Raw genomic sequence first — 55,367 nt, 5'->3', positions numbered from 1 at the left:
TGGGCCAAATTTATTTAATTTTTAAAACGTCCCAATTTTAATGGGACACTAGTGAACCGTACTCTTTTATTGTAAGCATCCCGTTTCAAGGAACGCAAACCTAGAAACGAACGAGACGTTGATCTTTGCTCCGAACTCCACTTTTGCTGCAGAATTTCCCCTTACGATAGGACGTACGTGGGATGATGTATACTGACAATTCTGTCATCTACGCTGTGAACCCTGGATGGAATTGTTTATAACCTTATATTCCTATCACACCTTGAAGAATACTTCTGACCTGTGTCCGTTTCTAACAAAATGATCGAATAAAAGATAATCTAAGTAGTTGGCGAAAATACTTTTGGTATTCAGGCATCGATCTTCCAATGCAGGATTATTTATTTTCAAATTTCGATCCGCCTTTTCGTTCGATATCTATTTTTTTCGAAGTGCTCGCATCGCGAATTTAGGGACGTCATATCTGGCAATCATTTTGAGGGATCCTGGATCACAATCCATGCTGCCGAATTGTCGGTACTTGGGAAAGCTGCTAGGTAACGAAATATCCATCTAAGGCTGAATAGTTAACGTATCTTCTGATAGGAGGTGTCCATTCAGCGCTGTGTACTTCCAACTGTAATTACCGGGAGGGAGCGAGAATGTTACGGTATTCTGCTTTCCTTGGATTACAGAAAAGCCAAGAAACATGCGTTTGCTTGTATCGTAAAATTTGACAACACCCAAATCGTCAGCTTTCTTGCGCTGTGGAATCTCTATTTGAACAGTTTTTTCCGAACCATTCGGTGCTGCAAAAGTTGTGTGTGGATAAGATATTTCCTTGCCCTCGGTGGATGAACTGTTCATCTTAGCCAGTCGCTCAATATCACAGTACACACATTCGTCGTCCGTATCTTGATAATAGAGTAAATGAATGTTGGCCGTGGCTCGTGGAATTATCGCATGATAGATTCGCTTGTTCATCAGTTCGGATTTTTTGTAGTAATACAACAATTGACCTCCTTCCATGAGTTGCTCGTAACCTTGATAGTTTTGCGAATTTTGGTCGATATTATTTTGCTCGACCAATGCAACTACGTTATAAAATGGTTGTATACCTGGACTGCCTGAAAAAAGCGCCTTAGCGTGTTTCGGAACACGAAGTTTACGCAACAATTTCTTATCCAACCGATTTAGTTTTGTGGTTGAGAAACCTTTTTCGGTATCTTTATTATACAGGGTATAATCACCAAACAGTTCGAATGTAATTTGAGAGTCCTCGTTGTAGTAAGTTGGATCTTCATCTACCATCACGCCGTTTGACAAAAATTTGTACCCGCTACATCCACTTGTGAGCAAAATAATTACTAGTTGTGCTAAAATTATGGTTCTAAGTTTATGCATAGCTTTTATCTTGTTTTTTTGTGACAAATCCGTGAAAAACCGTTCTTGCAACGGCTTTTCATCACTTTTCTACTCCATATGTCGCTTAAAGTTCTGCGAAATATAATAGATGAGCATCATTTTTCCACTGCCTTTGGGCAGCTATTAAAAAAAAATGCGAACGACAATTCAGCTGAACCGGCGCTTGTTTTGATAAATTAAAAACGGATTTATTTATTGAAAGTAAATTTACATAAAAAATTTAGTACAGATAACGGTCTTATTTCTTCTCGCTGTTAATACCTCAAACAAAATATTATTTTGTTTGAGCATTTCAAAGTATTATCTAACAAACTTACGATGACAACATCTATAAAACGCTAAAAGTCAATAAAATAAATTGAATCAGATTTGATAAAAAGGTTGTGCTTTAGTATATTGAAGGGTTGTTGACGTTGAGGAGAGGGTATCCAAAAAATATAAAGCTGAAATATTGTTCGCGTTTATCTGTAATATATTGGGTATTCCCTTTACGGCAGGCTTATTATTCCAGTTTTTTTGGAATTTCATTGTCTCGTATGGTCGCTGCGTTAGCGATGAGTTTCGGTTATTGTGAATGCACGTAGGTGACGAAGAGTTAAAGTCTAAAATCTTACAAATAAAACACGAAATAGTATAAAGACACTAGATAGCATTATGCCGAAATTAGCAGTATTAAATAACGCTCTAAAATTCAAGTAAAATGAAAAATATCTTTTTAATCCTGGCTATCTTGCTATTCGGATATTCAGCATCTGCACAAAATACCAACATACTTTTAACTAACTATTACGAAGTGAAAAATGCCTTGGTGAACAGCCAAACGCAATTAGCTTCGGAAGCGATTATTAATCTGCAAAAAGGAATAAATTCGTCCGGAGATTTTAAACAAAAAGCCGATTTGAATAAGGCTGTAGATAAACTCGAAAAAGCAAAAGATTTGGAGAAACAAAGAGCCGCTTTTAATGAGGTTTCAACTACTTTATGGCAAATTTTAAAAAGCACCGATAAAGTAAATTCGCTCGTGTATTATCAATATTGCCCCATGAAAAAAGCCTATTGGTTAAGCAACGAAAAGGAAATAAAAAACCCCTACTACGGCTCGACAATGCTTAACTGTGGGAGTGTAGTCCAAATAAATAATCCCTCGTAAAAAGCGGAACTGTTGATTACACCACTTAGCGATATCCAAACATAACAACGTCATGAACATTCAGTTTTTTTTGAAACAAATGATACTGTCTGCAGTGTTTACCCTGTGGACGGCAACTTCAATTTTCGCCCAAAAAGTGGTGCGATACGATCTTTACGTAAAGGATAGCCTTGTCAATTTTACAGGAAAAGATAAAAGAGCTATTGCCGTGAACGGACAAATACCAATGCCTACATTGACTTTTACCGAAGGCGATACCGCAGAAATTCACGTGCATAACCAACTCAAAGAATCTACATCTTTACATTGGCACGGGGTGTACCTTCCGAACAAGGAAGATGGTGTTCCACTTCTAACGCAAATGCCGATTGCTCCCGGCACTACCCATATTTATCGTTTTCCACTCATTCAGAACGGGACACATTGGTACCATAGCCATTCAGGTTATCAGGAGCAGATTGGAATGTATGGTTCGTTTATCATCAAAAAGAAAAAACACAGCGATAAATTTCGAAAAGGCATTGATGATTTGCCTACCGTTCCAATAACATTGAGCGAATGGACGGATTACAAACCCGAAAATGTCCAACGCATGTTGGGTAATGCTTCGGATTGGTTTGCCATAAGAAAAGGAACAACCCAAAGTTACGCTGAAGCCATTCGTGACGGTCATTTTAAGACGAAGCTGACCAACGAGTGGAAACGGATGTTGGCGATGGATGTGAGTGACGTGTATTACAACGCATTTTTGATCAACGGTAAAGAAAGCAGTCAGCTTGCGCAATTTAAAGCAGGCGACAAAGTCCGATTGAAGGTTTCCAACGCTGGGGCGTCGACCTATTTTTGGCTCACTTATACCGGCGGGAAAATCACGGTCGTTGCCAATGATGGAAATGATGTTGAACCGGTAGAAGTGGATCGTCTGATCGTAGCTGTATCTGAGACTTATGATATCATTGTTACCATCCCCGAAGATAATACTTCTTTCGAATTGCTAGCTACCGCAGAAGACAGGACAGGTTCTGCCTCACTTTTTGTAGGCCAAGGGACCAAGAAATCAGCCGATCCTTTGCCAAAATTGAAATATTTTGAAGGGATGAAAATGATGAATGGTATGATGAAGATGAATGGTGATATGGAGGATATGGGCATGAATATGAGCTTGCAACAAATGGATATGAATGCCGTGATGTATCCCGAAGTTACAAGCGCAAAAGAGCACAAGAATAATTCCGAGAGTTCGTCTGAGCAAATGAATATGCACGATCATTCCAGCCATCATAGCAGCACTTCGGACATCGTTACCCTAAATTATGGAATGCTGAAATCGCCCTTTCCAACCACTTTGCCAACGGATGCACCGATTCGAGAAATGCGTTTTGAATTGACCGGAAATATGAACCGTTATGTCTGGAGCATGGACAACAAGGTTTTTTCGGAAGTAGATAAGATTTTAGTGAAGAAAGGAGATGTTTTACGCATTACGCTGTATAACAACTCGATGATGCGCCACCCGATGCACTTACACGGGTTTGACTTTCGAGTGTTGAACGACAAGGGGGAATATGCTCCGCTCAAAAATGTTTTGGATATTATGCCGATGGAAACCAACGTGATTGAGTTTGCAGCGAACACCGAGGGCGACTGGTTTTTTCATTGCCATATTTTGTACCACATGATGGCAGGAATGAACCGGGTATTCAGCGTGGGTGATTATGAAAACCCGTTGTTGCTCCATAAAGAAAAGGCATATAACATGTTGCAAATGGAAAGTAATATGAAACAATTAATGTTGGAAAGTGACTTTGCTACCAACGGGATTGACGGAATGGCTAGATTACAAAACGCACGTTGGAACCTTTCAACAGAGTGGCGTTTGGGATATAATGATAGGCACGGATACGAAGTGGAAGCGCATCTGGGTCGTTATGTAGATAAAATGCAATGGTTTATGCCTTTTATTGGTTTTGATTCGCGATATCGGAATATGGGAGTTGACGAACACGAAAAGAATTTGTTTGGTCAGTCTAATAAAAAAGATAGCCGAAATGCGGTTAGTTTAGGTTTTGTGTACACACTTCCCATGTTGGTGAATTTTCAGGCAGAAATATATCATGATGGCATCGCCCGTTTGTCCCTGATGCGGGAAGATATTTCGATTTCTAAGAGAATAAGAGCCGGTTTTATGGTTAACACCGACAGGGAATATATGGGAGAGTTGAAATATATAATTAATAAAAATATGGGAATTAGAACCCACTATGACAGTGATATGGGCTTTGGTGCGGGGCTTTCACTCAACTATTAATAACTACGACAAGCAATAATCCCTTGTGAAATTTTGGAGAGTATATTGTTTGTTCAAAATCTGTATTATCCTTTGTGTGAATTTGAATGGAGCTGGTTTTTATCAAGAAAATGTTGTTATTATAATAACAAATTTCGCAACTGCGAGATGAAAAACTGATTAAATACTTCGCTACCGCTATAAAATACTCCTCTTTCCAATGTGTAATGTAGGTAGATTCCTTGCTTATTGAATATGCCGTAGGATATTCACCCCCGACTGGAATGCGATCTCGCTGACAGAACCTTTTTCGAACAATAACCCGAAAATAAAATTTTCACCTTTAGAGGCTGGTTTTGAAAACTAGGTATTTGGCTAGATCTAGTTAGATTTAATACTTTAAACTATCGTCTGCGTTTCGAGATGCATCATAGTTCCCAAATCATTCCAGAATTGAATGATAATATTGTATTTTTAACAAAAGATGAAGATCCTTATTATTGAAGATGAGTTCGAAATAATTCAGAGTATCAAAGAATTTCTGCAGAGGGAAAACTTTTTGGTAGAAGAAGCGCTGACCTATCAGTTGGGTCTGGAGAAAGTACTGAACTACGATTACGATTGTGTTCTTCTGGACATCATGTTACCGGGCGGCACTGGGCTTGATATTTTGCGGGAACTTGAAAAGGCCGGACGAAGGCAGCCCACCTTGATCCTTTCTGCCAAAGGCGATGTTCAAGATAAGGTGTTAGGCCTGGAAATTGGAGCAGACGATTACCTGGCTAAGCCTTTTCATTTGGCAGAATTACTGGCGCGGATGAAGTCGATCATCCGCCGGAATGGGCAGCACGGAGATAGAAAGCTCATCTATAAAAATATTGAATTGATTCCAGAAGCAAGGCAGGTTCTGGTTGATGCAGAAGAACTACCCCTGAATCGGAAAGAGTATGATATTTTGTATTATTTTATGTTGCGCCCCAACCGCTTAATTGAAAAGACGTATTTGGCGGAAGCTGTATGGGGAGATAACATAGATCAGTCCGATAATCTGGATTTTATTTATTCTCAAATTAAAAATTTAAAGCGAAAGCTGAAAAACTTCGATGCCCAGATCGATATCCAGGCGGTGTATGGAGTAGGCTACAAATTGGTTTAGATGTCAGTATCAGTAAAAACGTATACAAATCGTTATCTCGTGATCGCAATATTGGCGATTATGGCGATTTGGGCCTTGCTCTTCTATGCTGTATTGATGGACGAGGTGTACGACAATATCGACGATGGACTGAAGAATCAAAAAATTGAAATTATACGCGAAGCCTATGATAATCCTGAGATCATCGAAGAAACCAAAGAATTCGGGATCAATCAATTTCGCATATTGCCTGCAACTCCTTCTGAGTTTACCGATAAAAATCGCTTTTCGAACGAAAAGTTCTATATGCCCTATGATGAAGAAGAAGAGCCGTATCGGGTTCTTCATACAGGCTTCTATACCCGCAGCGGAAGTACGTATGAATTAGAGATACGGACATCGACCGTCGAGGAAGACGATTTTCTGATTAATCTAGCTTTTTCTCTTTCGGTATTATATGTCGTGATCGCCCTAAGTATCATGCTCATCAACTATTTCGTTCTTGCCAAAGCATTGCAGCCTTTCGAGTTGATCATTAATGGATTGCGGAACTATCGCTTTGGAAATGTCCGAAGCTTTACGCCCGTAAATAGTCAAGTAAAAGAATTCGACGACCTTGAAAAGCATATTATGCATATGATCGACCGTAATGAACAAATCTTTGAACAACAAAAACGTTTCATCGAGAATGCCTCTCACGAGCTTCAGACTCCATTAACGGTGACTATAAACAAGTTGGACTTATTGATGAATGATGAACGATTAGACGAAGATCCTTTATCTAAAATAGTTGAAGCAAAGGAATCGCTTTTACGTATGGTAGGCCTGAATCGGTCTTTGTTAATGCTATCCCGTATCGAAAACAGGCAGTACCATCATGTCGAAACTGTTACCTTCAATAAATTGATGAAAGGTTTACTGGAGGACCTGTCAGACCTGATACAATTTAAGGGGCTGGAACTCGAATTGATCGAAAAAGGAGAATTTATATCCTCCTATAACGCTGATCTGGCTCTTGTTTTAATTTCAAATCTTTTAAGAAACGCAATAAAATACAATATCAAAGGTGGCGTCGTAAGAATCCACATCCAGAAGGACAGTATTGATATTGGAAACACGAGTACAGGCGAAGCCCTAAATCCTGAGTATATATTCGACCGCTTTCATAAAGGATCGCAAGATTCGCAGTCAAACGGTCTGGGACTATCCATTGTTAAATCCATCGTCGATAACTATCCCGCAATTACTGTTTCCTATTCTTACGAAACATACATGCATGTCTTCCGTATTTCGCATAAATCTTTTTGATTCCTAATTGTTTCCCAAATTGGAGACGATCTTTGATTAAGAATAAAATAAAAAAATATGGGAAAGTATGTAAAAGGAATTGTAGCTGTAGCCGTAACCTTTTTGGCTATTAACACTCAAGCACAAGAAAAAGCGATTGCCGTCAATCAAATGCCACCGGCAGCACAAGAATTTGTTAAAAAACATTACGATGTAAAATCTGTATCTTATGTAATTTTGGAAGATGAGCGCTTCTCCGGGAAAGAATACAAGGTTGCCTTCACGGATGGTACCGAATTGGAATTTGACAGCAAAGGTCGGTGGACAGAAATAGACGCTCAGCGGCAGGCCGTTCCGGCTGTAATTGTTCCAGAGAACATTCGGAATTATGTAAACCAAAGTTTTCCGAACAATAAAATCGTGCAGATTTCACGATCGTCACGTAAATATGAGGTAGAATTAACTAGCGGACTTGATTTGGATTTCGATCGGAATGGCGAGTTCGTAAGAATTGATGATTAATCAAAACAAAAAACAATAACATGAAAAAGTTAAAAAATTTATCGGTAGCGATGCTGATGGTAACGGTATTGGCGTCTTGCGACAAGGACGATAACGAAGAAATAATTAAGACAGAAGATTTGCCTGCAACAGGTCAGTCTTTTTTAAAGGAACATTTCGGAGATCAGAAAATAATATCGGTCGAGAAAGAAAATGAAGGATCGGAGGGTATAGAATACGAAGCCCGATTGGACAATGGCGTGGTTGTCAAGTTCGATAAAGACGGTGTTTGGAAGGAAGCAGATGCACCGGCTAATCTGTATTTACCTACGGCGTTTATTCTCCCGACCATCGTGAATTATGTGGGTACAGAATATCCCGATGCTGGAATCAACGATATTGACAAAGAACGCGCCGGCTTTGATGTCGAATTGACTAGTGGCCTTGACCTGGTATTTAATTTGGACGGAGATTTTGTACGCATAGATCTGTAAAGGAATACTTAGTTACGATATTTCACATCTTCACTTTCATTTGTTGCAGCATCCGCGGACTGTAAGAACTTCGTTACGGGGTGCGGATGCTACGACAAAATAATATATCTAGTAACCTGCAATGTGATAATGTCATAAGTTGTCAAATATTCGATGCGGAGGGTGATAACTAGTAACGGTGAAATGTCGCCCTATTAAAAACAACACAATCAACCCTTCAATTTGATCCCAAGTCGGTAAAAGTAGGTGGCGTGTGACATAAAATAGAAATACAGGCTGGAACAACCTATCGAATGATACAACGTGACTACTTTGTTTCCCGCAACGTTGCTCGCAGTGCTGTTTCATCCAATAATGTAGATCAAGAATCTAATGAACATCTCCCCAACGTACATCTAAAAATGTAAATTAAAAACAGTACGATATCAGATTGATAAAGGGATAGTGTGTTGTCTATTGTGGAAGCTGGTCAGACGCTCGGCCTATCTCGATACTTTAGGTGTTTTATGAAACGGGCACCTCGTGTATATCGCGAGTGGATTGCCTTTTAGCGGCCAGGTTTTTGCTGAGGACTTACATAATTGTGACTGGAATTCGTTAGTTTTGGCTATAGTTAGTTAGGGGACATTTCAATATTATCTCCTCGGCGAAGGAACGTTTGGTAAAACTCAGAAATACGGACGAACAATGAGATTGAAAGAAAGCATCGGTGATAATTACCGGAAATACTTACTGACCGGAGTCTTTTCAGCAATGCTGTTTATGGGCTATGCGCAACAAGAGGAGAAACAAGAGGAAGTACCGCAAGAACCGAGCGAGCAGCGACAGGAGCGTGCAGCTACGGTAATGGATTCCATCGATGTCGTACGTGATTACCGGCCGATGCTTGCTGATGCCGTAAAGGCCCGCCGGAGCCCAGATATGACGATCAACCGGGAAGCGATCGCGGTCGAGCTGCGCCAGATCGCCGCTGCAACATATTTTGAAAGGAACCGATTCAAACAAGCTTATAACGATGAATTACTGAAACGGCATCCGGACGCTTCGCGAGACAACATTGATAATTACCGGATCAGTTACCTGGCATATGGAGCCCATGAGTACGAAAGAGCGACTTCTATTTTGGAGCGCTTGGAAACTTCAGACGCCTATTATCAGGGCTCGATTATCACGTTGGGACATATTGCCCTAGAAACTGGAGATAAACAACGTGCCCGAAATTCGTTTGCCAGAGCAATGAAAATGGATATGGATCCGATATTGAAAGTGGATGCGCTTTATAACTACGCCAAAATCTTACACGAAATGGACTCCACCCAAGCTTCCGTAGGGGTTCTCCAAGAATATATCACTCAGAAATATGCCGGAATTCCAGATACGACAATACAAGAGAGTCCGGAAACGTTAGCCGTCGAAATTTTGTTGGGCACAAGTAATTTCCACGCGGGGGTTAGTTTACTCGAATCCTTAAAAAACAGAGGGCAGCAAACCGATACAACCTATCAAAAAGCAACGTATTACCGCGCATTGGAGTTCTACAACGAGCGTGCTTTCGAGAATAGTATATCCTTGTTCATGAGATCCGAAAAATTCCCGATCGATCCGAATATGGCAGCGTTAGCCACGTATTGGAAAGCTGAAGCGATGTATGAAGTACGCAAGTACAAAGAAGCTGTGGACAATTTTTCCCGGTTTCTCCGGTTGCCTGCCGCACGAAACACTGAAGTATACAGTTATGCAAACTACGGCCTCGCTTATGCCGCGTTCCGCAACGATAGCTTCAGTATGGCGGCAGATTATTTCGGACGTTTTTTAGCTAGCGAAGGGAGTTCCGTGGAGGAAAATGTACGTTATGATGTGATCGCCCGTTTGGGTGATTCGTATTTGTCCTTACGCAACTACGGTAAAGCCAATCAGTACTATGACCAGCTGATTAACAGCGAAGCGCCCAATCAGGATTACGCGTTGTTTCAGCGGGGGATTATTTATGGATTACAGGGCGACAATGAAACCAAGCTCAGCACGCTGTCGTCCGTTGTGAAACAATTCCCAAATTCAAAGTATGCGGATGATGTGGGATTTGAGGTTCCGTATACATATTTCACTAGCGGAGATTACGATACCGCCATCGAAGGATTACAGCGGATGATCAAGGAATATCCCCGCAGCAGCTATGTTCCCCGTGCTTTGATGACCATTGGGCTTGTCCAGTACAATAAAGGGGACAGCGAAGCGGCGAAGGCTTCGTTCGAGACAGTGGTCGAGCGATATTCTACGACGGATGAGGCAAAACAAGCGCTCCGCTCCATAGAAAACATATATCTAGATCAGGGAGATGCTTCGAGCTACATTCATTACGCGATGAGCGCCAATATTAGTGATTTAAGTGTCCCGGAGCAGGATAACTTGGCTTTCCAGGTGGCTAATTCATTATTTTCTAGGGGGGCGTTTGGACCGGCAGTGGAAGCGATCAATGCCTATTTTGATAAATTCCCGAAACCCAGACAGGAAAAACATGCCCGTTATATACGTGGGGTGAGTTTGTACCGTACCGGACACCCGAAAGAGGCGTTACATGACCTGAATATTATCCTGAACGATTGGACGAGCAAGTATACGGAAAACACCTTGCTGACGGTGGCGGCGTTATACCTGAATTTGGAAGAATACAACGAGGCAATTGTGCATCTCAAAAAACTAGAGTTGACTTCAGAATACAAGGAGAACTATAACTATGCAGTAAGTAACCTGATGATTTGTTATTTCCAAATCGGTGACATGGAACAGGTGGCTAAGTATGTCAGGTTGATAAAGAATTATGAACGGTCATCGGAGGAGGATATTGCCAGGGCACACTTGTACAGTGCGCGAGCCGTCCTGCTGGAAGGAAACGTGGCGCCTGCCATGAAGGAGTTGAATCTAGCGGCGCAGAAGAGCCAAACAGCAGTCGGCGCAGAGGCACGGTACCGCATGGGGCAATTACAATATGAAGACAAGGAATATGATAAAGCCCAGAAAACTGCCTTTGAGGTGATCAACAATATGGGGTCACAAGACTACTGGGTGGCCAAGAGTTTCCTTTTGCTTGCGGATACCTATGCCAGTAAAGGTGATGCTTTCCAAGCAAAGAGTACGTTGGAAAGTGTGATTGAAAATTATGAAGGAGAAGATGATGTCATCCCTTCAGCAAAAAAACGTTTACAGAAGCTGAACAAAAAGTAACAAGTACGTCTCAGCTGCGTAGACTCAGTGTGCGCAGTCTAGATGGGAACTCCAACTTTTTTTTAAGAAACAATTGCGTAACTCGAAAGTTACGCTTATATTCGTAACTTCACGGTTACATAATTAAGCGTATGAAAACAGAAATTAAACATCAGTGGATTTATGAGCAATCGTCCGAGGAAATATGGAAATACCTCACGGAATCGGAGTTAATTGCATTATGGCTTATGCCTAACAACTTCAAAGCCGTAGTGGGGTATGAATTTGAATTTTGGACAAGTCCTATTCCTGCTCTTGAACTAAACGGAGTTTTCTATTGTAAGGTCCTTGAAGTTGTATCTTTAAAAAAGCTTGTATACAGTTGGAAAGGTGGCCCGAGTGAAGAAATAACAACACTTGACACTCTTGTTGAATGGACATTAGAAGAACAAGAGAATGGTACATTATTAAACCTGAGACACTCCGGGTTTAAAGATCAAAACTACACGATTCTAACAGGTATGACCGATGGATGGCTTAAGAATATTCAGAAAATGTTAGACCTATTAAATAAGAATAACGATTGTGAGACAAACTCTTGACGCTTTTCAGGTTATTGCGGATCCAAGTCGCAGACAGATGCTGCATTTACTTACTAAAGAAACTTATAACATAAGCAGTTTAGCCGATAACTTCGAGATGAGTCGACCGGCAGTTTCCAAACATATCGGAATTTTGGAAGCAGCGGGCTTTATTACAATAAAAGATGTTGGCCGAGAACGCTTTTGCACGCTAAGTCAAGATGGTTTTATTGGTTTACGCAAATGGTTGACGCATTTTGACGACTTTTGGAACAAAAAATTAAGCAACTTAGATACGATTTTAAAACATAAATAGATTTAAATTAAAATATACGATCATGCAAAAAGAAATCTTATTCCAACTTTTGGAACAGAACCGAAAAGATTGTGCTTTTTTCTGCGAAAAGATAAACGCTACGAACAGTAGCTTTCGTTTAACGGACCAAACAGCATCCGCCGGGTTTATTTACAGACATATTGGTGAAACTATAAATTTAATTGGTGAATTTTTCGGCTATAGAACTACTATTGAGGGAACGACAATGGGTAAACAAGATACAGGAGTTCTCTATGACCTTGATATAAGTCATAATTATTTCGAAAAGGGGTACAAAATGCTTAAAAGTTTAGTCAAGAATACTACGGAAGTTGCATGGCTTGAAGAAGTGGATACCCCATGGTTTGGTAAGCTATCAAGAATCAAACTGTTTTCACTAGTGCTATTCCACAATTCGCATCATTGCGGACAAATATCGTCAACTATATTAAAAGGTAATTAAAAGTGCGCGTTACTCCCGCCGCTAATATCAATTTGATAGGGTGGAGGCCCGTTTGGAAGTTATAACTTCGAAATGTTATCCGTTGCCCAATTAGCAAACCCGGTTTCGCATCCCATTTTCCACATAAATGCCTTAATCAAAAACAACGGAAATCATGAGCCGAGAGGCTTCATTAGTCGCAAACGAGCAGTGAAAAATCAAAAAAATATATATTCGCTCGTCTATACTGTTATGTTTTGATGCAGCTTCAGCTCATAAACAGTGCATTAATTAATAATTCATTTCTTTGCATTTCGTACAGGTTATTGTTCAGAGTCGATGTACTTTCGCTTTAATTTCAAATCGGAAAAACAATTTCACCTCTTAGCGAGTTTTATAATACGCGATGGAGCCATCTGCGTTCGAATTAATTTATGTGGATAAAAAGGCATCGAATGCTATGGACAATGAATAGATTTGTGTTAACGAAATAATAAAGTGAGGAAATTATGAATACATTTTCAGTTAAAGCGTTCGGAACCGAAGCCCCAGAAGCAGATTTAAAACAGTTAGCTATTTCGCGTCGGCAGGTTACCTCGAATGATGTAGAAATTGATATACTGTTTTGCGGTGTTTGCCATTCAGACATCCATACCGCCCGCAATGAGTGGCACGGGACGAAGTACCCAAATGTACCGGGGCACGAAATTGTGGGAAGGATTACGGAAATTGGCGATAAGGTAACGAAATTCAAGGTTGGAGACCTGGTGGGAGTGGGGTGTATGGTGGATAGCTGTAGGGAGTGTGAAAGTTGTAAAGAAGGGTTAGAACAGTTCTGCGAAAAAGGCAATATACAAACCTATAACGGGCACGAAAATCAGTTGAATCAACAAACTTTTGGGGGGTATTCCGAACGTGTTGTTGTTACAGAAGACTTTGTCTTACGTGTACCAGAAAATTTAGATTTAGCGGCGACGGCTCCGTTGCTGTGTGCGGGTATTACAACTTACTCGCCATTACGACACTGGAAAGTTGGTCCAGGGACGAAGGTTGGTGTTGTCGGAATCGGAGGTTTGGGACACATGGGCGTGAAGCTGGCAAAGGCAATGGGGGCGTATGTTGTCGTTATTACGACTTCTATGTCAAAAATCGAAGATGCAAAACGTCTTGGAGCAGATGACGTCATCCTTTCTAACGATGAAGAGCAAATGAAAAACAATACCAATACATTAAATTTCATTCTGGATTGTGTTTCTGCTCAGCACGACATCAATGCTTATTTAAGTTTACTGAAAAGGGATGGTCAACTTACAATTGTGGGTGCGCCGGAGTTACCACTTCCTGTTGCTGCATTTAGTTTAATTCCTAAACGTAAAAGTTTTTCAGGTTCGTCTATTGGTGGTATCGCGGAAACACAGGACATGCTTGACTTCTGTGGCGAGCACAATATAACATCGGATATCGAGCTTATCCGAATGCAGGACATCAACATGGCGTATGGGCGAATGTTGAAAGGCGATGTGAAATATCGTTTTGTAATTGATATGGCCTCGTTGAAAAGTTAATGGTCTGTTTATGTTTTAAAAAGAGCTGACGTGCACCTGTAGAACTGCGAGCAAATCAGCACTTTTTATCGTGCGCTACCCAAAGTATGGACACATCGGATGCACCGGGATAACCCCGCTGGTATACTGCGATGTTTTGTGAAAGACTACTTCGCTAGAAGGTCGTTGAGAATTAAGCGTAGTGGTCCCCGTATTTATTTTTAGTTGCATAATCTTTTGGGCTCACACCGTAATGTTGTTGAAAATTCCGTGAAAAGTGTGATGCGGTACTGAAGCCTAATATATCGGCTATTTCATAGATCATGTATTCGCCATCCAACAATAGTCGGGTAGCTTTTTTTAATCTGGTCAGCTTTATTAGCTCATTAGGTGATAAACCTGATAGTGCCTTTGTTCGGCGATAAAGCGTCGGCCGACTCATGTGAAGTCGGTCCGCTAGCATATCTACGGATAAAGTTGAGTCTGCCATGTTTTCAAGAATTAGTTTATTGATTTTATTTATCAATACCTGATCGGCTTTGTTGTGCCCGCTGGTATCTACAATACTTGTGGGGGTACGTTGGAAGTGATCTTGAATATATTTCCTGTTGCGGAGTAAATTTGCGATTTGTGTCACGAGGAAATTGGGAGAGAAAGGCTTTTCGATGTAGGCGTCCGCACCATATTCCAAACCTTCAATTTTTGACTGTAAACTGGTCTTTGCAGTCAGCATAATAAATGGAATATGATTATAATTTTCATCTTCTTTCATTTTGATGCAAAATTCGAAACCGGTCATTCGAGGCATCATAATATCACTTACAACCAAATCGACATTGTGTAAGTAAACATATTCCAGGGCATCTTGTCCATTGGTTACTTTTACAACTTCATATTTTTCTTCTAAATTGTCGGCAATAAAATCTAAGATATCGACATGATCATCAGCTAACAAAATAATAGATTTTCCCGTTTCAAAGTTTGAGGTGAGCATAGGGCTTATATTGGTATTTCTATAACAAATATATTCAAATTTTTTGAATCCGTTTTATAGATTAAGGTTCCCTGATGGAGCGATATAAATGATGATGCTAATGCTAACCCTAAACCGGACCCATTAATACGGTAATGTTTGCTCGCACGTTGAAACGGTTCGAAGATTTGTGTTCTTTCTTCGTCGGAAAGCAAGACGCCATCATTCATAATCTCGATACAAAAAAACTTGCGGTTGGGGATTTTATAAAGGTTTACGTAGATTTCGCGATCAGCATATTTAATTGCGTTGGTTAACAAATTGGAAAGCACCTTATACATAGCTTCAATGTCAATATTTGCATAGACGTTCCTATGTAAGTTTTTCTTCAAATTGATTTGCTTAGTCTCTATTAGAGGCTCAAAATCTTGTAAACAAATTTGAATCAGGGAGGTTATGGATTGGTTTTTAAGGGTGAGCGAAAAGTGACTGCTTTCTACTTTGCGAAAATCCAGTAAATTATCTGTCAATAGCAGTAATCGATCGGTGTTTTGATGGATTGTTTTTAGCCACTTCTCTGTTTTGTCGGGAGTATTCCCTTCAATTATTTTTTCCAGTGGACCTTTAATGAGTGTTAACGGTGTTTTGATTTCGTGCGTAATGTGCATGAAGAAATCCATTTTGGCCTTGTAAAGTTCTTTTTCTTTGTGGTTCTTTATCGTTTCAAGTCGTCGCCGATTGGTTTCCTTAATTTTTTGGTCGTAGCGCCTTATAAACCAGATTATTACTCCGGATGTTAGTATAATGTATATTATATAAGCCGGAATACTTGCCCAAAAAGGAGGGAGTATCACGATTTCTAAGGATTTTACTTTCGAAATTGGTGTTTGATTCGCGTCGGCAGCCATGACTTCGAACGTATACTTTCCAGGGGGTATTTTGGTAAAGGTGGCTCGCGTATCTTTCTGGGAAAATGTCCATGTGGTGTCGAGTCCGACCAACCGGTAGAGGTAAGAAGTGGTGCTTGCTGAAACAAAGTTTAAAGCAACAAAATCAAGGCTAATGGTTGATTCGTCATGTTTTAATTTTACACGCTTAGTATAGAGTATGGATTGAGATAATTTATCGTTCTCGGAGTGAGGGTTCAATTCTTGTTGGTTTGCATGTATGCCGGTAATATATATCGGTGTGTCAAAGTCCGTCTTATAGAGATCGGTAATCGAAGATGGATTGAACCGGATTAAGCCTTTTGAGGCTCCGAAATATAACCATCCCTTGGAGTCTTTAAAGGCCGAATTATAATTGAACTGTAAGTCTAAAAGTCCATGTTCCAAACTATAGGTTTCAAGTCTAAACGTTTCAATGTCCATTTTTACTAATCCTTTGGTCGTGGATATCCAAAGATACCCAAAATCGTCCTCCAGCATGGCTAGGATTAGATTACTCGGTAAACCATCTTTCGTTGTAAAACGTCTAAATGACTGCTCACCCTCATAGAGACATAATCCACCCTCGGTCGCGATCCATATCCTGTCATTCGAATCTTGAAATACCCTATTGACACGATTACTACTGATTGATTTATGATTTTTTGTGTCGTGTGTAAAGCGTTTAGCCTTTGTGTCTCGTGGTTCTAATTTATAGAGCCCATCACGCCAGGTCGTAATCCATAACGTGTTCTGATTATCTTCGAATATAGATGTATAAAAGACATGACCCGGGACACGTTTATATCGTAGAAACTGATCTTTACCGGGGATAAACTCGAACATACCCGGTGCCGTGGATAGTAGGATTTTGCCACTTGCGGTCCGGAAGATGTGATACACAAAATTATTTTTTAGCGTCTGGTTCGTGTTATTGGAATCAAAGTGTTTTATCACCTTCTTTTGACGTACGTCGATGACATCCAGTCCCTGAAAAAATGTACCAATCAGTAAACTGTCACCCGCTATTAGTAGCCCGTGTACATTGGTATGCGCTAGTCCGTCGGCGGATCCGAAATTAATAAAGTTACCGGTTGTCTGGTTCCAAAACGAAAGTCCTTCGTCTTCAGTACCAATCCAGAGGTTATTTTGTTTATCCTCGACGATTTCTCGAACCGCATGCCCTCCAATTGAGTTGGATGAGTTTCTTGGAAAGATCTTTTCAAATACATTATGTTCGGAGTGAAAGTAGTTTACCCCACCGAAAAATGTACCAACCCATATCCCATCTTGATTGTCTTTTAATAGTGTATAAACAGCATTGTCGGAGAGGCTCCATGGATTATCTTTTTCGTGGAGAACAAATTGCGTGTTGTTAGATTTGATATCGTGCACAATCAGCCCATTTTCCGTTGCGACCCATAACTGATTTTGGTTGACCTGCTTGATATCGCGTACATAAAGAGGTTTGTTTCCAGTTTTTTTAATGACATGTCTTGTTTTTTTTGTTGTGCTGTTCCATTGGAACAGTCCTTGTTGCGATGTACCGATCCATATGTTGTTACTATTATCGGCAAATAGTTTTTCTACCCTTCCTTGAAAGGACTTTCCTTTGGAGAAGAGATATCGTTTCTCACTATTGATATGGCAAATACTTTCGTTGAAACCAACCCAGACCTCGTTATTTTGATCGATGCAAAAAGCATGTGTAACTTCATTCCAACGTGTGGCATATGTTTTATCGAGCGTTTGTGTCTTGGGATCATATTTATACAGCCTACTATTGCAGATAAACCATATATTACCGTTTCGGTCCTCCTGAATTTGTAGGGTTTCTTGTGTAGGGATTTTGTCAAATAATGAGAATTCCTCGCGCTGGGGGTTATATATATATATACCTTGGTCGGTTCCAACCCAAATTTCATTTGTCTTACGAACCATCAGGCTGTGTACTAGGTTGCTCCCCAAGCTTTTTTCGTTGTCAGATTCATGGAGAAAAGTTTTGAAATGGTAACCATCAAACCTATTCAGACCGTCGCGCGTACCAAACCAAATAAAACCATCGTTATCTTGCACACTGCATAAAATAGCGTTATTGGAAAGACCGTTGTTCACTTGAAAGTGATTGAAATAATAAGGTGATGCCGACAATGTGATCCACATGGAACAAAACAAGAATAGGCATAACGGTTTTATAAACATTGAATTAGATTTTTTATAAAAATACGCCATTTTTATTTTTAGGGTAAATTAGGGTGTTGAGAATGATCAAGCGCCGTTATCTCGGTTAACCTTTAAATCTAAACAATGAAAACGGGTTGCAGGGATTCTGGAAGACGAAATGATACAATAATGAAATAAATTGATACGATTATGCATATTAATTGGGCCGTAGTTGTGTACAATTGTATTGTCCAACTAGCTACCTCCTCCAGGCGTGATTCTTATTATTTAAATTCGCTAAGTATAGGAATGGGTAGTGGGGCCGCCTGGGCGATTTGGTGACAAGTCTGTCTTTCGTTTTAGGATAAATTTAGGCAACTTCCAAACGGTGTAATCTGTATTTTGATTGAAATTATTATGAGTTACAATTTGTTGAGAATTACAAGTTTACTTTTTTTCTTTTTGATGGGTCATGTGGGAGGGTGTAAAGACGGCTTAATTGATCATAAATCGCAAAAGAGAAGCGATACTGCAGAAGCACACATATGGTGGAATTCGAGCGGGTTAATCAACGACACAATCCAAAACGTAATTGATGATAAATTACCCATTGCTGACCCCTATGTTTTATACCACCAGGGAACTTATTATGCCTATGGAACACGCTTGGAAGGGTTTGAAGTATATGAATCAAATGATCTAAAAAAATGGAGACGCCACCAGAAGCTTGCCTTGTCGCCTAATGATTCTTGGGGGAACCGGTGGTTTTGGGCTCCGGAAGTCTATTATATACGTTCGAAAAATAAATTTTTTATGTTTTATTCGGTTGATGAACATATTTGCGTGGCACACGCAGATTCACCGTACGGACCATTTACGCAAGAAGATAAAAGCCCCATTATAAGTGATAAGGCCATCGATACGCATGTATTTATCGACCACGACGGTACGCCCTATCTCTACTTTGTACGCTTTACCGAAGGAAATGTTATTTGGGTAGCAGAAATGACGGATGATTTAAAATCGGTCAAGCCACATTCACTGAGAAAATGTATTAGCGCCGATGAACCCTGGGAAAGGATACAAGGACGCGTAGCCGAAGGACCATCTGTGTTAAAACATCGGGGGATTTATTATATGCTTTATTCGGCAAATCATTTTGAGAGTAAAGATTATGGTGTGGGGTATGCAACATCGGTATCACCGATTGGCCCCTGGAAAAAATATAGCGGAAATCCGATTTTACGGCGCGATAAACCCGCCGCTTCGGGCAGAGTGGGAACGGGGCACGGCGCTCCTTTTGTGGATGCTGAGGGTAAATACAAGTATATCTACCATGTGCATGCAAGCGAGCAGAAGGTAGGCCCGCGGGAGTCGTACATAAATGATATGGAGATCACTAGTGATGGAGTCGTTCGAATTTTTGGTGAAGCAATTCGTCCAGTTGTCATCCCGTAGAAACTCGCCCAAGCGGCTCGTAGTGCGGACACCATCGTTAGCCGTGGTTTACGATAAAAATAAACTCCACGGAAATTGAATAACAAAGGGAATTGGTAGACGCTTCCCTTTGTTATTCACTGGTTATTGCTTCGCATTAGTGATGCGTTAAGTTTTTAAAACTTATCATAATCATTCGTTAATTATAGTATTGTATTCGTTATTTGATTTGAATTTACCTGTAGCTTTGTTACTTTAAAAATGCGGCTATGAATTCAGGAAAGTATGTTTTCTCTTAACTTCTTCAGTTTATTGACAGATACAAGTTCGATAAATGTGAAGAAAAATACAATGAAGACTTCCGAACAAGATAATTTAGCTGTTGGAACCTGTTTGTTCAACTGTTTTTCGGGCAGTTAACTTCACGCAACTCGCTTTAGGACATTTGCGTATGTTTGAAAGCACACCAGAATAAGTTGTATCACCTAGTGATTCGCATGAACGTCAATCAATCTACTTTATCTAGGGCAAATGAAGTCCGTGATTATCGTATTTTCTCCGATTTTGGAAATTATCTGATCGGTAAGATCAGACCTCTGTACAGTAACGAACGTATTGCGGGAGTAGACATTGCAGGCGAAGTATTTGCCTTGGATTCCACCACAATATCGTTCAGGCTCAAATTGTTCAATGGGGTGCCCGGTAAATACTCTCGTGGAGCGGCTGCTACAGGGACAAAAACTTTTTTACTCATATCTGAAAAACACGCCACAACAACGTTACGAAGAATTGATCGAAACCTATTCACATATTGTTCAGCGTGTCCCACAGCATTATATCGCTTCTTATTTAGAAATTACTTCCGTTTCATTGAGCCGAATTCGAAACAGGCGGTAATAATCTAATGGTCTATATTCTGGTAAGCGAGCAAGTATCGACCATTTAGCAATTCTACTTCAATACACGTTACACTTTCAATGCAGCCAAACAAACATTTACAATATCATCGAACATTTTTTGGCTAGCGTCAAATTTTATCGTAACACGCAAACCATTTAGTGAATTGAAAATGAACCTCGCCAATGAACGGGCAGAATGGACTTTGGTAATTATTCCTTTTTCTTGTCCTTTCTTTATGGCTTTCGTTAGAGCGTTTTCAGTATCCTGCATTATTGAATTGGAAATTGCCCTCACTTCCTTATCAACAGGAGCCAATTCGACGGCCGAATTGACCATAAAACAACCCTTTGAACGTTCTTCGTCAAGTGCTTCTTTTTTTGCGGCTTCAAAAATATTGCGGATATAGGCCTCAATATCTTCGGGTTCATCTACTGCATAGATTACTGGGTCAATTCGTTCTTTACGGTATTGTTTTAATGCCTTTATAAAAAGAGTATGTTTATCGCCATAGGTATCGTACAAGCTTGAACGGCTTATGCCAAGAAAATCAACCAAATCTTGGGCAGACGTAGCATTATACCCTTTTTTCCAAAACAAATTCATTGCTTTTTCTAAAATCAAATTTTCGTCAAATACTTTGGTGCGTGCCATAAAAAATCTTTGTGAGATATAACTATCTCACAAAGATAATGTATTTGGAACATTCGTTCCTGATTTAGTCAAAAAAATTAGAACTTCAGCGGTACGTTTATAGAGGCTCCGCTGTCAATTGTTATTTCGGCGCCCGAAATAAATGAAGCATCATCAGAAGCCAAAAACGTAATTAATTTGGCAATTTCTTCGGGTTGTCCGTAACGTTTAAACGGCATTAAGGTTTTGACATGTGTGTGAATTTCGTCATTTGCAAAAGCGCCTTTGTGAATACCAGGAGTTTCAGTCAAAGCAGGTTCTACAACGTTCACTCGGATTTTTCTGTCCGCCAATTCAATTGCTGCATTTTTGCTGTACGCCACGAGAGCCGCTTTACTTGCCGAATAAATTGCATTTCCTGCATTGAATGAAAAAGCAGACACGGAAGCCAAATGAATGACTGAAGCACCGTCAGAAAGAAGCGGAACAAATTTTTCGGTAGTAAAAACCGCTCCTTTGAAATTGACACCGGCAACCGTATCAAACGTTTCTTCCGTAATTTGACCTATTGGCTCAAACACTTCTACACCTCCTGCATTCACGAGCAAAATGTCGATTTTTCCGAATATTGATTTCGCTTGCTCTGCCAATTTTTCGGATTCTTTTACATTAGAAGCGTCAGCACGAATTCCGATGGCGTTGTTGCCCAGTTCTTTCACGGCTTTGTCAAGCGATTCTTGATTTCTTCCTGTAATCACGACTTTCGCACCTTGTTTGATAAATTCGTGTGCGGTTGCAAAACCAATTCCTGAGCTTCCGCCTGTAACGACAGCGACTTTACCTGTTAGTTTTTCCATTTTTTTTCTTTTAAAATTAAACAAACGTCCCTTTATCGGAACGATCATTCCGTAAATATATAAAATACGGAACGAACATTCCAAATTTAATTTCTGTATTGTTGAAGAAATAGAACTTTATTGGGTAAGACAGACGCCTGGAAGAAACAATAGCAGTTAATTATAAAAAAGCAGAAAAATGGATGTAATGGTAATGAGTTGATTGATAATTATTTTTTAATAATTGTTATCATCCGAGAGGTTTTGGATTGGTGCCGCTCTTGAAAACCCTGAAAAGCATAACCATCATCACCACAATGAACAAACCGGGAATATTGTACTCTCTACTCATCGGAAATTTAATCAGGAAAACAATGTTAAGAAGCGTTTTTAAAACGATGGGCTACAAAAACTGTCATTGAATCAGTTTTACTTCGGCAAAATCAGTAAGCCGGGAAAAGCGTGTAAAATGGCTTTCAAACCTTGAAAACAGATTTTGAAAACTCCATTCACCAAATCCTTGTATTATGAACTGAACAGAAATTACGTCACCCCTTTTATATCCTTAATCTTCTTTGACCTCGGAATTTTGGGTATGCTCATGTTTTTACATTTATTTGAAGGCTATACAGAAGTCGTACATGAGTTTTTTTGCCTCTTCTTTTTTATTTGTGCCATTTTTCACGTTATACTTAACTGAAAAGTCTTGAAAATCCATTTCAAAAAGGTGTTTTCCTTCCTGCTGCACTAGCTCTGGCGGTCATATCCATATTCTTTTTCGTGGAGCGACAATCGAGCCCAACGGTGGATACCATACTTTTGGAAAGAATATCAAAAGCGCCGATTGATATTCTTTCCAAAGCATTACAGGTGGATTCTTTAGCAGCTTTTAAGAGGCTGCAAGCAAACGGTATAAACGGTATATCTATCGAAAGAACTGCAACTTTGGAGGTAATCTGGACAAACAACGAGACAAACATTATGGAGGTGTTTGATTTGATTACGGATAATTAAATTGAAAAAAAGATGAGCGATAGCACCGTACGATATATCTATCTACGAAATCATACAAATACTAGGGGTGTTAGCTTTCGATAAAATACCGTTGAAAGAGCTAACCGTTCAAGATCAAAAAAATCAAAACGTCAAATAACAAAATTTATAGAATTTATTTGATGCAAAAACTTAACGCATCAGTACTAATTGCTGCAGAATAAAAGTTAATTATTTTCGAATGAGCTCTGCGGCGCACCACAGATAAGGGGCCTGCCCGTGTAAATCGCCGGAATTTCGAGGACGGTCATAATAATATTGCTTGTCATTTTTCTTGCCCGTTCCGATACAGACCTCGGTTACATTGTCCCTTTTGTCAATATAAGGAACCATCGCCAGCCAAGCCTTGCGTGCCGCCGGCGCATATTGCGCAGCGTCCAGCCAACCTTCTTTAATGCCGACGATGAACGCGTATGCAAACATCGCCGTTCCGGACGTCTCTGCCCAATATGTAGGTTCGTCGATCAACTGATTCCACATGCCATTTGCCTGTTGGTAGTTTTTTAAGCTGGTCATCATTTTTAAATAACCTTCCATAATTCGCGGTCGATCTTTATGCTCATCGGGGAGCATACGTAGTAATTCGGGCATCCCTACAGCCATCCAGCCGTCACCACGTGCCCAATAATAAGGCACGTCTGGAGCATGGTAGAATAGTCCATTAGGACGCTGCAGTTTATCCAAGTACATGACCATTTCCTCGGCAGCACGATCCAGGTATTTCTTGTCACCAGTTACTTTATAGGCCTCGCCCTGTACTACGGTAATCATATACATGTCGTCGATCCATAAACGTGTTTGCCAGGAGTGCCCTTTTTCTGCCCAAGCCCGCTCTTTTGCTTTTGCATTCGCCGGAACCTCCCATTGCGAGTCGGCATATGCAAGACCTAATTTTTTGTAACGATCATCGTTTGTAACTTGATATAATTTCAGCGCGAGGCTTCCAAACATGTTGTAATCTACATGGTTCATCGGAGGTAGTAAGGACTTTTCGTAACTAAAAAATGGTTCAAACTTATCTTGTAACTGTTTGATAAGCTGTTGATCGTTGGTCTTTATGGCGTAGTCGATAGCGCCATTCCAAGCGCAAACACCGGCATAGTGCATCCACCGACCGGCGTAGAGTTCGTGCCGACTGCCGACAAAATGATCGGCTAATCGTTTACCTACTTCTTCGGGCGTGGATCCAGAAGGGAAGTTATGTAACGTATTTTCTTGTCCGATTACAAATTGAAAGGTACAGAATGTGTACAGTATTAATAAAGTTTTACCTAGCATAACATTATATAATTAATTTTAACTAATAATTGTAAATCGATTTTTATTCTCCGCTCAAACCACCTCTTTCCTTCGTCCGCGATAGTTCGCACACTCCAGTCGCGTAGTACAAGATCATTCGCCGCGAGCAAAACGTTTGACGGAAGATCTTCTTGCCATGCCATGTTTAGTTTGCTATTATATGTGCCAAATGCATACAAAAATGTGCAAGCAATTATGCGTTGTGCCTGGACCGTTCTACTATTCAGTGCTACTCTCGTCGGCGACGGCATCTTCCCAATTCTCCCATTTTGGCGTAGCTGGATCGTAACCGTTGTAACCATAGTTCTGCGTTAATTGGCCGCTGCTATTTGCGGTAATTGCGGAATTTGGAATTGGCCAATGCATGTTCTTTTTGTCCATTCTATAATTCGGATTGCTGTTCCCTGGAGCATTAATTTGAATCGGCCCTTTATTGTACATGCTATAATGTACAATACGCTGGTACCAGTAGCTTCCACCGGTCTCATCGGTACCTTGCTGTTGATCGTAGTTGCTAAGGTCATATGTGTTTCCCCATTCGTCAGGTTTTCCACTACGAGCTAAACACAGGGATACACGTTTCAGTTCCACATTACGCCATTCTTCCCAGTAAAGTTCTCGCGCCCTTTCATCCATGATGTCACCAATTGTTACCGTTCCGGTATAGAGTTCACTGCATTGCGCTCGTTTTCTGATGATATTCAAATCATCTTTGATGGTTGGGTCACTCGGGTTGATATAATATTTCGCTTCAGCACGTAGTAGATAGGCTTCGGCAAGTCGGTACAGGTACCAGTCTGCATGTCCCCCGTTAGTTGCCCCCCGGTAGCCGTCGGACCCATCGATGTTTGCCTCGGCAACTGGATCGTCTAAATAGAATTTGTAATGCGGAACGTCGAACCAGCGTCGAATGGTGTCGCTACATAAGAGTTTTCCATTGTCAGGATTGAAAAGTGCGAGTGGCTTGCCAAATTCTGTCGAAGCCTTATTATTAACCCGGTAATCTTCCATACTAATCCAGTTCCCTGTTTGTGAGCTGTGGCGAAGATCATTCTGGTCCATCACGCCGTTGAGACGCCAAACGTTCGTCATCTGGTAACGCGTCGGGCGAAATGTCCCTATTCCCCGGCCAAAGGAACGCATATAATCGTATTGCGGATTGTAGTCAGCAGCGTTCCTGCGGATGTTCATCAGTGCCTGCCGGCCGTCTTTAGCCTGCACCCGATTGTCAAAAACGAAAGGGTATAGGATACGCATGGTGAGCATCTTTACAAATGATTCGGCTTCAGCACCTCGATTTGGCATGCCCATAATAACCTCTCGGTTTGCAGCGATTAGTTTGTTCTCTGAACGGTGTAAATCCCAGATAACGTTGCGCGTGATGGGCCAGGTTTCCGCTTCGCCACCTTCGTTAAAGGTGCCAAAGGAGTCTTGCATCAGACTATACCCGGATTGGTCTATTAAGATGTCTGTTTGCTCTTTTGCCTTTTCGTATTCACCGATAGCCAGGTAACATTTCGTTAAAAGCATTCGGCACGCCCCTTTATTGACCATACCGATTAATCCGATTTCACTTTGTTCAGGCACCCATTCGACAGCGAATTCCATTTCTTGGGTAATCATTTTTAAAATTGCTTCACGCGTTGTGCTGCGGTAGTCTTGTTTGGGTGCCTCTAACAGTTTCGTTACCAGCGGCACGTCGCCATATTGGAATACTAATCCCATATAGCGGAAAGAACGGTGAAAGTACGCTTGCCCTTTAAACATGTTTTTGGTCGGTTCATCCAACTCGTCGACATCATCAATGTAATTAAGTATGGTATTAGCATTCCGAATTCCTTTATACCCCTCATCCCAGAAGTACCATAAACTGTTGGTTCGGTCCAGATTATTAGCTGCTCCTCCATCGTCGCTTGTTGGCGTAAGCATATTGGCAACATCGGCCAACATGTTTCTTTTATCGGTTGCAGCGGCGACCATGAGTTCCGAAAAAATATATTCCGTGCCCAATGAAAGCATTTCATTATGGTTAGTCATCCAGTATAATTTCAAGTGTCGATCGCAAATGGCCATTGTTGCCTCAATCTCCGCCCGTGAATTAAAGGACGTTTCTGGATCATAAAACGATAGCGGATCTGGATTTAAGAAATCCCGTGAACAGCTACCGCTTATTAATGTTCCTCCTAGAAGAAGGGAAAATGCTATATAATTAGCGTATCGTGTTGTCTTTCTCATCTGTATTGTCTGTTAATCGTCTAAAAAGTTAAATTCAATCCTACGGTAATCGTCCGGGCAGCCCAATCTCCGGTTTCCGGATCGCCATATATCCATTCTTGCGCCCAGGTGGCTGTATTCCGAATGTTTCCGAATACTTTAACCCGGTTTAGGTTATACTTGGATGTCCAGCTCCTCGGTAGGGTGTAGCCTACAGCAATGTTGTCAAGGCGTATAAATGAGCGGTTGTACAATTTTTGTGCGCCAGCAGCGCCCGTTGGTCCAGCAGCTTCAATCCCACCAAACTCATTGGTCGGGTTATCGGGTGTCCAGTATTCCTTTTCCGGTAAGTTCGCTAAGGCATATTGCATGCGTCCTCCATCGTCATCGTTGTTTAAGTAGTTGCCCGATAGGCTTTTGTGTCCCATGTACGAATACAGTTGAAAAGAGAAAGTGAAATCCTTCCAGAATACGAACTCATTGCGCAGCGACCAGTGATAAGGAGGTGTCATTTCGCCTAAAAATTCTTTATCCCTATCGTTATAAACCGGTGTAACAGAACCATCGGAGTTAACTACGTCGTCGTCAGTGTAATTATTGGCAACTTTCGGATCTCCTGGTTTTTGGCCATATCGCGCCGCTTCGTCAATTTCTTCCTTCTGCCAAATACCGGTCACCCTGTAATCCCAAATGCTGCTGATAGGCTTTCCTATAAACCAACCGTTCGAGATGTCGTCCTGTTCTTTTTGACCGATTACGTTTCCGCTTTCGTCAAGTACATCTTGGTAGTCGTAGTACAGATGCTTAATGCTATTTTTATTGTATGAAAAACCAAGTGTGGTACTCCAACTGAAGTTTTCTCGATCGAAATTGCGCGTCGTTAAGGCCAATTCTATTCCTTTGTTGTCGACTCTTCCCAAATTGGTCGTAATATTTGAGAAACCGGAGAATCCTGGGAGACGCTGGGCCATAATCATATCGTTAGTTTGCATCGTATAATACTCCACGCTTCCGGAAATTCGGTTATCTAAAAACCCGAAATCTAGACCAACATTCCATGCGGAAGTTTTCTCCCATTCAAGATTTGGGTTGGCTAACCTGTCCATCATTAGGTAACGGTACAGTTGTAGCTCGCCCGCTGGGTCGATATAGCCTTGCATCTTGCCACCACCTCTAGATAGGTTAGCTAGAGCAAGGTAAGGGGAGCCGAGGGAGCGGTTACCGTTCTTACCATAAGAAACGCGTAATTTACCCGTGTTCATGATATGTTTCCACTTTGAAAAGAATGACTCATTGGAAAAATTCCATGCACCGGCTAATGAGGGGAATATACCGTACGGTTCGGTGGAACCGAAGGCGGAGTATCCATCGCGCCGAATCGTCGCCGTAAACATATAACGCTCGTCATAATTATAGAATAGACGTCCCATTAATGCGTCGGCAGTTTCGTGGGTGTCGTTACTGGAATAGTTGCTGTCTTCTTTATTCCCGAATCCCACGTTATGAAATCCTAATGCATCTGAGGGCAAAAGATTTCTTGCCTCAATACGTTCAGACCAGTAGCGGCGTTTTTCGGCCTCTTGCACCAGCGTTACATTGACGCGGTGTTTTTCGGCGAACGTTTGTTCCCAAGTAATTGTGTTGTTCAACGACCAATCGAAACGTTTTGCCTGTTCGCGGTTGGCTCCTCGAGTTTTGGGATCAGATCCGGGTAGTTCCGCCGACATGAAATAACGATCATAGAAAAATTGATAACGAGGGGCTATATTAAATGCGTAAGTGATGTTAAACGGTAATTTAATTTTAGCCTGTAAAATCGTATTCAGTACAGTGTACCCTTTATCTAACTCGAGGTAGTTCTTTTGAAAGTCGTAATTGTAACCCCGTTGACTGAATTCCGAGCTCAATGGAAATTGAATCGGATTTCCCCTCTCATCAGCGTAATCTGCATAAGGACTGTTACGCATCATTTGCCCCATGTCGATATCCACATTTCCGTCCGATCGATCTTGAAAATTGATATTTGCCCCAAGTTCGAACCAGTCGGTCACTTTGAAATTCACTTTCATATTCGAGCGTATTGCCCGGTAATTGTCGCTGACGACCGCTCCTTGATTCTTTAAATAGCCCATCGAAAAATAATAATTGGCACGGTCACTTGCTCCGCTGACAGAGGTATTGTAATCCTGATCAAATCCCGTGCGGAAGGTGTGATCAGTCCAATCTGTTATTTTACCACTGTTAAAGTTCGCCAGGGCATTGCCGCTGAAACCTAACCTGCGCGCCCAGATACTTAAATCCGATTCGCCTTCATTATTTGTGCTATATGCTCGCCACGTATCAAGCGAAATAGAGGATGGTAGCCTGTCCGGACGTGAGAAAAATTCGGGCTGGTCGGCAAATACGCCAGTTTGGTAAGCTTGGTACTCACCTGTTTCGGAATTTACGCCATACGTGTTTTTTGTGAGCCAATCTTGGCGGTGCTGTAAATAAGCTTCCGGCTCCCACCTTTTTCTATATTGTGCAGGCGTCGTTGCACCGAAGTTGGCGCTCGCATTGACGACTGGCTTCCCTATTTTTCCGCGTTTGGAGGTAATAATAATAACACCATTGGCTGCCTTTGATCCGTATACTGCTGCAGCAGACGCATCTTTCAACACGTCAATTTGCTCAATATCATCAGGATTGATTTCCGAGAGCTCGCCATAAAAGAACATACCGTCTAGAACAATTAAAGGACTGTTATGGTTGCCATCAGAATACACAGAACGCTGTCCACGAATCTGCATCGATCCCCCCCCTTTGGCTGATGAACTAAAACCTACATTTATTCCGGGGGTGCCGCGAAGAACGTCTTGCACGCTTTTCGGGTTTTCATTAGCGATCCGGTCGGGACGTATTTGTATCACCGAGCCTGTGAGGTCTTTTTTCTGCATAGTTCCGTAACCTACGACCACAACTTCTTCCAAAGCGTCTGTTGTCTTGAGTAGCGTGACGTTAATTACGTTTTGAGAACCTATATCCTGCTCGAGAGATTGAAACCCTACAATAGAAAAACGCAATGTATTAGCGTTGTCAGGAATCAACAGGTTGTATTCCCCATTTTCGTCAGAAGCTGTACTAACGGAGCTACCGATGATGCTTACTGTAACTCCTTCAATGGGATTCCCCTCTTCGTCGGTAACTGTTCCACGTATTTGTGTGTCTTGAAACGAACGGTTTTTCGTATTGACGTTGGAGTCACCCTTAGCAGTATATTGATAGGGCATACCCACTATTAATAGAAGAAAGAGAAAACTAGTTGAAACCCATTTCAAATCCGATCGTGAGAGATGAAGGTTGGTTTTATATATTTTTAACATAAAACTAAATAATAAGTAGAGAATATGAATTGTTTATAAATGGCGCCTATAAAGGTCGTTCCAAATACAAATCTCGACAATGTGAAGGGCGATAACATATCACTTTGTATCAATAAATTGTCGATTTGATTCAAAAACAACGAGATACCTTTGGGATTTTATGTTTCGTACAGTTGATACAAAATGATGCTTTTTTGAGTCGAAATGAATGTTTTTTTTAGCTGACTATTTGCATTTTTGTATTTCGGAACACCAATGGTTGTTATCCATTAGAGGATGAAGCGGGAACGGAAATGCGAACCTTTGTCCAGCTGACGATAGTTATCGTGCGGATAGCGCTTTGTGGGGGGATCGATAGGGCTACATAGTTTTTATATAATGGATGTCATCGCACACTTTTTTAACAACAGGATTATGATTCACCACCGTTTGGCTATTAAGATGAAAGGAAAAGTTAGCTTTAATTCGTGTTTGATTTTCGCGTATTTGATTGCTCCACTGTTTTACGCATGTTCGAGTGGGAGGGGGGCAGTCGGAAAGTCCGCAAACCACAGTGCGGAACCATCACGTTTTGTAAACCCTGTCTTTGAGCCAATTTTGGCAGATCCTACTGTGGTACGCGATCCTGCCTCTAGGGAGTTTTACGCCTACGGAACGCAAGACGACTGGGGTGACGGCGAAGGCAGCAGGCTGGTGCCTGTATTAAAATCAAAAGATTTATCCGATTGGGAGCTTGTGGGGCCTGCTTTTCAAGCTAAGCCTACGTGGAAAAAAGAAGGCGGCGTCTGGGCGCCAGATGTTGTTTATGTAAATGGAAAGTATTTTCTTTACTATGCATTTTCGATATGGGACGACCCCAACCCGGGTATCGGAGTTGCCACTTCGGATTCACCGGCAGGTCCATTTGTAGATCATGGTAAACTATTTGATAGTAAGTCTATTGATGTACCTAATTCCATTGATCCCTTCCTTTGGGTGCAAGAGGGGCAGAAATACCTTTTCTGGGGCAGCTATAATGATGGCCCCAAACAAGGAACCTTCGGCGTTCCCATGCGGCAGGATGGACTACGTATCACCAGCGTAGATGATAAATTTAAAATTGCAGCGGGTGATTTAGAGGCCGTGATTATACATAAGAGAAATGGGTATTATTATTTTATAGGTTCGCGCGGACATTGCTGCGCCGGCGCTAGCAGCAGCTACCACATGGTCGTCGGGCGAGCGAGCGACCTCAATGGTCCGTACCTGGATAAAAATGGACACGACTTAAAAGAGCGGGGCAATGGGACCTTATTGCTAAAAGGGGGGCAAAAATTTGTCGGCTTAGGGCATGGAACACGTATAATTACCGATGATCGGCAGCAAGATTGGATATTGTTTCACGGAATCGACGTAGAACAAGGTACAGTTTCCAGCGGTGCCTCGCGGCGCATGCTTTTTTTAGATCGTTTATTTTGGGAAGACAACTGGCCCGTGATGCGGGGGAATACAACAAATATCGAGCAACAGGATAAACCATATTTTAAATAATATTATCAAGATGAATAAAATCATTTTTATTTGGATAGCGTTAGTTTCTAGTGCTATTTCGTGTACGAATTCAACGGGGAACAAGGAAGACCGAACCGAAGATCAGCCATCCAATAATCCTCTCGATGTGGCATTTGGCGATCCATTTGTTATTTACGACGATGATTCGGACACCTATTATATGTACGGAACCGGCGGCGTGGCTAACGGTTTTATGGCCTATTCGTCCAAGGATCTTAAAAATTGGGAAAAGCGCGGTCAGGTGTATTCATCCGACCAAGAAAAATCGTGGGGAACCAAGGATTTCTGGGCGCCCGAAGTATACAAAAGAAACGGAAAATTCTATATCTTTTACAGTGCGCATTGGAAGGAAAACCCTAATAATGAACTGGAAAATTATAAGATAGGTGTCGCTGTGGCTGACAATCCGTTAGGACCGTTTGAGGATATGACGGGTCAGCCGCTATTCGACCCCGGATATCCAATTATCGATGCAAATGTATACTTTTCCGACGATGGTAAATTATACCTCTACTATTCACGTTGCTGCTACGAACATGCGGTAGAATCCGAAATTTCCACTTGGGCAAGGGAGAAGAAAATGTTTGATCAGATCGAAGAAAGTTGGATATATGGCGTTGAGCTTGCCGCTGATTTTTCCTCGGTAATTGGTGAACCGACTTTATTATTAAGACCGCCCGTGTCCATGGATGACCAGCAATCGGAATGGGAAAGCCGGTCGGTAACCTCCGGAGAGGTAAACCGTCGATGGACCGAAGGGTCGTACCTTTTTAAACATGATAATCTCTATTATATGATGTATTCTGCGAATTTCTTTGGAGGACAACATTACGCCGTCGGGTATGCAACCGCTACTAGTCCACTCGGGCCATTTCAAAAAGCAGACACAAACCCTATATTACAAAAGAATATAGACGGTGGAGGCACAGTGTCTGGAACAGGCCACAATAGCCTTCTTACGGATAGAAATGGCAAGATTTGGTGCGTTTACCACGGCAGAACGAATAAGACTGGCGATGAGCGGATGGTATTTTTAGATGAATTAAAAATTTCGAGCGATGGTCTCTTAGAGGTGAATGGTCCGACCGTAAAAAGCGAACTGCAACAATAAGGTTTGCGCATTGCTGGCCCCTTATCTTGGGGGCCAGGGACGATATGTCTAACTCAGGTATGAGGAACAAATTGGCGAACTCCATTGACATACAGTTTGACAAAATAAGGGTGTTCGCTGGTGCCGGCAAGTCAAGCAACAGGCCATTATCGACATCGTTTTTCGAACTGCTCTTATCTAATTTGAGGTGCTTGCTTCGGATGTGTGATTTTACCTGTACTGGATGAGCGTGGTGAAATAAAACAGTAAGACGCAATCGATTGATACCCTAAAAAGTGTAACATTTTAGGTTTAAACTACCAGGAACGCTGTTTTTTAGCATTGCTTATTAGCCAAAGATTCTATTTTTGTTATCACTAATAAAGATAGATTAATATGATTCATGAAATCGCTAAAGTAATATCTCGGTGTTTTTTACTTATTGCCCTACCTATTTTTGTGGTAGCTCAAACCTCACCTCTGGTGAAATCGCTCTCGGGCTTCCACTTCGAGCAATTGGCCGCGCCAACAGGTACGGAATGGGAGTCGCCTGAGAACTTGTCGTTGAACAAGGAGCTGCCTCATGCCTATCATTTTTCGTTTGATGAATTAGCTTCGGCGCTCAGGGTATTGCCGGAGCATTCGACGAATTGGCGCTCACTCAATGGAGAATGGAAGTTTCACTGGGCTGGCACACCTGAGGCCCGTCCGGTATTATTCTATGAACCGCAATACGATGTTTCGTCATGGGATAAGGTAGCTGTACCAATGAGCTGGAATATTGCCGGTTTACAGAAAAATGGCTCGCTAAAATATGGAGTACCGATATATGTAAACCAACAGGTTATTTTCAAACATCAAGTGGAAGTGGATGATTGGCGTGGAGGCGTAATGCGCACACCGCCCGAGAAATGGACTACATTTAAAGATCGAAATGAAGTAGGTTCCTTCCGCCGATCATTTGCCGTGCCTAAAGGATGGGACGGAAAGGAAATATACATAAATTTTGATGGTGTAGATTCCTTCTTCTACCTATGGATCAATGGGAAGTACGTGGGATTCTCGAAAAACTCCCGCAACCTGGCAGCATTTAATATAAGTAAATATCTAAATCCTAAAGGGGAAAACATTGTCGCAGTGGAGGTGTACCGGAATTCGGACGGTTCTTTTTTAGAGGCCCAAGATATGTTTCGTTTACCGGGAATCTTCCGCACTGTATCCTTGACAGCAAAACCCAAAGTACAGATAAGAAATTTAGTCGCTGTGCCGAAGTTGGATGATAATTATCAAAATGCAACCTTAAAAATTACTACTGAAATAAAGAATTTCCAGTCCAAAGTGGCCGACGGTTATAAATTGAGATATAATTTGCAAGCAAATGAGTTATATAGCGATAATCAAGTCGCAGGCGGGGAAGTGAATAGTGCCGCTGTGGTTGCTGCCGTTGCCCAGAGTGGGGAGGTCGAACATATACTACAAGTTACAAATCCGAAGAAATGGTCAGCAGAACTGCCTTATCGATACACGCTCGCCGTTGAACTACTGGACAAAAAGGGGAAGGTCGTAGAAGTCGTCTCAACTTTCGTTGGTTTTAGAGAGGTTGAGATTAAGGATACGAAAGCCCAAGATGACGAATTTGGCTTGGCAGGAAGGTATTTTTACATAAACGGAAAGACAGTAAAACTTAAAGGAGTCAACCGCCATGAAACAAATCCAGAGACGGGAAAAGTCATTTCACGTCAGCAAATGGAGCAAGAGATTATCTTGATGAAACAAGCTAATATTAACCACGTTCGTAACTCACATTACCCCGACGATCCCTATTGGTATTACTTGTGCGATAAATATGGCATCTACTTGGAGGATGAGGCGAATATTGAAAGTCATGAGTATTATTATGGAGAGGCCTCTTTATCGCACCCCAAAGAGTGGGAAAATGCGCATGTTGCCCGTAACGTGGAAATGGTATCCGCAACGATCAACCACCCTTCGATTGTCATATGGTCCTTAGGGAATGAGGCAGGCCCGGGCGACAATTTTATTACCGCCTACAACGCTATCAAAAAGATGGATGTTTCCCGACCGGTGCAGTATGAACGCAATAACAGTATTGTAGACATTGGTTCTAATCAGTACCCATCGATCGATTGGGTACGAGGAGCGGTGAAGGGGAAATATAAACTGAAATACCCGTTCCATATTTCAGAATATGCGCACTCGATGGGGAACGCTGCTGGTAATTTAGTAGACTATTGGGAGGCTATCGAATCCACAAACTTCTTTATGGGAGGTGCAATCTGGGACTGGATTGATCAATCGATGTATGCCTATGATAAAAAGACAGGCGAGCGTTTTTTAGCTTACGGCGGTGATTTTGGTGATAAGCCCAATGACGGTACGTTCGTGATGAACGGCCTCTTGTTTGCGGACCTGACACCAAAACCGCAATATTATGAAGTGCGGAAAGTTTATCAAAATGTAAGCGTCCAACCGCTAGATATAAAAAATGGGGAAATTGAAATATTTAATAAAAATTATTTCACCTCTTTGGATCAATACGAAATTGAATGGTCGCTGTGGAGAGATGGCAAGAAGTTCTTGGATGGTGACTTAGCCCCCGAACAGTCGATTGGTCCACGCCAGAAGCAACGTGTTCGCGTACCATTTGCGTCCAAAAAGCTCCGTAATGAATCCGAATACTTCCTTAAAATACAATTTCGTCAGAAGGAAGATTTGTTCTGGATGAAAAAAGGGCAGGTGCAAATGGAAGAGCAGCTGTTAATTAAGCAAGGTAGCAAACCGTCAATCACACAAAACGTCAAAGCGAAGGCGCTCGTTAATACCGTCGATGGAAGTTTCCAGGTGATTCATGGAGAGGGGTTTAAGGTGCAATTCGATAATAAAACGGGAACGATTTATCAGCTAAGTTATGACGATAAGGTGGTGTTCGCCAAGGGACAAGGGCCGCGGCTGGATGCTTTGCGTGCACCGTTAGACAACGACAATTGGGCATATCAACAATGGTTCGAAAATGGGCTTCATAAGATGGTTCATCGTGCGCAGTCAGCAACCGTTTATCAACGCGCTGACGGGGCTTACGTTTTATCCTATGATGTAATCTCGCAAGCGCCCAACGGGGCCAAAATCCGTGGAGGGAGTTCGGGAAGCTACACCATTCACGAGGATTATAAGCGGCCATTCTTGCAGGACGATTTTAAGTTCTCAAGCAGTTATGTATGGACAATCTATGCCGATGGTTCGATTGAATTGGAAAGTGGGATTACTTCGAATAAACCTTCGTTAGTACTGCCTCATATTGGTTTTAAAATGGAAATATCGGATGCTTATCCTAACTACACATACTACGGCCGAGGTCCAATAAATAATTATGTCGATCGCAAGACAGGTCAATTTATCCAGCGGTATGAGAGTAGTGTTTTGGATCAATTTGTTCGCTGGCCAAACCCGCAATCTACGGGAAATAGAGAAGAAGTGCGTTGGTCCGCGTTAACAGATGATGCCGGCGCAGGTGTCATCTTTGTCGCCAAAGATGCTTTTTCGGTATCTGCTCTGCCTTGGAGCGAGCTTGATTTCACCTTAGCACCACATTCTTATCAGCTGCCGGCTAGCACAAGTACGCATTTGTATTTACTCGATCAGGTAACGGGGCTTGGTGGGAATAGCTGCGGGCAAGGGCCTCCTCTCGAGCAGGATCGGGTAAAAGCTGACGCTCATAATTTTGGGTTTATCATTCGTCCAGTAAGAAATAATAATGCCGGGACCCAGGCCAAAGTGTCGGCTGCTGGCGACATGCCAATTTTGATTACACGTGATAAAATGGGGGAGGTAAAGGTCAGCAGTAAAATGCAGAAATCCGAGATATGGGTTCAGGTTAACGACGACAATTCACAGGTTTACAGCAAACCAATTAAACTGCGCGAAGGAGGCATTGTTAAGGCTTGGTATACCGGGAATAAGGAACTCGTTTCGAAGATGGAGTTTGCCAAAATGGAGAGTATTCCGACCCATGTAGTTTATGCTTCGAGCCAAGAGACGGGCGAGGGCAATGCAGAGCACTTGACAGACGGTGATCCGAGAACGATCTGGCATACCGTCTATTCGGTAACCGTTGCTCAATACCCACACTGGGTAGATTTTGATGCAGGCGAGGAAAAAGTGATAAAAGGGTTTACCTTTTTACCACGACAAGATGGGAGGAATGGCTATATTAAAGGGTATCGCGTGCAACTGAGCGCAGATGGTAAAAATTGGTCGCAGTCAATTGCTGAGGGGGAATTTGACGATACGGCAGCCCTTAAGACTATTTTGTTTACCAAGCCAGAAAAAGCGCGTTACATCCGTTTTACTGCGCTGAGCTCACAGCACGATCAGGATTTTGCCTCCGGGGCAGAGTTTGTGGTGCTAGCGGAGTAAATAAAATCTTGCTATTGTTAGCTGAAATGCGGGATTCTGTCAAATATTCTCAGGATCCCGCTTATTTTCCTGGAGATATTTCGCTTTAATTCTTGGCCGTTTAATTCCTTAAATAATGTTTTTATTTTTCGCGGTTGGACTCTAAAAATAATTTCTACTCTTTCCTATGCCGCGTGAATCAGGCTAGCTGAGGTGAAGTTATAATGCTGCAGTTGGCCTATCAACGGGCTGTAGGGACTTGTAGGACACGTTTTATAATGTTTCTGTTAAAAAATCGTTAATCAATCGATTGCACAATGATAATTATTTATATTTACGGTCTATTAACAATAATAAATTTAAATATATATGTGTGGAATCGTTGGTTACGTAGGTTGCAACCTAGCTTATCCTGTACTTATTGATGGCTTGAAAAAGTTAGAATACAGAGGTTATGATAGCGCTGGAGTTGCGCTGCATGCGGGCAACTCATTAGAAGTTTACAAAAAAGAAGGTAAAGTAGCTAACCTGGAAGAATACGTTTATGGAAAGAATATCCAGGCGACGGTCGGGATTGGACATACACGCTGGGCAACTCATGGAGTGCCTTCTGACAGAAATGCGCATCCCCATCTTTCTAATTCGGGTGGTATCGCTATGATACATAACGGTATTATCGAGAACTATGCGCAGTTAAAAGAGGAGCTTGTCTTGAAAGGGTATACTTTCAAAAGTGATACGGACTCTGAAGTGTTACTTAATTTTATCGAGGACATAAAGATCAATAACGAATGTAGTTTAGAGGAAGCGGTGCGCATTGCGCTAAGGCGCGTTGTGGGAGCCTATGTTATACTTTTAATTGATACAGATTTACCCGATACGATTATTGCCGCAAGGAAGGGAAGTCCGCTTGTTATTGGCATCGGTGAGAATGCGCATTATCTCGGTTCGGATGCATCACCAATGCTTGCCTATACCAAAGAAGTCGTGTATATCAACGATTACGAGCTTGCTATTGTTAAGCCCGACGAGTTGATATTAAAAAATTTAGGGAATGAACGAATCACTCCTTTTGTTCAAAAATTGGACATGGAGCTTGCCGCAATCGAAAAGGGTGGCTTCGACCATTTCATGTTAAAGGAGATCTTTGAACAGCCGCAAACGATTTTTGACTCCCTTCGCGGGCGTATGGATGCGACGATTCCGGCGATCACTTTAAGCGGTATCGAGAAGATCAAAGGTAAGATACTCGAGGCGAACCGTATTATTATTGTCGCTTGCGGTACAAGTTGGCACGCGGGCTTATTAGCCGAATATGTGATTGAAGAGTTATGTCGCGTTAATGTGGAAGTAGAATATGCGTCTGAATTTCGTTATAGAAACCCCATCATTACCGATAAAGACATTATCATTGCGGTATCGCAAAGTGGCGAGACGGCCGACACACTTGTGGCTATCGAAAATGCGCAGAAGCAAGGGGCAACGATTTTTGGGTTAGTAAACGTAGTAGGTTCCTCCATCGCGCGCATGTCAGATGCCGGTGCCTATACGCATGCCGGGCCGGAGATTGGTGTAGCTAGTACTAAGGCATTTACGGCACAACTCGCTGTTCTTTATCTGGTCGCTTTAAAGATTGGCCAGCTAAAAGGTACTATTGAGAACACCTTATTTAATAAACTTCTTGAAGACCTTGCCAAGGTACCTGAACATGTACAACATATTCTTGAGGACCAAAATGAGCACATTCGTGAGGTAGCGAAGAAATATACAGACGCGCGTGATTTTCTATACCTAGGTCGTGGATACAATTTCCCGATCGCACTTGAAGGAGCTTTGAAGTTGAAAGAAATTTCTTATATCCATGCCGAAGGCTATCCTGCGGCGGAAATGAAACATGGGCCAATAGCGTTGGTGGATGAAAGTCTTCCTGTCGTTTTTGTAGCCACGAAGGATCCATATCATGAAAAAATTGTAAGTAATATTCAAGAGATTAAAGCCCGTAAAGGTATGGTTGTTGCCGTTATTTCGCAAGGAGACGAAGTTATACCGACACTCGCTGACGACGTAATAGTTGTACCACAAATACATGAAATCATTGCACCTATTTTGTCTGTCGTACCGTTACAGCTTTTGTCATACTACATTGGATTAAATCGTGGTCTTGATGTAGATAAACCGAGAAATTTAGCTAAATCGGTCACAGTAGAATAGAAAAGAATGTCAAAAATCATAAAAGAGAAATTAACCGCTCTTGGATATAATTTCGTGTCCGATACTCATCTTCATAATGAAGATGAGTATTTTCACCGAAATCATCAGTTTCCTAGAGCGAATAGTTTCAGAAAGTTAACGCAAGAAGAAATTAAACGGCTTGTCCAACAAAATAATTATTCGACGAATTGGGGTAATGTTCTTGTTACGGATAAGTTTATTCCAGAACAGGTTCAGAATTCAAAATTTTACGGATTGGTTCGTATCGGTGATATGGACGATGTCTACCTTAATTTTCGTGATCTGAGGCTGGTTTGTGGGATTTACAATTCAACAGTTGTAAGCTGTGACTTAGGGGACACCGTTGCGGTCCATAATGTACGCTTCATGTCGCATTTTATTCTTGGTGATGACGTTATGCTCGCTAATATTAGCGAGATGGAAACAAGTAGCAATGCGAAGTTTGGAAACGGTATATTGAAGCATGGCGACGATCCTGAACGGCGTATACAATTGGAGCTCTGTAATGAAAACGGGGGACGGGCTGTTATCCCGTTTGATGGCATGCAGGCCGGTGACGTGTACCTATGGTCACGCAACCGTGACGATCGTCAACTGCAGCAGCGATATTTAGAGATGGCTGAGGTGATGTTTTCGAAAGAACATGGGTTTTACAGTGAGATTGGAAATAATTCAGTGATTAAGAACACGCATACCATTAAAGATGTCAAGATTGGAACGCATGCGTATATCAAAGGGGTTAACAAGCTAAAGAATCTGACGATTAATTCGTCTGTTGAGTCCTACACGCAAATTGGTGAGGGCTGTGAGCTCGTAAACGGTATTATTGGTTACGGATGTCGGATATTTTACGGAGTGAAGGCAGTCCGTTTTATCTTATCCTCTAACTCACAATTGAAATACGGCGCCCGACTTATTAATTCCTTTTTAGGCGACAATTCGACGATCTCCTGTTGCGAGGTGCTTAATTCGTTGATTTTTCCTGCACATGAGCAACATCATAATAATTCATTTTTATGTGCTTCCGTGGTCAAGGGGCAGAGCAATATGGCGGCCGGAGCAACGGTCGGATCTAATCACAATTCTCGCGCAGCTGACGGTGAAATTATTGCCGGACGGGGATTCTGGCCAGGGCTATGTGTCAGTTTGAAACATAACTCCCGTTTTGCTTCCTACAGTTTAATTGTTAAGGGTGACTTTTTGCATGAATTGGATATTAGATTCCCTTTCAGCTTAGTGAGTAATGAAGTGGACACCAACAGACTTGTCATTTTACCTGGGTACTGGTTTCAATATAACATGTATGCGCTCATGCGGAATACCTCGAAGTTCCAATCACGTGATAAGCGGAAATTCAAAAATCAGTATATTGAATATGATGTTTTAGCGCCAGATACGGTTAACGAGATGTTTGAAGCGATTGATCTTATAGAGCTTGCCGTAGGGAGAACGATAGAGGATAGTGCCGATGAGCACGCTTTACGTGCGCGCGGGCGTGAGTTGCTAAATTCTCAAGAATCCTTGAACGGGAAAGAAATTCTGCTGGATAATGTGGAGTTTTCGAGACGTAAGGTCGTACTAGCAAAGCCCAAAGAGGCTTATAATGTTTATCGGCGAATGATTCAGTATTATGCCGGCGTTAAGCTTGTTGAAGCGTTAGGCTCGTCCTCGCTCGAGGAGTTAAAAGCATCGATTGAAGGGCCTAATATAACACGTGGGGCATTTGAAAATATTGGTGGACAACTCGTTCCAGCGGGCAAGTTAGCGCGCTTGATTTCCGATATTCGCGATGGCTCGGTGGAATCTTGGGCTATCGTACATGATCATTACCATGCTTGGAGCCGTTCGTACCTCACCGATAAGTTGGAGCATGCTATTGCATCCCTTCGAGAGATAAGCGGCGTAAACGTAGAGCAATGGGACAGTGCATTTATTAAGGATATTTTTAAACAAACACTCCTGACTCGGGAATGGATTTTCTCCGAAATCACTAGTTCAAGAGCTAAGGATTACCAAAATCCTTTCAAACTTATGCTATACGAATCCTATCAAGAAATGGAAGAGGTAGTGGGGAAACTCGCGGACAACGATTTTATTAACAAGGAACGTGTCGCTTTAAAAGAATTCCAACAAGTAGTTCAGCAACTCAGTGAGAAGCTCTAGGACCACCCCTAGAGCTTAATTTTTGATATCTTGAATGGCCTTTTTATAGCATTGTGTGCAGCTGCCTTCGCAATGGTGGCTTGCTCGCTGTTGACATTTGTGGGAATGTAACTGTTTTGCCGCACATCTAAGTTAAAGAGTTTTTCATACCAAGCGCATGCTGCTGTAAACCTACCGTAATCCAATTGAAGGTGGTACCCATCTCTTGTGAAATTATCTCCAATAGAGCTTGTTCTGCCATTTTGAATAGCCGTGCCTGCCGGAACAATAAATGCAAAGTCGAATTCTTTCTTTAATCGTTTTGTTGTTTTGGCGATCGCTCGATACATTGTGCGTTGATTCTTATCATATATGGCGAAACCTTCATGTTTTGAATCGTGTTGATAAGCCCAAGTTTGATGGTATATAAATTGTGGCTTGGTGCCGACTTTTTTACGCACGTAAACAGTTAAGTCCGGGAGGCTCTGCATGATGACCTCGTATTTTCCTGAAAGGGAGCTTACCTGTTGGAAACTGATATAGTCCCAAGGTTCATCCGTTAATGCTTGCGCTAGTGAGATTTTTTCTTTCGTTTTTTTGATGCCGTCGAGCCCGATTTTCCGATAGCTATAGTTTGCGGCCCCGTTTTTAGAATTTTCAAGATGCAATGACAACGGTGCTCCGCCGATATACATATTGCCAATAATAATCTTTTTATTGCCCGCGTCGGCTAATTCGTGTAGATAGGTTTCAACTCCATCCTCAGAAAAGCTGTTTCCGATTGCTAGTATCCGGATGACGGAATCCTGTATACCCGGGTTCTGAGCGAACATGGAGATCTGTATAAACAATACTGCAAAAAGCGTAAGTAGGTGTTTTTTCATTTTTGTAAATTATAGATCTAGTGATTGTCGTGTTGAGCCTCAAGTCTTAAAATGTAATCTAGCGCATTTTCAACGTATTAGAAGACTATTTGTAGCTCGGCAAAAATTACTAGTCGAACGGCATCACGAATATATGGAAACTAAGGGGAAATCTATAGTATTGACCTTAAACAATTTGCATTTTCATGTCTTAAATGTGGTTTAACAATGGTATTTTTGGGAAGAAATGGCTTACAAATTTGTTGATAAATATCGAGAAAAAGGTGCAAGAAAGCAGCTAGTGAAACACCTTGAAAATCGTGGGATCGAAGACCGGGGAGTGTTGCAAGCCATAGGTAAGGTGCCGCGGCATTTCTTTTTTGATGAGACATTTTGGAACCAGGCTTATCGTGATATTGCATTTCCAATCGGTGATGGTCAAACCATATCCCAACCCTATACTGTGGCTTATCAATCAGAACTACTACATGTAAAAAAAGGGGATAAAGTGTTAGAGATTGGTACGGGTTCGGGATATCAAACCTGTATTTTGCTCGAGTTAGGCGCTACGGTCTTTACAATTGAAAGGCAAGAGGTATTATACAACAGAACGATTCAAATACTCCCTTATATGGGGTATAAACCTCATTTTTTTCTTGGTGACGGCTCTCGTGGGATCCCTGAGCATGCCCCGTATGACAAAATAATAGTTACCGCTGGTGCACCCTTCGTACCGGAAATTATGCTCAAACAATTGCGATATGGCGGGCAGCTGGTTATACCGGTCGGTGATGAAAAATCCCAAAAAATGGTAACAATCTTGCGCGTTGGCGAAAATGACTTCGATCGTATTGAACTTGATACCTTCCGTTTTGTTCCTTTAGTTGGCGACCAAGCCTGGTAAACGAATGAAATGCCGATTTAAATGTAAATAAAAGCCTGCAACTTGCCGGCTTTTTTTATTTTTGGAATATGATTTTTCAAAGATACCACGAGCGCACGAAAAATGCGCAGCAAGATATACAACAACTTACTAAAGAAATTAACCTTAATAGCTTTGCTCGCTTAATTGTTATATTGGGCGGGGGGGCGATCCTGTTTTATAGTTTTCAATATAATATTGTTTTACTGGTACTTGGACTTAGTCTGGGGTTTATGCTTCTTTTTGCATTCTTTGTAAAACGCCAATCTAAACTAGAGAAGCAGCGAGACGAGCACCAGGCGTTTCTTGATGTGAATACGAACGAGCTGACGCTTAAGTCCGAACGTAAGAATATATATAGCTCGGGCGAAGAGTTTGAAGACGATAGTCACCCCTATACGGCTGATCTCGATGTATTTGGTGCCTACTCATTGTTTACAATGGTAAACCGATGCGCTACAGCACTTGGTGTGAAACAGCTCGCATTGTGGTTGCAGCGTGCGTCTTCCGCCGATACGGTAAAAAAAAGACAGGAGGCCGTTGCTGAAATTGCAGAAGACCTGGAATGGAGTCAACAGTTCCAAACCAAGTTGGTTTTTAATCTAAAGCAAAAAAATGATGTAAAGGCATATCTGTCGCGTTACTTCGAAGACGCTGGCAACTCATTCGGAACCCGTTTTATGCGTATATACGTGCTCGCTGCTCCAATTATACTACTCCTTGCTGTCGGTTACTCCACGTTAATATCGCCCATATGGTCGTTTGTGGCGGTGCTCGCGCTGGTTCATTTATTTTGGACGATTGCGCTAGCCGGAAAGGTTGAACGGTTTTCTAGTCGCGCAGAAAGGGCAGGTCGTAAACTAGCTGCCTATGCAAAAAGTTTGGAGTTAATCGAAGGAAAGGCTTTTCTGAGTCCACGTAATAGAGAATTGCAAGAACAATTACGTGGGTCGGGCAGGCCGCTATCGGCAGTGTTTTTGGAACTTTCTACTCTGATAAATAAGTTAGACGCCCGCAATAATATGCTCGTTGGTTCGCTACTAAACATGCTATTTTTATGGGACTTTAAGTATGTCATGAAAATCGTGAATTGGAAATTGCGATACCAAGATACGGTTCTTGTAGCATTTGATATTATTGGCGATTTTGAAGCAATGAATTCACTGGCCATCTTAAAGCGGAACCATCCTAATTGGACGGTTCCAGACTTGTTAGGTGATCTAAAAACAGCTAAAATAGCGGCGCGAGAACTGGGACACCCGTTGATTGCTGCAGAGCACTCCGTGCGAAATAATTATACAAATCGAGAGCATGAAATCGCATTAATTACCGGCTCAAATATGGCCGGAAAAAGTACCTTTCTACGCACAGTGGGACTCAACGCTGTCCTTGCTTATGCGGGGGGAGTTTGTTGTAGCACTGAATTCCGATTGCCGATTTATAATCTGATAACGTATATGCGCATAAAAGACTCACTGAATGAAAGTACTTCAACGTTTAAGGCGGAACTCGATCGGATGAAGTATATTTTAGACACAGTGGAGGTGGACACCAACAGCTTTTTCCTTATTGATGAGATGTTGCGTGGAACGAATTCAGTGGATAAATATTTGGGTTCGCGCGCAATTATTCGAAAGCTTATCGCTATGCGCGGCAAGGGGATGGTTGCAACGCATGATTTACAATTAGCATCTTTAGAAGAAGAAAATGTAGGCAAAGTGCAAAATTATCATTTTGATATCCAAGTACAGCTAGGGGAAATGTTATTTGATTATAAATTGAAGGATGGTAAATGTACCGTTTTCAACGCCTCCCTGTTGCTCCGTGGTATTGGGATCGATGTGGATAATGAGAACCGAAATTAATTTAGTTACTTTTGTCGAAAATTCAGCATAATGACATTGGACGAACGGATTAATATGTCGGAAACGCGTGTATGTACAACAGTGTTCCCTTTTTTAACGAATCATCACGATACACTTTTTGGCGGTAAAGCGATGGCGATAATGGATGAAGTCTCTTTTATGTCAGCAACACGGTTCTGCAAGAAGCGATTAGTTACGGTCTCAACGGATCGTATTGATTTTGAAAAAGCTATTCCGTCAGGTAGTATTATTGAAGCAATTGCTAAAGTTGACAAAGTTGGTAATACGAGTGTGAAGGTGAAGGTTGAAATATACGTAGAGAAGATGTACGAAGATGGACGTGAATTAGCAATACAAGGCATGTTCACCTTCGTCGCTTTAGATGAAGACAAAAAGCCAATTCCCGTGTTATTAGGGTTAGACATTGGGGGGGAATAATTATCCCACTAATTCTCCGTTTCTTTTGCGTTGTTTATTGTCCCTTTTGCACGGCCATATTGAGGTGCCCAGTCGAGACTGTAATTAAGTTGGTCGGCAAAATGGTATGTCAAATGAGGGTCGTCTAGAAACGCTCTTCCGATTAGGACTAAGTCCGATTTTTCAGATTGTAGTATTTCTTCGGCTTGTTTTGCCGATGTGATTATTCCCACTGCGGTCGTTTTAAGTCGGCTTTGCGCTTTGATTTCTTGCGAAAAGGGCACTTGATAGCCTTGGGATAACGGGATTTTCTGATGATGTACGGCCCCACCGGTTGATACATCGATCATTTCTACTCCTTTTTCCTTTAAAATTTTAGCTAACGCGATGCTTTGTTTCAGATCCCAACCGTGCTCTGCCCAATCCGTAGCAGATATCCGTACCCACAAAGAGATATTAGAAGCCACCGGCTTTATTGCATCCACTATTTCTAAAAGTAAGCGTGTTCTATTCGCGAAGCTTCCTCCATATTCATCGTCCCGTTGATTGACAAGTGGTGATAGGAACTGATGAATGAGATAGCCGTGCGCGGCGTGTATCTCGACGATTTGATAACCTGCTTGAACGGCACGTTCGGCGGCTTTTTTAAAGTCTTCGACAAGCGTTTCTATTTCCCGAACGGTTAGCGCTAAGGGGTGCTGTTGGTTATCAAGAAACGGAATTGGCGATGGTGCTACTGTTTGCCATCCATTTGCATGATCTGCTGGGAATTGCCCGCGGCCTTCCCAGGGTCTGTTGTCACTTGCTTTGCGTCCAGCATGAGCCAACTGTATCCCAGGGATGCTTCCTTGCGATTTGATAAATGATGTAATTTGTTGGAATTTATAGATATGTTCATCTTTCCAAATACCTAAATCCCAATATGAAATGCGACCAATAGCTTGAACTGCGGTTGCCTCTTGCATCACGGCGGCACTGCGACCGATAGCAAATTGACCGAGGTGAACCAGGTGCCAGTCAGTCGCGAAACCATCTTCCGCAGAATATTGACACATCGGAGAGACGACTATTCTGTTGTTTAATGTTATATTATTTAATTCTAATTTACTGAAAAGTTTGCTCATTATGAATTTCTCGTTACGGGTTGCAGGTCATTTAATTCTTCTTCGGTAAACAGCCTATAGTGTACTTTAAATGTTTTTCCTAAAGGACTTTCAAGGGAAAAACCTCCAGGACCGAACCCATCTAGCACATCCAGCGTAAAGTGTGAGTTTTTCCAATATTCAAATAAATCTCGATCTACCCAAAATTCGAATCCTTCGGCGTGACCAATTAAAGCATCGTTCATACGGGGAAAGAAGGAGCCTTTTTCGAAACACTGTGGTTGCGTTCCCTCGCAACATCCTCCGGCTTGATAGAACAGTAGGTCGCCATGCTTTTCCTTCAGCTCTTTGATTAAGTCTTTCGCTTTTTCAGTAACGGTTAATCTTTCTGACATTATGTTTAAATTAAAAATCTGGAGCTATACATATAACTCCAGATTGAACCATTAGTTTGTGTTTATTAGAAAAACCCAAGTTTTTCTTTATTGTAGGAGATAAGCATATTTTTGGTTTGACGATAGTAATCGAGCATTAATTTATGGTTTTCACGTCCAATGCCTGATTGTTTGTATCCGCCAAATGGTGCTCCCGCAGGATACGAGTGATATTGATTTACCCATACACGTCCTGCTTGTATCGCGCGCGGGATTTGGTATAGTTGATGTGCATCACGGGTCCAAACGCCAGCGCCAAGACCATAAATGGTGTCATTAGCGATTTCAATTGCGTCTTTCTCATCTTTGAAAGTCGTAACGGCTAGCACTGGGCCGAATATTTCTTCTTGAAATATACGCATTTTATTGTTGCCCTTAAAAAGCGTTGGTTTTATATAGTAGCCGTCCTTGAACTCATCACCAACTTGGTTTTCATCACCTCCGGTTAAGACTTCAGCACCTTCTTCTTTGCCTAATTTTATGTACGATAGAATCTTATCTTTTTGTATTTTAGAGGCTTGTGCACCCATCATTGTTTCTGGATCCAATGGGTCGCCAACTTTTATTTTGTTAACTCTGTCGATAACCTTTTCAATGAAGCTGTCGTATATATCTTCTTGAATCAAAAGTCTTGAAGGACAGGTGCATATTTCCCCTTGGTTAAGCGCAAATAATACTGCTCCTTCAATGGCTTTGTCCAGAAAATCATCGTCGTGATCCATAACCGAATTAAAGAATATATTTGGCGATTTTCCACCCAACTCTAGTGTCACGGGAATGATGTTTTCAGTGGCGTATTGCATGACCATACGTCCTGTCGCTGTCGATCCTGTAAAGGCGGCTTTGGATACTTTCGGGTTGGTTACCAGTACCCGCCCTAGTTCGGAACCGAATCCATTAACAATATTAATGACCCCGTCAGGGAGTATGTCGCCAATAAGTTCCATTAATACGAGGATCGATATCGGGGTACTCTCCGCTGGTTTTAAAACGACACAATTGCCCGCAGCCAGTGCAGGAGCAATTTTCCATACAGCCATCAGAATAGGAAAGTTCCAAGGAATAATTTGTGCGATTACACCGATTGGTTCATGAATGATAATAGATACGGTGTCTTGGTCAAGTTCATTTATTGATCCTTCCTCTGCACGAATCACACTTGCGAAATAGCGAAAGTGATCAATTGCCAGTGGGATGTCGGCATTTAAAGTTTCTCGAACGGCTTTTCCGTTGTCGATCGTTTCAACGGTTGCGATATATTCAAGGTTTTCTTCTATTCTGTCTGCAATCCTATTGAGTAGAATACTGCGCTCGGTTGGCGAGGTTTTGCTATAGCTTTCGAATGCTCTAGCGGCCGCATTGACGGCGAGTTCAATATCTTCTTTGGTTGAATGTGCGGCCTGCGTATATACGGCTCCATCCAACGGGGAAATATTGTCAAAATATTTCCCTTGAACTGGGGCGACGAACTTCCCTCCGATGTAATTGTCATAACGTTCTTTGAACGTTGGTTTTTTTAATGCACTCATGTTACTTAATTTTATATGGTTTTGTTAGCTAAACAAATTTAGTTGTTGTACAGTTTTAACATTAGCATTATTGTGTCAAATTATAGCATTATCGCCCCACGAACAGAAGGAAAAGGATTGTTATTATTGTATATTAGTATAATTAGCAATGGTGCTTATTACCGGAAAGATATATGCAACATAAAAATTCAATACGACGATTTCCTTTTGTTGATAAAAAAAAGTTAACAACCTTGGTGGAAAATCGGCGCGCGTTTACACTGTCGAATTTTGAGATTAATATTTATGAAACATTTGAACCTAGCGCGTTGGTTCCTCTTGTGTTTAGTGAGCCTGTTATTATCAGTATGATCCGCGGAAAAAAAGTCATGCACCTGGAAGATACGGTATCGTTTGACTACCATCCCGGAGAAACATTATTACTTCCCGAGTATGCTAAAATGCAAATTGATTTCCCAGAAGCGAGGTTTCAAGATCCGACACAATGTGCCGCGATTGCCATTGATTCATATAAGATTAATGAGGTCGTCGATTATCTTAATGAATTCTACCCGCAGACCGGTGATGGGGAGGCTTGGTCGTTTGATTTAGCAAAATTTCATTTTAGCAATAATGAAGAACTTACGCGTACGACCAATCGTCTTATGCAAATCAGTCTGGGTGAGGATAGACATAAAGAAGTATTAGCTGATTTGGTGCTAAAACAGTTATTAGTGCAAATAATGCAATTACAGGGGCTACTTACACTCCGAGATGATGCTGCTGGCGGAGGGTCGTTTTTTTCTTATATCTGTCGATATATAAGGGATAACCTTAGCGATAAATTATCGATTGAAAAGCTGAGTGCAGAGGTAGGAATGAGTAAAAGTAGCCTGACACGGAAGTTTAAAAATGAAATAGGTGTTAGCCCGACGGCGTTTATAATTGCAGAAAGGATAACTTTCGCCAAGAAGGTTTTGAAGCAAACTCGCAGTATTAAAGAAGCCTGTTTTAGTGCTGGTTTTTCAGACGTCAATTATTTTGTTCGCTTATTTCGGCAGCGGGAAGGTAGGACACCGGGGCAATTTCTGCGGAATTTCTAGATTAGCGCTTCAATGCACGGTCCATTTCTCGTTTATTTTCTTTTTCTTTTAATGTTTCTCGTTTGTCAAAGTCTTTTTTACCCTGTGCTAGGGCAATTTCGACCTTTGCAAAACCACGATCGCTAATAAATATGCGAAGAGGGACGATGGTAAAACCTTTGTCTTCACCTTTTTCGTGAAGTTTTTTAAGCTCTTTTTTAGTTAACAGAAGCTTTCTATCGCGTTTGGCCTCATGATTGTAAAAGGAGCCAAATGAATATTCTGCGATATGCATGTTGCGAATATACAATCCATCTTCGAAAAACGAACAGAAGCTGTCGTTGATATTTGCCTTACCTTCGCGTATTGATTTAATTTCTGTACCGAGTAACCCTATGCCGGCCACGTAACGATCGAGTAAATTATATTCGAAAGACGCGCGTTTATTTTTTATATTTATATTCTTAGAGATAGCCATTATGTAAATTTTGAATGGCAAAAGTAAAGATTATAATACTTTTGTTCTAGTATTTTAGTGAAACTATTGCTTTTATCTTAACAATAATTTAATTTTATGATATTCATATGGTTTTTAGAATGACGTTAAATCAATAGAGTTTTGTATGTTTGCAGCGGTTTTTTTTAGGCTGATTGAATACAAGGTTATTTTTTATTAGCTGGATATGCGGGACAAAAAAGAGGCGTATTCAACTTTTAGAACTAGCTGACCGTATAATTTTGTTTATTATACAATTTTGACGATTATTGCAAAAAGGTCAAAAGGTAAAAATTAGCCACCTTTTTGAAAATTTATATCACATTAAATAGAAATACCTACAGCATGAGTAAGGGAAAGTTAAGTGAAAGAACGTCGAGGTTCCTACAAAGTGAACTAGAGCCCATCAAGTCGAATAATCTTTATGCTTATTTCAGACCAATTCAATCAAAACAAGATACCGAGGTTTTGATCGACGGGAAAAGGGTATTGATGTTTGGATCGAACTCTTATTTAGGGTTAACGACGGATAAACGTATAATCGAGGCTTCTCAACACGCTTTGGACAAATACGGAACGGGTTGTGCGGGGTCTCGGTTCTTGAACGGAACTTTAGATATACATGTTGAACTAGAAGAAAAGCTAGCCACTTTTGTAGGTAAGGAAGCAGCGATTTTATTCAGCACGGGTTTTCAGTCTAATTTAGGACCTCTTTCTTGTTTAACCGGTCGGAACGACTATATCCTTCTTGATGAACGCGACCATGCCTCGATAATTGACGGTAGTCGGTTGTCTTTTTCTAAAGTCATCAAATATGCACACAATGATATGGAGGATTTACGTGCTAAAATAGCACGACTTCCAGAAGATAGTTTTAAACTGATTGCCACAGATGGTATCTTCAGTATGGAAGGTGATATCGTCAACTTACCGGAGATGATTAAAATTTCCGAAGAGTACGACGCCGCCGTTCTATGCGACGATGCACATAGTTTGGGGGTAATCGGTGAAAGAGGTGCTGGAACTGCATCGCATTTCGGACTTACTAACGAGGTCGATTTGATCATGGGAACATTTTCCAAATCACTTGCTTCGTTAGGGGGCTTTGTGGCCGCTGATACCGATACAATTGAATATTTGAAACATCGTGCACGCTCATTGATGTTTAGCGCGAGTATGACACCAGCCTCGGTTGCTTCTACGCTTAAGGCGCTAGAGATTATCCAGACAGAACCTGAACATATCGAGCGCCTATGGGCAAATACAAATTATGCAAAAGCATTATTGTTAGAAAAAGGGTTTGATTTAGGACATACGGAAAGTCCTATCTTACCAATTTTTGTACGTAATAATGATAAGACCTATATCTTAACAAAGATGCTTCAAGATAATGGTGTATTTGTCAACCCCGTTGTAGCTCCTGCCGTACCTGCTGAAGAATCGTTAATTCGTTTTTCGCTAATGGCTACGCATACTTTTGCTCAAATTGACGAAGCGATCGATAAAATGTCTAAAGTGTTCAAAAGTCTAGAGGTCGAAACATTTATGAATAACTAAAGATGATAGATATTGTTCCTGTTGAATCAAAGAAGCAACGAAGTAAGTTTATTGATTTTCCACATGACCTGTATGCGGGAGATCCAAATTATGTTCCAGAGCTTTATTTAGGACAACAGGATCTATTATCACCGACTAAACATCCATTCTATAAGCACTCTCAGGCTCAGCCTTTTTTAGCGTATAAAGACGGACGTATTGTAGGTCGAATATTAGCAATTTGGAATACAAATTTTAACTCATTCAATAGTGTTTCCGAAGGACAATTTGGTTTTTTCGAGTCGATAAATGACCAAGAGGTAGCGACGAAATTATTGGAAACGGCACAAGATTGGGTGAAACAAAAAGGTGGAAATAAAATTGTGGGGCCGATAAATTTGACTACGAACGACTCGTGTGGGTTGTTAGTTGAAGGTTTTAATCTTCCGCCGGTGGCTATGATGCCTTATAACCCTTCATATTATATTGATCTCATTTCAAATGCAGGCTTCGCACGTCAAGTCGACTTGCTTGCATATTTAGTAAACAAAAGTAAAGCCAGTCAGCGATCTGTTTTAATTCTGGAAAAACTGGAGGCTCGTCTGAACCGTTCCGGGATAGTTTTACGCGAAATCAATTTAAAAGATTTTGAGAACGAATCGAAAAAGATAAAGGAGGTGTACAACAAAGCTTGGGATAAAAACATTGGTTTTGTTCCAATGACGGATGAGGAATTTGCCTTTACAGCCAAAGAGCTGAAGATGATCGTCGATCCTAAGTATTGTCTCGTCGCTGAAAAGGATAACGAACTAGTTGGCTTTGCGTTGGGAATCCCTAATATTAACGAGATCCTCATAAATATAAAGCGCGGGAGACTATTGCCTTTTGGCATTTTTAAACTGTTATTTGGTATAAAGAAAGTTAAGTTGTTACGTGTCCTAATGCTCGGGGTGATCGATAGTCATCGTAAACTGGGAATTGAGGCATGTTTATACGGCCGAATTATAAAAAATTCGCTTTCTTCGGGCATTGTGGGTGCAGAATGTTCGTGGATGCTGGAACATAACTATATGATGAATCATGCCATCGAACAAATTAACGCAGATCTTTATAAGCGCTATCGCTTGTACGAGAAAGCGATATGAAAGGGAAGATTTTAGTAACGGGTGCAAGTGGGTTTGTGGGGTCACATTTCGTAGAAACGGCTTTTAAAGCGGGTTATGAAATACATGCGGCTGTTAGGTATTCCAGCTCGTTAGATGCTATCCGTCCGTTCGTGGCGAAGTTTGTATATCTTGATTTTGAAGATATATGCGGATTAACTTCGTTTTTCGCCGAAGAAAACTATACTTATATCGTACATGCAGCAGCATTAACGAAGGCTAAAACTGTCGAGCAGATGCATGCTGTTAATGTACGAGTAAGTTCTAATTTGATCGAAGCAGCTTTTCAAATTGCTGTCCCTCCAAAACGGTTTGTATTTATAAGTAGTTTGGCGGCCATCGGACCGGTTCAGTACGATGATATGCCGTTGACGGAAAACAATGTCTATAATCCAATTACTATTTACGGTAAAAGTAAACAAGCTGCAGAAGAAATGATTCGTCAGCGGTTTTCCGATCAACCAATAACGATTATTAGGCCTACTGCTGTGTATGGGCCAAGAGAAAAGGATCTTTTTATTCTTTTCGATACTATGAATAAAGGGATTGACGCCTATATTGGGAAGGCCCCTCAAAAATTGTCTTTTATTTACGTAAAGGATTTAGCGAATTTGCTGCTAAATGCGTGTTTGGTTTCTACTGATCACGTTGAAACATTTAATGCAACCGATGGTAAGGTGTATTCACGTTATGAAATGGCAAATATTTTTAAACAAGTACTGTCGAGAAAGCTTGTTCGTTTACATTTGCCCTACAAAATGGTCAAAATGCTTGCGCAACTTTGTGGTTGGTTGTATCGGAATTCCAAGCAAACACCCGTATTATACCCTGAGCGGTTGGGCGAGTTGACGGCGCAGAGTTGGGCTTGTGATATTACCAAGGCAAAGACAATTTTGCGGTTTGATCCAGCATACGATTTGGAAGCTGGATTGTCAGAAAGTCTTCGCTGGTATAAAGATAATAATTGGTTAAAATAAGAACTCAATGAGTCAAGAAATTAATAAAAAGCTTTTCCAAGATCGGAAAAGAACGAATATTTTAAGTGTACTTGAACAAAAGTATATTTCATATCTGGTCCCACGTGTTCCATCTTGGATCAGTTCAGATGGGTTAACAGCCATTGGCCTTGTTGGTTCTTTGATCATTCTAGGGAGTTTCTTATTAGCCGAATATGTAGCGCGTCCGTTTTTGTTATTAGGAATTGTTGGTTTTTTTATTCAGTGGTTTGGTGACTCGTTAGATGGCAGAATTGCATACTATAGAGATAAATCACGTAAATGGTATGGTTTTGCACTTGATATTATCATGGACTGGATCAGTACGGTAATGATTGGCCTGGGGTATGTGTTCTATGCGCCTGAAGATTTTAAATATTCGGGATTTGTTCTAGTTGCTTTATATGGTTGGGCAATGATAATATCTCAACTGCGCTACAAAATAACCGACAACTACACGATCGATGCGGGCTTGCTTGGTCCGACGGAAATTCGGGTGATAATTGGGTTTGTATTCTTGTTAGAGGTTGTTATTCCAGGTAGTATCAATTACTCTGTGATGTTAATCTGCATTGCTTTATTCTTTATTAATTTAATGGATACAAAAAAACTCTTGCGATTGGGGGATCAACGAGACCTAGAAGAAAAGAAAGTAAGATCTGAAAATAAAAATGAAGTCAACGGGTAGGGAAACTAAACGAGAGTTATTGTTTTCATTTATGAAAGCGCAGTTGTCAGCTTTTTTGGGTGGCATTGTTGATTTCTCCGTATTCATGCTGTGTCTCCAATATTTTGGGTTTTCGGCTCATGGTTCTAATATTGTCAGTGGCTCCGTAGGGGCCATTGTTAATTTTACGATAAATCGTTACTGGTCGTTCTCGAATAAAACGGTACCAATCGGCAGGCAATTATGGAAGTTTTTAATTGTTGTTAGTGGAAGTATAACCCTAAAATCTATCGGTATCTATTTTTTGGTGGATGTGTTCTTGTTAAATCCATTTATTTCAAAGTTGGGAGTCGAGCTTCTTGTGTCGCTTGGGTTTAATTTTTTTCTGCAAAAATATTGGGTCTTTAAGAAATAATGCGGACGCTTTGAATGTTTCTTTTTATTTCACGTCAGGATATCCTCGTTATTTTCTAGAATTTTTGGCTAGGGCCTCCATGGAAGTTGTATAGAATTTGATAGGAAAGAAGGATGTTTTATTATGTTTTGATGAGCTATTCTCATTTTTGGGATGTTTTTTAGAAAAATATTGTTCAGGTTTTCAGGTTCTTGCGTTTGTTGTTAAAGAATGTTTGGCTTTTTATTTGGAAATAGGGTTTACGTTTTGTTACCTTTGCACCACTCCGCGAGGGAGGGACGGTTTTGAACAGCAGGATTAAGGTAGTCTGAATAGTTGGATTTAGGTTCTATTATTTG

At 41.3% G+C, this 55,367-nt stretch carries 41 protein-coding genes; 28 read left to right on the top strand and 13 right to left on the bottom strand.

Translation table 11 applies throughout. From position 1 onward, the window contains the following. Positions 1-552: 552 nt before the first annotated feature. Positions 553-1,383 (bottom strand): hypothetical protein, encoded by an 831-nt coding sequence (locus FM107_RS11655; RefSeq protein WP_086948689.1) that lies wholly within the window; start codon positions 1,381-1,383, stop codon positions 553-555. A gap of 721 nt (positions 1,384-2,104) precedes the next feature. Here FM107_RS11655 and FM107_RS11650 point away from each other — a divergent pair. From FM107_RS11650 to FM107_RS11600, 11 genes are all read left to right on the top strand, one after another. After that, positions 2,105-2,554, top strand: coding sequence for a DUF3347 domain-containing protein (locus tag FM107_RS11650; RefSeq protein WP_086948688.1), 450 nt, complete (start codon positions 2,105-2,107; stop codon positions 2,552-2,554). 52 nt (positions 2,555-2,606) lie between these two features. Further along, a complete protein-coding gene (locus tag FM107_RS11645) occupies positions 2,607-4,862 on the top strand; it encodes a multicopper oxidase domain-containing protein (protein ID WP_086948687.1) in 2,256 nt (751 codons plus the stop codon). Between the two features lie 463 nt (positions 4,863-5,325). Then, the gene (locus tag FM107_RS11640) at positions 5,326-5,997 is read left to right on the top strand and encodes a response regulator transcription factor (RefSeq protein WP_086948686.1); all 672 of its coding nucleotides are present in this window, start codon (positions 5,326-5,328) and stop codon (positions 5,995-5,997) included. Further along, the gene (locus tag FM107_RS11635) at positions 5,998-7,284 is read left to right on the top strand and encodes a cell wall metabolism sensor histidine kinase WalK (RefSeq protein ID WP_086948685.1); all 1,287 of its coding nucleotides are present in this window, start codon (positions 5,998-6,000) and stop codon (positions 7,282-7,284) included. It abuts the gene before it with no gap. Positions 7,285-7,341: 57 nt separating this feature from the next. Beyond that, positions 7,342-7,785, top strand: coding sequence for a PepSY-like domain-containing protein (locus FM107_RS11630; RefSeq protein ID WP_086948684.1), 444 nt, complete (start codon positions 7,342-7,344; stop codon positions 7,783-7,785). 20 nt (positions 7,786-7,805) lie between these two features. Further along, positions 7,806-8,258 (top strand): PepSY-like domain-containing protein, encoded by a 453-nt coding sequence (locus tag FM107_RS11625; protein WP_086948683.1) that lies wholly within the window; start codon positions 7,806-7,808, stop codon positions 8,256-8,258. Positions 8,259-8,945: 687 nt separating this feature from the next. Beyond that, entirely contained in the window at positions 8,946-11,480 is a 2,535-nt protein-coding gene (locus tag FM107_RS11620; protein WP_086948682.1) for a tetratricopeptide repeat protein, read from the top strand. Positions 11,481-11,611: 131 nt separating this feature from the next. Then, positions 11,612-12,061 (top strand): SRPBCC domain-containing protein, encoded by a 450-nt coding sequence (locus tag FM107_RS11615; protein WP_086948681.1) that lies wholly within the window; start codon positions 11,612-11,614, stop codon positions 12,059-12,061. Continuing rightward, on the top strand, positions 12,045-12,356 hold the full coding sequence (locus tag FM107_RS11610) for a helix-turn-helix transcriptional regulator (protein ID WP_256959484.1): 312 nt from the start codon (positions 12,045-12,047) through the stop codon (positions 12,354-12,356). Before FM107_RS11615 ends, FM107_RS11610 begins: the two co-directional genes overlap by 17 nt. A 22-nt stretch (positions 12,357-12,378) precedes the next feature. Beyond that, the gene (locus tag FM107_RS11605; protein ID WP_086948679.1) at positions 12,379-12,819 is read left to right on the top strand and encodes a DinB family protein; all 441 of its coding nucleotides are present in this window, start codon (positions 12,379-12,381) and stop codon (positions 12,817-12,819) included. Positions 12,820-13,307: 488 nt separating this feature from the next. Next, on the top strand, positions 13,308-14,363 hold the full coding sequence (locus FM107_RS11600; RefSeq protein ID WP_086948678.1) for an NAD(P)-dependent alcohol dehydrogenase: 1,056 nt from the start codon (positions 13,308-13,310) through the stop codon (positions 14,361-14,363). 172 nt (positions 14,364-14,535) lie between these two features. On the opposite strand, the gene FM107_RS11595 is transcribed toward FM107_RS11600, so the two are convergent. Next, entirely contained in the window at positions 14,536-15,336 is an 801-nt protein-coding gene (locus FM107_RS11595) for a response regulator (protein WP_086948677.1), read from the bottom strand. Positions 15,337-15,341: 5 nt separating this feature from the next. Further along, complete coding sequence (locus FM107_RS11590; RefSeq protein ID WP_179204466.1) at positions 15,342-18,443, bottom strand: two-component regulator propeller domain-containing protein; 3,102 nt, start codon at positions 18,441-18,443, stop codon at positions 15,342-15,344. 378 nt (positions 18,444-18,821) lie between these two features. On the opposite strand from FM107_RS11590, the gene FM107_RS11585 reads away from it, so the two are divergent. Then, positions 18,822-19,862, top strand: coding sequence for a glycoside hydrolase family 43 protein (locus FM107_RS11585; protein WP_218778968.1), 1,041 nt, complete (start codon positions 18,822-18,824; stop codon positions 19,860-19,862). Positions 19,863-20,338: 476 nt separating this feature from the next. Continuing rightward, entirely contained in the window at positions 20,339-20,746 is a 408-nt protein-coding gene (locus FM107_RS19525; protein WP_179204465.1) for a hypothetical protein, read from the top strand. Positions 20,747-20,807: 61 nt separating this feature from the next. Here FM107_RS19525 and FM107_RS11570 read toward each other — a convergent pair whose 3' ends face one another. Further along, positions 20,808-21,392: a TetR/AcrR family transcriptional regulator gene (locus FM107_RS11570; protein ID WP_086948674.1), complete on the bottom strand. Its 585-nt coding sequence runs from the start codon at positions 21,390-21,392 to the stop codon at positions 20,808-20,810. Between the two features lie 77 nt (positions 21,393-21,469). Beyond that, positions 21,470-22,228: an SDR family NAD(P)-dependent oxidoreductase gene (locus tag FM107_RS11565; protein WP_086948691.1), complete on the bottom strand. Its 759-nt coding sequence runs from the start codon at positions 22,226-22,228 to the stop codon at positions 21,470-21,472. 798 nt (positions 22,229-23,026) lie between these two features. Here FM107_RS11565 and FM107_RS11555 point away from each other — a divergent pair. Further along, complete coding sequence (locus FM107_RS11555) at positions 23,027-23,221, top strand: hypothetical protein (RefSeq protein ID WP_143559481.1); 195 nt, start codon at positions 23,027-23,029, stop codon at positions 23,219-23,221. 210 nt (positions 23,222-23,431) lie between these two features. Here the strand turns inward: FM107_RS11555 and FM107_RS11550 are convergent, their stop codons facing one another. The 3 genes from FM107_RS11550 to FM107_RS11540 all read right to left on the bottom strand — a co-directional run bounded on the left by FM107_RS11550 (position 23,432) and on the right by FM107_RS11540 (position 30,135). After that, positions 23,432-24,538, bottom strand: a complete 1,107-nt coding sequence (locus FM107_RS11550) for a glycoside hydrolase family 105 protein (protein WP_086948672.1) — start codon at positions 24,536-24,538, stop codon at positions 23,432-23,434. A gap of 240 nt (positions 24,539-24,778) precedes the next feature. Next, positions 24,779-26,794 carry a RagB/SusD family nutrient uptake outer membrane protein gene (locus FM107_RS11545; protein ID WP_086948671.1) on the bottom strand — a complete coding sequence of 672 codons (2,016 nt, stop codon included), beginning with the start codon at positions 26,792-26,794 and terminating at the stop codon, positions 24,779-24,781. A gap of 20 nt (positions 26,795-26,814) precedes the next feature. Further along, entirely contained in the window at positions 26,815-30,135 is a 3,321-nt protein-coding gene (locus FM107_RS11540; protein ID WP_086948670.1) for a SusC/RagA family TonB-linked outer membrane protein, read from the bottom strand. A gap of 414 nt (positions 30,136-30,549) precedes the next feature. On the opposite strand from FM107_RS11540, the gene FM107_RS11535 reads away from it, so the two are divergent. From FM107_RS11535 to FM107_RS11515, 5 genes are all read left to right on the top strand, one after another. Beyond that, a complete protein-coding gene (locus tag FM107_RS11535; RefSeq protein WP_256959482.1) occupies positions 30,550-31,665 on the top strand; it encodes a family 43 glycosylhydrolase in 1,116 nt (371 codons plus the stop codon). Between the two features lie 10 nt (positions 31,666-31,675). Next, the gene (locus tag FM107_RS11530) at positions 31,676-32,797 is read left to right on the top strand and encodes a glycoside hydrolase family 43 protein (RefSeq protein ID WP_086948669.1); all 1,122 of its coding nucleotides are present in this window, start codon (positions 31,676-31,678) and stop codon (positions 32,795-32,797) included. 375 nt (positions 32,798-33,172) lie between these two features. Further along, positions 33,173-37,210 carry a glycoside hydrolase family 2 TIM barrel-domain containing protein gene (locus tag FM107_RS11525; RefSeq protein ID WP_086948668.1) on the top strand — a complete coding sequence of 1,346 codons (4,038 nt, stop codon included), beginning with the start codon at positions 33,173-33,175 and terminating at the stop codon, positions 37,208-37,210. A 348-nt stretch (positions 37,211-37,558) separates the two neighbouring features. Next, complete coding sequence (gene glmS, locus FM107_RS11520) at positions 37,559-39,400, top strand: glutamine--fructose-6-phosphate transaminase (isomerizing) (protein ID WP_086948667.1); 1,842 nt, start codon at positions 37,559-37,561, stop codon at positions 39,398-39,400. Between the two features lie 6 nt (positions 39,401-39,406). Then, positions 39,407-41,584 (top strand): DUF4954 family protein, encoded by a 2,178-nt coding sequence (locus FM107_RS11515; protein ID WP_086948666.1) that lies wholly within the window; start codon positions 39,407-39,409, stop codon positions 41,582-41,584. 8 nt (positions 41,585-41,592) lie between these two features. On the opposite strand, the gene FM107_RS11510 is transcribed toward FM107_RS11515, so the two are convergent. Next, entirely contained in the window at positions 41,593-42,447 is an 855-nt protein-coding gene (locus tag FM107_RS11510; protein WP_086948665.1) for a DUF4886 domain-containing protein, read from the bottom strand. Between the two features lie 226 nt (positions 42,448-42,673). Here FM107_RS11510 and FM107_RS11505 point away from each other — a divergent pair, with 226 nt between their 5' ends. The 3 genes from FM107_RS11505 to FM107_RS11495 all read left to right on the top strand — a co-directional run bounded on the left by FM107_RS11505 (position 42,674) and on the right by FM107_RS11495 (position 45,651). Next, a complete protein-coding gene (locus FM107_RS11505) occupies positions 42,674-43,330 on the top strand; it encodes a protein-L-isoaspartate(D-aspartate) O-methyltransferase (RefSeq protein WP_086948664.1) in 657 nt (218 codons plus the stop codon). Positions 43,331-43,398: 68 nt separating this feature from the next. Beyond that, positions 43,399-45,213 carry a DNA mismatch repair protein MutS gene (locus tag FM107_RS11500; RefSeq protein WP_086948663.1) on the top strand — a complete coding sequence of 605 codons (1,815 nt, stop codon included), beginning with the start codon at positions 43,399-43,401 and terminating at the stop codon, positions 45,211-45,213. Between the two features lie 30 nt (positions 45,214-45,243). Beyond that, entirely contained in the window at positions 45,244-45,651 is a 408-nt protein-coding gene (locus FM107_RS11495) for an acyl-CoA thioesterase (RefSeq protein WP_086948662.1), read from the top strand. Between the two features lie 8 nt (positions 45,652-45,659). Here FM107_RS11495 and FM107_RS11490 read toward each other — a convergent pair whose 3' ends face one another. From FM107_RS11490 to FM107_RS11480, 3 genes are all read right to left on the bottom strand, one after another. After that, positions 45,660-46,754, bottom strand: a complete 1,095-nt coding sequence (locus FM107_RS11490; protein WP_086948661.1) for an NADH:flavin oxidoreductase/NADH oxidase — start codon at positions 46,752-46,754, stop codon at positions 45,660-45,662. Continuing rightward, positions 46,754-47,128: a DUF779 domain-containing protein gene (locus tag FM107_RS11485; protein WP_086948660.1), complete on the bottom strand. Its 375-nt coding sequence runs from the start codon at positions 47,126-47,128 to the stop codon at positions 46,754-46,756. Before FM107_RS11485 ends, FM107_RS11490 begins: the two co-directional genes overlap by 1 nt. A gap of 65 nt (positions 47,129-47,193) precedes the next feature. Continuing rightward, positions 47,194-48,696, bottom strand: a complete 1,503-nt coding sequence (locus FM107_RS11480; protein WP_086948659.1) for an aldehyde dehydrogenase family protein — start codon at positions 48,694-48,696, stop codon at positions 47,194-47,196. A gap of 173 nt (positions 48,697-48,869) precedes the next feature. Between FM107_RS11480 and FM107_RS11475 the strand changes: the two genes are divergently transcribed. Next, the gene (locus FM107_RS11475) at positions 48,870-49,778 is read left to right on the top strand and encodes an AraC family transcriptional regulator (RefSeq protein WP_086948658.1); all 909 of its coding nucleotides are present in this window, start codon (positions 48,870-48,872) and stop codon (positions 49,776-49,778) included. 1 nt (position 49,779) lies between these two features. Here FM107_RS11475 and smpB read toward each other — a convergent pair whose 3' ends face one another. After that, complete coding sequence (gene smpB / locus FM107_RS11470) at positions 49,780-50,235, bottom strand: SsrA-binding protein SmpB (protein ID WP_086948657.1); 456 nt, start codon at positions 50,233-50,235, stop codon at positions 49,780-49,782. 363 nt (positions 50,236-50,598) lie between these two features. On the opposite strand from smpB, the gene FM107_RS11465 reads away from it, so the two are divergent. From FM107_RS11465 to FM107_RS11445, 5 genes are read left to right on the top strand one after another with little or no spacing between them, the layout of a single operon-like run. Continuing rightward, positions 50,599-51,810, top strand: a complete 1,212-nt coding sequence (locus FM107_RS11465) for a pyridoxal phosphate-dependent aminotransferase family protein (RefSeq protein WP_086948656.1) — start codon at positions 50,599-50,601, stop codon at positions 51,808-51,810. 2 nt (positions 51,811-51,812) lie between these two features. Further along, positions 51,813-52,934 carry a hypothetical protein gene (locus tag FM107_RS11460; protein WP_086948655.1) on the top strand — a complete coding sequence of 374 codons (1,122 nt, stop codon included), beginning with the start codon at positions 51,813-51,815 and terminating at the stop codon, positions 52,932-52,934. Then, positions 52,931-53,929, top strand: a complete 999-nt coding sequence (locus FM107_RS11455; RefSeq protein WP_086948654.1) for an NAD(P)-dependent oxidoreductase — start codon at positions 52,931-52,933, stop codon at positions 53,927-53,929. The genes FM107_RS11460 and FM107_RS11455 overlap by 4 nt, the downstream gene beginning before the upstream one ends. Before the next feature lie 7 nt (positions 53,930-53,936). Beyond that, complete coding sequence (locus tag FM107_RS11450) at positions 53,937-54,635, top strand: CDP-alcohol phosphatidyltransferase family protein (RefSeq protein WP_086948653.1); 699 nt, start codon at positions 53,937-53,939, stop codon at positions 54,633-54,635. Beyond that, positions 54,619-55,029 carry a GtrA family protein gene (locus FM107_RS11445; RefSeq protein WP_086948652.1) on the top strand — a complete coding sequence of 137 codons (411 nt, stop codon included), beginning with the start codon at positions 54,619-54,621 and terminating at the stop codon, positions 55,027-55,029. Before FM107_RS11450 ends, FM107_RS11445 begins: the two co-directional genes overlap by 17 nt. The last annotated feature ends 338 nt before the right edge of the window (positions 55,030-55,367 follow it).

The sequence above is a fragment of the Sphingobacterium sp. JB170 genome, assembly GCF_900163865.1.
Taxonomy (GTDB): Bacteria; Bacteroidota; Bacteroidia; order Sphingobacteriales; family Sphingobacteriaceae; genus Sphingobacterium.
Note: the sequence above shows the minus strand (reverse complement) of the source record. Positions and strands in the feature narration are given on the sequence as shown.

Excerpts from the sequence above, each read along its gene's own strand:
- FM107_RS11490 (WP_086948661.1), bottom strand. The coding sequence starts at position 46,754 with ATGAGCAAACTTTTCAGTAAATTAGAATTAAATAATATAACATTAAAC.
- FM107_RS11650 (WP_086948688.1), top strand. The coding sequence starts at position 2,105 with ATGAAAAATATCTTTTTAATCCTGGCTATCTTGCTATTCGGATATTCA.
- FM107_RS11450 (WP_086948653.1), top strand. The coding sequence starts at position 53,937 with ATGAGTCAAGAAATTAATAAAAAGCTTTTCCAAGATCGGAAAAGAACG.
- FM107_RS11645 (WP_086948687.1), top strand. The coding sequence starts at position 2,607 with ATGAACATTCAGTTTTTTTTGAAACAAATGATACTGTCTGCAGTGTTT.
- FM107_RS11510 (WP_086948665.1), bottom strand. The coding sequence starts at position 42,447 with ATGAAAAAACACCTACTTACGCTTTTTGCAGTATTGTTTATACAGATC.
- FM107_RS11465 (WP_086948656.1), top strand. The coding sequence starts at position 50,599 with ATGAGTAAGGGAAAGTTAAGTGAAAGAACGTCGAGGTTCCTACAAAGT.
- FM107_RS11640 (WP_086948686.1), top strand. The coding sequence starts at position 5,326 with ATGAAGATCCTTATTATTGAAGATGAGTTCGAAATAATTCAGAGTATC.
- FM107_RS11480 (WP_086948659.1), bottom strand. The coding sequence starts at position 48,696 with ATGAGTGCATTAAAAAAACCAACGTTCAAAGAACGTTATGACAATTAC.
- FM107_RS11540 (WP_086948670.1), bottom strand. The coding sequence starts at position 30,135 with ATGTTAAAAATATATAAAACCAACCTTCATCTCTCACGATCGGATTTG.
- FM107_RS11545 (WP_086948671.1), bottom strand. The coding sequence starts at position 26,794 with ATGAGAAAGACAACACGATACGCTAATTATATAGCATTTTCCCTTCTT.
- FM107_RS11615 (WP_086948681.1), top strand. The coding sequence starts at position 11,612 with ATGAAAACAGAAATTAAACATCAGTGGATTTATGAGCAATCGTCCGAG.
- FM107_RS11565 (WP_086948691.1), bottom strand. The coding sequence starts at position 22,228 with ATGGAAAAACTAACAGGTAAAGTCGCTGTCGTTACAGGCGGAAGCTCA.
- FM107_RS11590 (WP_179204466.1), bottom strand. The coding sequence starts at position 18,443 with ATGTTTATAAAACCGTTATGCCTATTCTTGTTTTGTTCCATGTGGATC.
- FM107_RS11605 (WP_086948679.1), top strand. The coding sequence starts at position 12,379 with ATGCAAAAAGAAATCTTATTCCAACTTTTGGAACAGAACCGAAAAGAT.
- FM107_RS11445 (WP_086948652.1), top strand. The coding sequence starts at position 54,619 with ATGAAGTCAACGGGTAGGGAAACTAAACGAGAGTTATTGTTTTCATTT.
- FM107_RS11460 (WP_086948655.1), top strand. The coding sequence starts at position 51,813 with ATGATAGATATTGTTCCTGTTGAATCAAAGAAGCAACGAAGTAAGTTT.
- FM107_RS11530 (WP_086948669.1), top strand. The coding sequence starts at position 31,676 with ATGAATAAAATCATTTTTATTTGGATAGCGTTAGTTTCTAGTGCTATT.
- FM107_RS11550 (WP_086948672.1), bottom strand. The coding sequence starts at position 24,538 with ATGCTAGGTAAAACTTTATTAATACTGTACACATTCTGTACCTTTCAA.
- FM107_RS11655 (WP_086948689.1), bottom strand. The coding sequence starts at position 1,383 with ATGCATAAACTTAGAACCATAATTTTAGCACAACTAGTAATTATTTTG.
- FM107_RS11515 (WP_086948666.1), top strand. The coding sequence starts at position 39,407 with ATGTCAAAAATCATAAAAGAGAAATTAACCGCTCTTGGATATAATTTC.
- FM107_RS11630 (WP_086948684.1), top strand. The coding sequence starts at position 7,342 with ATGGGAAAGTATGTAAAAGGAATTGTAGCTGTAGCCGTAACCTTTTTG.
- FM107_RS19525 (WP_179204465.1), top strand. The coding sequence starts at position 20,339 with ATGAACGTCAATCAATCTACTTTATCTAGGGCAAATGAAGTCCGTGAT.
- FM107_RS11505 (WP_086948664.1), top strand. The coding sequence starts at position 42,674 with ATGGCTTACAAATTTGTTGATAAATATCGAGAAAAAGGTGCAAGAAAG.
- FM107_RS11625 (WP_086948683.1), top strand. The coding sequence starts at position 7,806 with ATGAAAAAGTTAAAAAATTTATCGGTAGCGATGCTGATGGTAACGGTA.
- glmS (WP_086948667.1), top strand. The coding sequence starts at position 37,559 with ATGTGTGGAATCGTTGGTTACGTAGGTTGCAACCTAGCTTATCCTGTA.
- FM107_RS11535 (WP_256959482.1), top strand. The coding sequence starts at position 30,550 with ATGATTCACCACCGTTTGGCTATTAAGATGAAAGGAAAAGTTAGCTTT.
- FM107_RS11485 (WP_086948660.1), bottom strand. The coding sequence starts at position 47,128 with ATGTCAGAAAGATTAACCGTTACTGAAAAAGCGAAAGACTTAATCAAA.
- FM107_RS11500 (WP_086948663.1), top strand. The coding sequence starts at position 43,399 with ATGATTTTTCAAAGATACCACGAGCGCACGAAAAATGCGCAGCAAGAT.
- FM107_RS11475 (WP_086948658.1), top strand. The coding sequence starts at position 48,870 with ATGCAACATAAAAATTCAATACGACGATTTCCTTTTGTTGATAAAAAA.
- FM107_RS11620 (WP_086948682.1), top strand. The coding sequence starts at position 8,946 with ATGAGATTGAAAGAAAGCATCGGTGATAATTACCGGAAATACTTACTG.
- FM107_RS11595 (WP_086948677.1), bottom strand. The coding sequence starts at position 15,336 with ATGCTCACCTCAAACTTTGAAACGGGAAAATCTATTATTTTGTTAGCT.
- FM107_RS11635 (WP_086948685.1), top strand. The coding sequence starts at position 5,998 with ATGTCAGTATCAGTAAAAACGTATACAAATCGTTATCTCGTGATCGCA.
- FM107_RS11585 (WP_218778968.1), top strand. The coding sequence starts at position 18,822 with ATGAGTTACAATTTGTTGAGAATTACAAGTTTACTTTTTTTCTTTTTG.
- FM107_RS11570 (WP_086948674.1), bottom strand. The coding sequence starts at position 21,392 with ATGGCACGCACCAAAGTATTTGACGAAAATTTGATTTTAGAAAAAGCA.
- FM107_RS11525 (WP_086948668.1), top strand. The coding sequence starts at position 33,173 with ATGATTCATGAAATCGCTAAAGTAATATCTCGGTGTTTTTTACTTATT.
- FM107_RS11455 (WP_086948654.1), top strand. The coding sequence starts at position 52,931 with ATGAAAGGGAAGATTTTAGTAACGGGTGCAAGTGGGTTTGTGGGGTCA.
- FM107_RS11600 (WP_086948678.1), top strand. The coding sequence starts at position 13,308 with ATGAATACATTTTCAGTTAAAGCGTTCGGAACCGAAGCCCCAGAAGCA.
- FM107_RS11495 (WP_086948662.1), top strand. The coding sequence starts at position 45,244 with ATGACATTGGACGAACGGATTAATATGTCGGAAACGCGTGTATGTACA.
- smpB (WP_086948657.1), bottom strand. The coding sequence starts at position 50,235 with ATGGCTATCTCTAAGAATATAAATATAAAAAATAAACGCGCGTCTTTC.